General features: G+C 67.5%; 51 protein-coding genes, 2 tRNA genes and 1 pseudogene (1 of these 54 running past the window's edge). 24 read left to right on the forward strand and 30 right to left on the reverse strand.

Going from position 1 to position 57,671, the window contains the following annotated elements; genetic code table 11:
• From A5651_RS04925 to pknB, 7 genes are all read left to right on the forward strand, one after another.
• Positions 1–655: FHA domain-containing protein (locus A5651_RS04925; RefSeq protein WP_156662626.1), on the forward strand; the 655-nt coding region annotated here is incomplete at its 5' end.
• A gap of 148 nt (positions 656–803) precedes the next feature.
• Positions 804–1,271 carry an FHA domain-containing protein gene (locus tag A5651_RS04930; protein WP_066976152.1) on the forward strand — a complete coding sequence of 156 codons (468 nt, stop codon included), beginning with the start codon at positions 804–806 and terminating at the stop codon, positions 1,269–1,271.
• The gene (locus tag A5651_RS04935) at positions 1,268–2,767 is read left to right on the forward strand and encodes a PP2C family serine/threonine-protein phosphatase (RefSeq protein WP_066976155.1); all 1,500 of its coding nucleotides are present in this window, start codon (positions 1,268–1,270) and stop codon (positions 2,765–2,767) included. Before A5651_RS04930 ends, A5651_RS04935 begins: the two co-directional genes overlap by 4 nt.
• A complete protein-coding gene (locus tag A5651_RS04940; protein WP_066976159.1) occupies positions 2,764–4,179 on the forward strand; it encodes an FtsW/RodA/SpoVE family cell cycle protein in 1,416 nt (471 codons plus the stop codon). The genes A5651_RS04935 and A5651_RS04940 overlap by 4 nt, the downstream gene beginning before the upstream one ends.
• On the forward strand, positions 4,176–5,651 hold the full coding sequence (pbpA, locus tag A5651_RS04945) for a D,D-transpeptidase PbpA (protein WP_066976162.1): 1,476 nt from the start codon (positions 4,176–4,178) through the stop codon (positions 5,649–5,651). Before A5651_RS04940 ends, pbpA begins: the two co-directional genes overlap by 4 nt.
• Positions 5,648–6,949: a serine/threonine-protein kinase gene (locus A5651_RS04950; RefSeq protein ID WP_066976165.1), complete on the forward strand. Its 1,302-nt coding sequence runs from the start codon at positions 5,648–5,650 to the stop codon at positions 6,947–6,949. Before pbpA ends, A5651_RS04950 begins: the two co-directional genes overlap by 4 nt.
• Positions 6,950–6,951: 2 nt before the next feature.
• On the forward strand, positions 6,952–8,826 hold the full coding sequence (gene pknB, locus A5651_RS04955) for a Stk1 family PASTA domain-containing Ser/Thr kinase (protein ID WP_066976168.1): 1,875 nt from the start codon (positions 6,952–6,954) through the stop codon (positions 8,824–8,826).
• Here pknB and A5651_RS04960 read toward each other — a convergent pair.
• The 3 genes from A5651_RS04960 to A5651_RS04970 all read right to left on the reverse strand — a co-directional run bounded on the left by A5651_RS04960 (position 8,804) and on the right by A5651_RS04970 (position 13,579).
• Positions 8,804–9,478 carry an aminodeoxychorismate/anthranilate synthase component II gene (locus A5651_RS04960; RefSeq protein WP_066976172.1) on the reverse strand — a complete coding sequence of 225 codons (675 nt, stop codon included), beginning with the start codon at positions 9,476–9,478 and terminating at the stop codon, positions 8,804–8,806. The genes pknB and A5651_RS04960 overlap by 23 nt on opposite strands.
• A 9-nt stretch (positions 9,479–9,487) precedes the next feature.
• Complete coding sequence (locus A5651_RS04965; RefSeq protein ID WP_231988571.1) at positions 9,488–12,766, reverse strand: LuxR C-terminal-related transcriptional regulator; 3,279 nt, start codon at positions 12,764–12,766, stop codon at positions 9,488–9,490.
• 63 nt (positions 12,767–12,829) lie between these two features.
• Positions 12,830–13,579, reverse strand: a complete 750-nt coding sequence (locus tag A5651_RS04970; RefSeq protein ID WP_066976175.1) for a DUF881 domain-containing protein — start codon at positions 13,577–13,579, stop codon at positions 12,830–12,832.
• A gap of 109 nt (positions 13,580–13,688) precedes the next feature.
• On the opposite strand from A5651_RS04970, the gene crgA reads away from it, so the two are divergent.
• Together crgA and A5651_RS04980 are read left to right on the forward strand one after the other, a co-directional pair.
• Positions 13,689–13,952, forward strand: coding sequence for a cell division protein CrgA (gene crgA, locus A5651_RS04975; protein WP_066976178.1), 264 nt, complete (start codon positions 13,689–13,691; stop codon positions 13,950–13,952).
• A 155-nt stretch (positions 13,953–14,107) separates the two neighbouring features.
• On the forward strand, positions 14,108–14,524 hold the full coding sequence (locus A5651_RS04980) for a PH domain-containing protein (protein ID WP_066976180.1): 417 nt from the start codon (positions 14,108–14,110) through the stop codon (positions 14,522–14,524).
• A 6-nt stretch (positions 14,525–14,530) separates the two neighbouring features.
• Here the strand turns inward: A5651_RS04980 and A5651_RS04985 are convergent, their stop codons facing one another.
• Positions 14,531–15,076, reverse strand: coding sequence for a peptidylprolyl isomerase (locus tag A5651_RS04985; protein ID WP_197496548.1), 546 nt, complete (start codon positions 15,074–15,076; stop codon positions 14,531–14,533).
• An 88-nt stretch (positions 15,077–15,164) separates the two neighbouring features.
• On the opposite strand from A5651_RS04985, the gene cwsA reads away from it, so the two are divergent.
• The gene (gene cwsA / locus A5651_RS04990) at positions 15,165–15,587 is read left to right on the forward strand and encodes a cell wall synthesis protein CwsA (protein WP_066976183.1); all 423 of its coding nucleotides are present in this window, start codon (positions 15,165–15,167) and stop codon (positions 15,585–15,587) included.
• 34 nt (positions 15,588–15,621) lie between these two features.
• Here cwsA and A5651_RS04995 read toward each other — a convergent pair.
• The 10 genes and pseudogenes from A5651_RS04995 to dnaA form a co-directional block, all read right to left on the reverse strand.
• Positions 15,622–15,694: transfer RNA gene (locus A5651_RS04995), tRNA-Ala, on the reverse strand.
• A 131-nt stretch (positions 15,695–15,825) separates the two neighbouring features.
• A tRNA-Ile gene (locus tag A5651_RS05000) sits at positions 15,826–15,899 on the reverse strand.
• Between the two features lie 59 nt (positions 15,900–15,958).
• Entirely contained in the window at positions 15,959–16,807 is an 849-nt protein-coding gene (locus A5651_RS05005; protein ID WP_066976186.1) for a DUF3566 domain-containing protein, read from the reverse strand.
• A 34-nt stretch (positions 16,808–16,841) separates the two neighbouring features.
• Positions 16,842–19,337 carry a DNA gyrase subunit A gene (gene gyrA / locus A5651_RS05010; protein ID WP_066976189.1) on the reverse strand — a complete coding sequence of 832 codons (2,496 nt, stop codon included), beginning with the start codon at positions 19,335–19,337 and terminating at the stop codon, positions 16,842–16,844.
• 34 nt (positions 19,338–19,371) lie between these two features.
• Complete coding sequence (gyrB, locus tag A5651_RS05015; protein ID WP_066976297.1) at positions 19,372–21,426, reverse strand: DNA topoisomerase (ATP-hydrolyzing) subunit B; 2,055 nt, start codon at positions 21,424–21,426, stop codon at positions 19,372–19,374.
• A 233-nt stretch (positions 21,427–21,659) separates the two neighbouring features.
• Positions 21,660–22,193, reverse strand: a complete 534-nt coding sequence (locus A5651_RS05020; protein ID WP_156662630.1) for a DUF721 family protein — start codon at positions 22,191–22,193, stop codon at positions 21,660–21,662.
• Between the two features lie 41 nt (positions 22,194–22,234).
• Positions 22,235–23,383: a DNA replication/repair protein RecF gene (recF, locus tag A5651_RS05025; protein ID WP_066976196.1), complete on the reverse strand. Its 1,149-nt coding sequence runs from the start codon at positions 23,381–23,383 to the stop codon at positions 22,235–22,237.
• Between the two features lie 4 nt (positions 23,384–23,387).
• A pseudogene (gnd, locus tag A5651_RS05030) lies at positions 23,388–24,290 on the reverse strand (phosphogluconate dehydrogenase (NAD(+)-dependent, decarboxylating)); the annotation flags it as partial.
• A 19-nt stretch (positions 24,291–24,309) separates the two neighbouring features.
• Complete coding sequence (dnaN, locus tag A5651_RS05035) at positions 24,310–25,509, reverse strand: DNA polymerase III subunit beta (protein WP_066976203.1); 1,200 nt, start codon at positions 25,507–25,509, stop codon at positions 24,310–24,312.
• Positions 25,510–26,008: 499 nt separating this feature from the next.
• Complete coding sequence (gene dnaA, locus A5651_RS05040) at positions 26,009–27,511, reverse strand: chromosomal replication initiator protein DnaA (RefSeq protein ID WP_066976206.1); 1,503 nt, start codon at positions 27,509–27,511, stop codon at positions 26,009–26,011.
• Between the two features lie 564 nt (positions 27,512–28,075).
• Here dnaA and rpmH point away from each other — a divergent pair.
• The 9 genes from rpmH to A5651_RS05080 all read left to right on the forward strand — a co-directional run bounded on the left by rpmH (position 28,076) and on the right by A5651_RS05080 (position 34,272).
• Positions 28,076–28,219, forward strand: a complete 144-nt coding sequence (rpmH, locus tag A5651_RS24805; protein ID WP_059165437.1) for a 50S ribosomal protein L34 — start codon at positions 28,076–28,078, stop codon at positions 28,217–28,219.
• 20 nt (positions 28,220–28,239) lie between these two features.
• Positions 28,240–28,596 (forward strand): ribonuclease P protein component, encoded by a 357-nt coding sequence (gene rnpA / locus A5651_RS05045; RefSeq protein ID WP_066976209.1) that lies wholly within the window; start codon positions 28,240–28,242, stop codon positions 28,594–28,596.
• A 1-nt stretch (position 28,597) separates the two neighbouring features.
• On the forward strand, positions 28,598–28,870 hold the full coding sequence (yidD, locus tag A5651_RS05050) for a membrane protein insertion efficiency factor YidD (protein ID WP_066976212.1): 273 nt from the start codon (positions 28,598–28,600) through the stop codon (positions 28,868–28,870).
• A gap of 43 nt (positions 28,871–28,913) precedes the next feature.
• Positions 28,914–29,954, forward strand: a complete 1,041-nt coding sequence (gene yidC / locus A5651_RS05055; RefSeq protein WP_066976300.1) for a membrane protein insertase YidC — start codon at positions 28,914–28,916, stop codon at positions 29,952–29,954.
• Positions 29,955–29,990: 36 nt separating this feature from the next.
• On the forward strand, positions 29,991–30,566 hold the full coding sequence (locus A5651_RS05060; protein WP_066976216.1) for a protein jag: 576 nt from the start codon (positions 29,991–29,993) through the stop codon (positions 30,564–30,566).
• Between the two features lie 65 nt (positions 30,567–30,631).
• Positions 30,632–31,333: a 16S rRNA (guanine(527)-N(7))-methyltransferase RsmG gene (gene rsmG / locus A5651_RS05065; RefSeq protein ID WP_066976220.1), complete on the forward strand. Its 702-nt coding sequence runs from the start codon at positions 30,632–30,634 to the stop codon at positions 31,331–31,333.
• The gene (locus A5651_RS05070) at positions 31,330–32,316 is read left to right on the forward strand and encodes a ParA family protein (protein ID WP_066976222.1); all 987 of its coding nucleotides are present in this window, start codon (positions 31,330–31,332) and stop codon (positions 32,314–32,316) included. Before rsmG ends, A5651_RS05070 begins: the two co-directional genes overlap by 4 nt.
• Positions 32,313–33,326, forward strand: a complete 1,014-nt coding sequence (locus A5651_RS05075) for a ParB/RepB/Spo0J family partition protein (RefSeq protein ID WP_066976226.1) — start codon at positions 32,313–32,315, stop codon at positions 33,324–33,326. The genes A5651_RS05070 and A5651_RS05075 overlap by 4 nt, the downstream gene beginning before the upstream one ends.
• 217 nt (positions 33,327–33,543) lie before the next feature.
• The gene (locus tag A5651_RS05080; RefSeq protein WP_066976229.1) at positions 33,544–34,272 is read left to right on the forward strand and encodes an acetyltransferase; all 729 of its coding nucleotides are present in this window, start codon (positions 33,544–33,546) and stop codon (positions 34,270–34,272) included.
• Here the strand turns inward: A5651_RS05080 and A5651_RS05085 are convergent.
• From A5651_RS05085 to A5651_RS05120, 8 genes are all read right to left on the reverse strand, one after another.
• Entirely contained in the window at positions 34,269–35,453 is a 1,185-nt protein-coding gene (locus A5651_RS05085; protein ID WP_066976232.1) for an N-acetylmuramoyl-L-alanine amidase, read from the reverse strand. The genes A5651_RS05080 and A5651_RS05085 overlap by 4 nt on opposite strands.
• Before the next feature lie 137 nt (positions 35,454–35,590).
• Positions 35,591–35,932 (reverse strand): thioredoxin, encoded by a 342-nt coding sequence (gene trxA, locus A5651_RS05090; RefSeq protein ID WP_066976236.1) that lies wholly within the window; start codon positions 35,930–35,932, stop codon positions 35,591–35,593.
• Entirely contained in the window at positions 35,929–36,915 is a 987-nt protein-coding gene (gene trxB, locus A5651_RS05095; protein ID WP_066976240.1) for a thioredoxin-disulfide reductase, read from the reverse strand. Before trxB ends, trxA begins: the two co-directional genes overlap by 4 nt.
• 102 nt (positions 36,916–37,017) lie before the next feature.
• On the reverse strand, positions 37,018–37,350 hold the full coding sequence (locus A5651_RS05100) for a hypothetical protein (RefSeq protein WP_066976243.1): 333 nt from the start codon (positions 37,348–37,350) through the stop codon (positions 37,018–37,020).
• A 3-nt stretch (positions 37,351–37,353) separates the two neighbouring features.
• A complete protein-coding gene (gene sigM / locus A5651_RS05105) occupies positions 37,354–37,956 on the reverse strand; it encodes an RNA polymerase sigma factor SigM (RefSeq protein ID WP_066976245.1) in 603 nt (200 codons plus the stop codon).
• A gap of 102 nt (positions 37,957–38,058) precedes the next feature.
• Positions 38,059–41,718: a murein biosynthesis integral membrane protein MurJ gene (gene murJ / locus A5651_RS05110; RefSeq protein WP_066976248.1), complete on the reverse strand. Its 3,660-nt coding sequence runs from the start codon at positions 41,716–41,718 to the stop codon at positions 38,059–38,061.
• Positions 41,719–41,858: 140 nt separating this feature from the next.
• Positions 41,859–44,207: a DUF6049 family protein gene (locus A5651_RS05115; protein WP_066976251.1), complete on the reverse strand. Its 2,349-nt coding sequence runs from the start codon at positions 44,205–44,207 to the stop codon at positions 41,859–41,861.
• Positions 44,208–44,227: 20 nt separating this feature from the next.
• On the reverse strand, positions 44,228–45,010 hold the full coding sequence (locus tag A5651_RS05120) for an NUDIX hydrolase (RefSeq protein WP_197496549.1): 783 nt from the start codon (positions 45,008–45,010) through the stop codon (positions 44,228–44,230).
• Between the two features lie 78 nt (positions 45,011–45,088).
• On the opposite strand from A5651_RS05120, the gene A5651_RS05125 reads away from it, so the two are divergent.
• Entirely contained in the window at positions 45,089–46,519 is a 1,431-nt protein-coding gene (locus tag A5651_RS05125; protein ID WP_066976253.1) for a CCA tRNA nucleotidyltransferase, read from the forward strand.
• Between the two features lie 112 nt (positions 46,520–46,631).
• Positions 46,632–47,132 carry a pullulanase gene (locus A5651_RS05130; RefSeq protein WP_066976256.1) on the forward strand — a complete coding sequence of 167 codons (501 nt, stop codon included), beginning with the start codon at positions 46,632–46,634 and terminating at the stop codon, positions 47,130–47,132.
• Here A5651_RS05130 and A5651_RS05135 read toward each other — a convergent pair.
• Together A5651_RS05135 and A5651_RS05140 are read right to left on the reverse strand one after the other, a co-directional pair.
• Entirely contained in the window at positions 47,129–47,905 is a 777-nt protein-coding gene (locus A5651_RS05135; protein WP_066976305.1) for a TIGR03084 family metal-binding protein, read from the reverse strand. The genes A5651_RS05130 and A5651_RS05135 overlap by 4 nt on opposite strands.
• Before the next feature lie 10 nt (positions 47,906–47,915).
• Positions 47,916–49,196 (reverse strand): MFS transporter, encoded by a 1,281-nt coding sequence (locus A5651_RS05140; RefSeq protein ID WP_082943596.1) that lies wholly within the window; start codon positions 49,194–49,196, stop codon positions 47,916–47,918.
• A gap of 78 nt (positions 49,197–49,274) precedes the next feature.
• Between A5651_RS05140 and A5651_RS05145 the strand changes: the two genes are divergently transcribed.
• A complete protein-coding gene (locus A5651_RS05145; protein ID WP_066976260.1) occupies positions 49,275–49,889 on the forward strand; it encodes a YqgE/AlgH family protein in 615 nt (204 codons plus the stop codon).
• Here A5651_RS05145 and A5651_RS05150 read toward each other — a convergent pair.
• Complete coding sequence (locus A5651_RS05150) at positions 49,886–50,245, reverse strand: hypothetical protein (protein ID WP_066976262.1); 360 nt, start codon at positions 50,243–50,245, stop codon at positions 49,886–49,888. The genes A5651_RS05145 and A5651_RS05150 overlap by 4 nt on opposite strands.
• A gap of 34 nt (positions 50,246–50,279) precedes the next feature.
• On the reverse strand, positions 50,280–51,149 hold the full coding sequence (locus A5651_RS05155; protein WP_082943597.1) for an LpqN/LpqT family lipoprotein: 870 nt from the start codon (positions 51,147–51,149) through the stop codon (positions 50,280–50,282).
• Between the two features lie 194 nt (positions 51,150–51,343).
• On the opposite strand from A5651_RS05155, the gene leuS reads away from it, so the two are divergent.
• Positions 51,344–54,214 (forward strand): leucine--tRNA ligase, encoded by a 2,871-nt coding sequence (gene leuS, locus A5651_RS05160; protein WP_156662628.1) that lies wholly within the window; start codon positions 51,344–51,346, stop codon positions 54,212–54,214.
• A gap of 51 nt (positions 54,215–54,265) precedes the next feature.
• Here the strand turns inward: leuS and A5651_RS05165 are convergent, their stop codons facing one another.
• Positions 54,266–54,934 carry an SDR family oxidoreductase gene (locus A5651_RS05165; RefSeq protein WP_066976314.1) on the reverse strand — a complete coding sequence of 223 codons (669 nt, stop codon included), beginning with the start codon at positions 54,932–54,934 and terminating at the stop codon, positions 54,266–54,268.
• A gap of 34 nt (positions 54,935–54,968) precedes the next feature.
• Here A5651_RS05165 and A5651_RS05170 point away from each other — a divergent pair, with 34 nt between their 5' ends.
• Positions 54,969–56,309 carry an amylo-alpha-1,6-glucosidase gene (locus tag A5651_RS05170; protein ID WP_066976311.1) on the forward strand — a complete coding sequence of 447 codons (1,341 nt, stop codon included), beginning with the start codon at positions 54,969–54,971 and terminating at the stop codon, positions 56,307–56,309.
• Between the two features lie 14 nt (positions 56,310–56,323).
• Here A5651_RS05170 and A5651_RS05175 read toward each other — a convergent pair whose 3' ends face one another.
• The 3 genes in view from A5651_RS05175 to A5651_RS05185 are tightly spaced (at most 49 nt apart) and all read right to left on the reverse strand, a layout consistent with a single transcriptional unit that may run on beyond the window.
• Positions 56,324–56,788, reverse strand: a complete 465-nt coding sequence (locus A5651_RS05175; protein ID WP_066976268.1) for a MarR family winged helix-turn-helix transcriptional regulator — start codon at positions 56,786–56,788, stop codon at positions 56,324–56,326.
• Positions 56,789–56,837: 49 nt separating this feature from the next.
• Positions 56,838–57,578 carry an amino acid ABC transporter ATP-binding protein gene (locus A5651_RS05180; protein ID WP_066976271.1) on the reverse strand — a complete coding sequence of 247 codons (741 nt, stop codon included), beginning with the start codon at positions 57,576–57,578 and terminating at the stop codon, positions 56,838–56,840.
• Positions 57,578–57,671, reverse strand: partial view of an ABC transporter substrate-binding protein/permease gene (locus A5651_RS05185; RefSeq protein ID WP_066976275.1) — the 3' end only. 1,697 nt of this gene lie beyond the right edge of the window; the window shows 94 of its 1,791 coding nt (coding positions 1,698–1,791); its start codon lies off the right edge, out of view; its stop codon occupies positions 57,578–57,580. Before A5651_RS05185 ends, A5651_RS05180 begins: the two co-directional genes overlap by 1 nt.

Here is a 57,671-nt window from a genome sequence, read left to right on the forward strand (position 1 = left end):
CGGCTACCCCCCGCCCGCAGCCCAGCCGAGCTACGGCGGCGACTACGGGCGCGGTGACTACGGCCAACCGCCCGCCCCACGCCAAGACGACTACGCCCGTCCGCCCGCCGGCGGCTATCCGGAGCAGGGCGGCTACCCCGACCAGGGCGGCGGCTATCAGGATCCGGGCTACGGCGGCCAGCAGTACGGCGCGCGCCAGGACTATGCCCAGCCCGATTACGGTCGCCAGGACTACGGCCAGCCGGCCGGCGGTTACGGCGAGCCGGGCTACGGCGAGCCCGCGGGCGGCGGCTATGACTACGGCCCACCGGCGGGTGCCGCAGCTGGCTACGGAGCCGGATACGGCCAGCCCGACTATCCGGCCGGCGGCGCCACGGTCACACTGCAACTCGATGACGGCAGCGGCCGGACTTATCAGCTTCGCGAGGGCTCCAATGTGATCGGCCGCGGCCAGGACGCGCAGTTCCGCCTGCCCGATACCGGCGTCTCACGTCGGCATCTCGAGATCCGGTGGGACGGTCAGGTTGCGCTGCTCACCGACCTCAACTCCACCAACGGCACTACCGTGAACAACGCGCCGGTGCAGGAGTGGCAGCTGGCCGACGGCGACGTGATCCGGTTGGGGCATTCCGAGATCATCGTCCGCGTCCACTGAGGGCTGTAAGGACCCAACGGCCGAGTCACAGCACGGGTACAAGCCGCGTGCTTCCCGCTCATGCTGTCGGTCGTCCAAGTATCGTGACGTTGCCGAGGGTCGTCGCGCACGTGAGGAGCGAGGCTGGACCAGACGGAGAGGACGTCAGATGCAGGGACTAGTGCTGCAGCTGACGCGTGTCGGGTTCCTGCTGCTGCTGTGGCTGTTTATCTGGTCGGTGCTGCGCATTTTGCGCACCGACATCTACGCGCCGACCGGGGCGGTGATGGTGCGCCGAGGCCTGGCGCTGCGCGGCTCGCTGTTGCCGTCGCGGCAGAAGCGCCACACCGCCCGCACGCTGGTGGTGACCGAGGGCGCGTTGGCCGGCACCCGCATCACCTTGGGCAGCCAGCCAGTGCTCATCGGCCGCGCTGACGACTCCACGCTGGTGCTCACCGACGACTACGCCTCCACTCGGCACGCCCGGCTGTCGCAGCGGGGTTCGGAATGGTACGTCGAAGACCTAGGATCGACCAACGGCACATACCTCGACAGGGCGAAGGTGACTACCGCGGTACGGGTTCCATTAGGCACGCCGGTTCGAATCGGCAAGACGGTAATCGAGCTGCGCCCGTGACACTTGTTCTTCGATACGCGGCCCGCAGCGACCGCGGCTTGGTCCGGGCCAACAACGAGGACTCCGTCTATGCGGGCGCGCGCCTGCTGGCCCTCGCCGACGGCATGGGTGGCCATGCGGCCGGCGAGGTGGCCTCCCAGCTCGTCATCGCCGCGCTGGCCCATCTCGACGACGACGAGCCCGGCGGTGATCTGCTATCCAAGCTGGAGTCCGCGGTGCGCGAGGGCAACTCCGCGATCGCCGCCCACGTCGAAGCAGACCCCGAACTCGAGGGCATGGGCACGACGCTCACCGCAATCCTGTTCGACGGCAACAGACTTGGGCTGGTCCACATCGGGGACTCGCGCGGCTACCTGCTTCGCGAAGGCGAGCTCACCCAGATCACCAAGGACGACACCTTCGTCCAGACCCTGGTCGACGAAGGCCGCATCACCGCGGAAGAGGCGCACAGCCACCCGCAGCGGTCGCTGATCATGCGGGCACTCACCGGCCACGAGGTCGAGCCGACGCTGATCATGCGCGAGGCCAAGGCCGGCGATCGCTACCTGTTGTGCTCTGACGGGCTGTCGGATCCGGTCAGCCACGAGACCATCCTCGACGCGTTGCAGATCCCGGATGTCGCCGAAAGTGCCGACCGGCTCATCGAACTCGCGTTGCGCGGCGGCGGCCCGGACAACGTCACAGTCGTCGTCGCCGACGTCATCGATTACGACTACGGCCAGACCCAGCCGATCCTCGCCGGTGCGGTATCCGGTGACGACGACCACGCGGCCCCGCCGGACACCGCGGCCGGGCGGGCCTCGGCGTTCAACCCGCGACGCAACGAGGCCAAACGCGTTGTGCCGCAACCAGAAGAGGTTGCCCGGCCACCACGGTCCCGGCGCAAGATGTTCATCGCCGCCGCGGTGCTGGTCCTGCTCGTGCTGGCCGGCCTGGCCGTCGGCAGGGAGATCGTCCGCAGCAACTACTACGTCACCGAGCACGACGGCACGGTGTCGATCATGCGCGGCGTACAAGGCTCGTTTCTCGGATACCAACTGCAGGAGCCCTATCTGCTGGGCTGCCTCAACGACCGAAATGACCTGTCGCTCATCAGCGCCGGGCAGGCCCCCGAGAACCTCAACTGCCGCATGCTCAACGTCAACGACATGCGCCCGTCTGAACGGGCCCAGGTCATCGCCGGTTTGCCATCGGGCAGCCTGGACAACGCCATCGGACAGATGGAAGAGCTCGCCCGCAGCTCCGTGCTGCCTATCTGCCCGCCGCGGACGCCTGCGCCGCCTCCACCGCCGCCACCGACGGCCGCGCCCGCCCCGCCGACCGGTCCGCCGGAGGCGCCCAACAGTCCGACGGCGGCCCCGCCGCGTGGGCCGCTTCCCGGTCCGGCGCCCGAGACGCCCACCACCGTGACCGCTCCCCCGACCCCGCCGCCGACAGTCACCGCGCTGCCGCCGCCCCCCTCCGAACCGGGCAAGACCTGCCGGACCGTGTCATGACGACACAACCCCAGCCGCCCGTCACCGTATTGCCGCCGCTTCCCAACCGGCGCAATGCGGAGTTGCTTCTGCTGGGGTTCGCCACCGTCATCACCACCGTCGCTCTGCTGATCGTCGAGGCGAACCAGGAGCAGGGCCTCAGCTGGGACCTGGCCTCCTACACCCTGGCCTTCTTGGGGCTGTTCGGTGCGGCCCATTTGATGATCCGTCGGTTCGCGCCGTACGCCGACCCACTGCTACTGCCGGTGGTCGCGCTGCTGAATGGCTTGGGGCTGGTGATGATTCACCGCCTGGACCTCGCGGCCAGTGACGACATCTCGACCGGGCTTCGCGGACCGAGCGCCAATCAGCAGATGCTGTGGACGTTGCTCGGCGTGATCGCGTTCTCATTGGTCGTGGCGTTCCTGCATGACCATCGGATGCTGGCCCGCTACGGCTACGTCTGCGGTGCCACAGGTTTGATACTGCTGGCGATTCCCGCCGTGCTGCCCTCGTCGATGTCAGAGCAGAACGGTGCCAAAATCTGGATTGAGTTGCCGGGCTTCTCAATTCAGCCCGCCGAGTTTTCCAAGATCCTGTTGCTGATCTTCTTTGCGGCGGTGCTGGTGTCCAAGCGCAGCGTGTTCACCAGCGCCGGGAAGCACGTGCTCGGAATGGATCTTCCGCGGCCACGCGACCTCGCACCTCTGCTGGCGGCGTGGATCCTCTCGGTCGGCGTGATGATCTTCGAGAAGGATTTGGGCACATCGCTTCTGCTGTACGCGTCGTTCCTGGTGCTGGTGTACGTGGCCACCGACCGGTTCAGCTGGGTGGTGATCGGGTTGGCACTGTTCGCGGCGGGAAGCGTTGCCGCGTATTACATTTTCGGCCACGTCCGCACCCGCGTGCAGAACTGGCTGGACCCGTTCGCCGACCCCGACGGCGCCGGCTACCAGATGGTCCAGTCACTGTTCAGCTTCGCCACCGGCGGCATCTTCGGCACCGGCCTCGGCAACGGTCAGCCCGGCGTGGTGCCCGCGGCGTCGACGGACTTCATCGTCGCCGCCGTCGGTGAAGAACTCGGTCTGGTCGGCCTGGCCGGCGTGCTGATGCTCTACACGATCGTCATCATCCGCGGTCTGCGCACCGCGATCGCCGTGCGCGACAGCTTCGGCAAGCTGCTGGCCGCGGGGCTGGCCTCGACCCTGGCGATTCAGTTGTTCATCGTCGTCGGCGGCGTCACCAAGCTGATCCCTCTGACGGGGTTGACGACGCCGTGGTTGTCCTACGGCGGCTCGTCGCTGCTGGCCAATTACGTTCTGCTGGCGATCCTGCTGCGAATTTCGCACGCCGCGCGCCGCCCGATCGTGACCCGGCCGACGAACAAGTCACCCATCGCGTCCGCGAGTACCGAGGTGATCGAGCGCGTATGAACACCTCGCTGCGCCGAATCTCGGTCATGATCATGGTGTTGATCGTGCTGCTGCTCGCTAATGCCACCCTCACGCAGGTCTTCACTGCCGACGGCCTGCGCGCGGACCCGCGCAACCAGCGCGTGCTGCTCGACGAGTACTCCCGGCAGCGCGGCCAGATCTCCGCGGGCGGTCAGCTGCTGGCGTATTCGGTGTCGACCGACGGCCGCTTCCGATTCCTGCGGGTATACCCGAACCCGATGACGTATGCCCCCGTCACCGGCTTCTACTCGTTGAGGTTTTCCAGCACGGGACTGGAACGCGCCGAGGACACCGTGCTCAACGGGTCCGACGAGCGGTTGTTCGGCCGCCGGCTGGCCGACTTCTTCACCGGCCGCGACCCCCGCGGCGGCAACGTGGCGACCACCATCAACCCGCGGGTACAGCAGGCGGCCTGGGACGCGATGGAGGACGGTTGCAGCGGCCCGTGCACCGGCGCCGTCGTCGCGCTGGAACCGTCCACCGGAAAGATTCTGGCGATGGTGTCGGCGCCGTCGTACGACCCGAACCTGTTGGCCAGCCACGACCTCAACGAACAGTCCCAAGCGTGGCAGCAGCTCCGGGACAGCCCCGGCAACCCGCTGCTGAACCGCGCGATATCGGAGACCTACCCGCCGGGCTCGACGTTCAAGGTCATCACGACGGCCGCCGCGCTGGGCAGCGGCGCGACTCCCGATATCCAGCTGCCGTCTGCGGCCCGAATTTCGTTGCCGGACAGCACCGCAACACTGGAGAACTTCGGCGGTGCAACGTGCGGAAGCGGCCCGTCGGCGTCGCTGCACGACGCGTTCGCCAAGTCATGCAACACCGCGTTCGTCCAGCTGGGCATCGACACCGGCGCCGACGCCCTCAAAGACACCGCGCAGGCCTTCGGCCTCGACACCACTCCGGAACCGATTCCGCTGCAGGTCGCCGAGTCCACCGTCGGCCCCATCAGCGACGCCGCGGCGCTGGGAATGTCCAGCATCGGCCAGAAGGACGTCGCCCTCACACCTCTGCAGAACGCGCTGGTGGCCGCCACCATCGCGAACAAAGGGAAAACGATGCAGCCGTACCTGGTCGACAGCCTCAAGGGGCCCGACCTGTCGAATATCGCGACGACCATGCCGCACGAACAGCGCCGTGCGGTGTCCGAGCAGGTCGCCGATACAATTACAAACTTGATGGTCGACGCCGAGCAGGTGACGCAGCAGAAGGGAGCCATCGCCGGCGTGCAGATCGCATCGAAGACAGGTACCGCGGAGCACGGGACCGACCCGCGCAATACCCCGCCGCACGCGTGGTACATCGCGTTCGCGCCCGCGCGAGCACCCAAGGTCGCGGTTGCGGTGCTGGTGGAAAACGGCGGTAACCGGCTCTCGGCGACGGGCGGCGCGCTGGCTGCGCCGATCGGCCGGGCGACCATCGCGGCGGCGTTGCGGGAGGCGGCATGAGCCCCCGCGTAGGTGTCACTCTGTCGGGCCGGTATCGGCTGCAGCGGCTCATCGCCACCGGCGGCATGGGCCAGGTGTGGGAGGCCGTCGACTCCCGGCTGGGCCGGCGCGTCGCGGTCAAGGTGCTCAAGGCCGAGTTCTCATCTGACCCCGAGTTCGTCGAGCGGTTCCGCGCCGAAGCGCGCACGGTCGCCATGCTCAACCATCCCGGCATCGCCAGCGTCTACGACTACGGCGAAACCGATATGGACGGCGAGGGCCGCACCGCATATCTGGTGATGGAGCTCATCAACGGCGAACCGCTGAACTCTGTGCTCAAGCGCACCGGGCGGCTGTCGCTGCGGCACTCGCTGGACATGCTCGAGCAGACCGGCAGGGCGCTGCAGGTCGCACACTCCGCCGGCCTGGTGCATCGCGACGTCAAGCCGGGCAACATCCTCATCACCCCGACCGGACAGGTGAAGCTCACCGACTTCGGTATCGCCAAGGCCGTCGACGCCGCGCCTGTCACGCAGACCGGCATGGTCATGGGCACCGCCCAGTACATTGCCCCGGAGCAGGCGCTCGGTCATGACGCGACGGCCGCCAGCGACGTCTACTCGCTGGGAGTCGTTGGCTACGAAGCGGTTTCGGGTAAGCGCCCGTTCACCGGTGACGGCGCGCTGACCGTGGCGATGAAGCACATCAAGGAGACACCCGCGCCGCTGCCGGCCGATTTGCCGCCGAACGTGCGCGAGCTGATCGAGATCACGCTCGTGAAGAACCCGAGCATGCGCTACCGCTCCGGCGGTCCGTTCGCCGACGCGGTGGCCGCCGTGCGCGCCGGACGCCGGCCTCCCCGCCCCAACGCCGCGCCGACCATCGGCCGCGCCGCACCGACCGCCGTCGGCACCGCTCCGGCCAGCGCGGCCATGACGGCGCGCGGTCCCGCCACCGCCGCCCGATCGCGGCCCATGACGGCCGCGCACCGCCCTCCACCGCCGCGTCGGACGTTCTCGTCGGGTCAGCGGGCGCTGCTGTGGGCAGCCGGCGTGCTGGGCGCGCTGGCGATCGCGATCGCGATCCTGATCGTGCTCAACGCCCAAGACAAGAAGGATCGGGAATCGCCGCCGCCGACGATCACAGACACCGTCACCCAGACCACCCCACAAGGGGCTCCGCCGCTGGTCACAGTGCCGGGCTGGACCGATGAGTGGTCCATCGGTCATCGTGGAGAGCAAATCGGGGTATACCGACTCAACGTGATCGCGCCGTCCGCACCGCTGCGGGCGGCGCCCTTGGATCCAGAACAGACATAGCAATGACGACCCCGCAGCACCTGTCCGACCGCTACGAACTGGGCGAGATTCTCGGCTTCGGAGGCATGTCCGAAGTCCATCTCGCGCGCGATGTGCGCCTGCACCGGGACGTGGCGGTCAAGGTGCTGCGCGCAGACCTGGCCCGCGACCCGAGCTTCTATCTCCGCTTCCGGCGCGAGGCCCAGAACGCGGCCGCGCTGAACCACCCCGCGATCGTCGCGGTGTATGACACCGGCGAGGCCGAGACGACCAACGGCCCGCTGCCCTACATCGTGATGGAGTACGTCGACGGGGTGACGCTGCGTGACATCGTGCACAACGACGGCCCGATGGAGCCGCAACGGGCCATCGAGGTCATCGCCGACGCGTGCCAGGCCCTGAACTTCAGTCATCAGCACGGCATCATCCACCGCGACGTCAAGCCGGCCAACATCATGATCAGCAAGAGCGGCGCGGTGAAGGTGATGGACTTCGGCATCGCCCGGGCGCTGGCCGACGCCAACAGCGTCACGCAGACGGCCGCGGTCATCGGCACGGCACAGTACCTCTCGCCCGAACAGGCCCGCGGCGAGAAGGTCGACGCGCGCTCCGACGTCTACTCGTTGGGCTGTGTGCTCTACGAAATCCTCACTGGCGAACCGCCTTTCATCGGCGACTCGCCCGTCGCCGTGGCCTACCAGCATGTCCGCGAAGATCCGATCCCGCCGTCGCAGCGCCATGACGGCATCTCACCGGAGCTCGACGCGGTGGTCCTCAAGTCGCTGGCCAAGAATCCCGACAACCGGTATCAGACCGCCGCGGAGATGCGCGCCGACCTGATCCGCGTGCATAGCGGTGAGACACCCGATGCGCCGAAGGTGCTCACCGCTGCCGAACGTACATCGCTGATGGCGTCGACGGGCCCGATGCACCAGACGCCGATGACCGAGGAGCTGACGCCACACCGGCGCGCCTACCGCGAGAGCGACCGCGGCCAGTCCGTCGGCCGGTGGCTGATCGCGGTCGCGGCGCTTGCGGTGCTCACCGTGGTGGTGACGATCGCGATCAACATGATCGGCGGCAACACCCGCGACGTGCAGGTGCCCGACGTGAGCAATCAGGCGTCGGCCGACGCCGTGGTGGCGCTGCAGAACGCCGGCTTCAAGACGCGTACGCAGCAAAAGCCCGATTCGAAAGTGCAGCCCGACCACGTCATCAACACCGAGCCTGCCGCCGGTTCGGAGGTGGACGCCGGCGACGAGATCACCATCAACGTCTCGACCGGCCCCGAGCAGCGCGAGATCCCCGACGTGTCGTCGCTGACCTATGCCGAAGCCGTAAAGAAGCTCTCCGACGCCGGCTTCGGGCGGTTCAAGCAGAGCCCATCACCATCGACGCCGGAGCTCAAGGACCGCGTGGTGGCCACGCTGCCACCGGCAAACCAGACCTCGGCGATCACGAACGAGATCACGATCGTCGTCGGTACGGGTCCCGAGAACCGGCCCATACCGGACGTGAAGTCCCAGACGATCGAGTCGGCCCAGCAGGTCCTCAACGCCAGCGGCTTCACCAAGTCCGTGCCCGTCGAAGTGGACAGCCCCGAGCCGGCCGGTCAGGTGCTGGGCACCACTCCCCCGGCCGGGCAGAACACCACGCTGGACACCGTCGTGCAGATCCGGGTCTCCAAGGGCAACCAGTTCACGATGCCCGACCTGCGCGGCCAATTCTGGACCGACGCCGAGCCGCGATTGCGCGCGCTGGGCTGGACGGGGTTCCTCGACAAGGGCGCCGACGCCCGCGACAGCGGTCAACGCACCAACGCCGTGGTGACGCAGAGCCCGCCGCCGGGCACGACGGTGAACTTCGACGCGACGATTACGCTGAACTTCGCTGCGTAGCCGCGCGTACGGTGTCGGCGACCTCGTCCTCGAGGGCGCGCACCAGCGATTCAGCCGGGGCGGCCCCGCTGTATCCCAGCCAGTTGGCCAGCATCCGGTGTCCGCCTTCGGTGAGGATCGACTCGGGGTGGAACTGCACGCCGTGGATGGGCAGCTCGATGTGCCGCACGCCCATGATGACGCCGCCGTCGGTGCGGGCGGTCACCTCGAGTTCGGCGGGCAAGGTGTCGGGCAGGATGGTCAGGGAGTGATACCGCGTGGCGGTAAACGGGTCCGGAAGCCCTTGCAGCACACCGACATTAGCGTGATGCACGGTGCTCGTCTTGCCGTGCAGGAGCTCCGGTGCCCGGTCGACGGTACCGCCGAACGCCACCCCGATCGCCTGATGGCCGAGGCACACTCCAAGCAGCGGCGTCTTTGCGGCCGCGCAGGCCTTGACCAACTGGATCGACGCGCCGGCGCGCTCGGGGGTGCCGGGTCCCGGGCTCAGCAGCACACCGTCGAAGTCGGCGGCGGCCTTGGCGATGTCGTCGGCGGTGGCGAGGCGGTCGTCGTCGTTGCGCCACACCTGCGCGTGCACACCGAGCTGGCCCAGGTACTGGACCAGGTTGAACACGAAGCTGTCGTAGTTGTCGACGACCAGAACCTGCATCCGCCCAGGTTACCGTGTGTGCTTGGCGGCTTCCTGGGCGAGTTGCACCCGGGATGAAAGCCCGAGCTTGGCGTAGACGTGGGTCAGATGGGTCTCCACCGTGCGCGGCGACATGAACAGCCGGGTCGCGATGTCCTTGTTCGCCAGCCCATCGCTGACCAGCCGGACGACGTCCTGCTCGGTGGGGGTCAGCGACGCCCACCCCGACGTGGGCCGCTTACGCTCACCGCGGCCACGCTGCGCATAGGCGATCGCCTCATCGGTCGACAACGCCGCTCCTTCGGTCCAGGCAGCGTCGAAGTCATCGGGGGCCATGGCGGCGCGGAGATCGTTGACGGCGGCGACGTAGTCGGCGTCGAAGTTCGGGAAGCGCACTTCGCCCGTGCGCTGGCGCATGGCCTCCCCCGCCCCGAAGAGGCGCGCCGCCTCGCGGTGGCTTCCCGCGAGCGCCGCCAGGGTGGCCAGGCACTCGAGCGTCGACTGCATCCGTAGTTGCGTACCTGCCTCGACCGCGGCCGACAAGGCGTCCTGGGCATCCTGCTCGGCGCCATCGAGTTCGCCTTGGACGAGTCGCACCTGTGCCCGCGCCATCAGCGCCACCGACAGAAAGCAGCCGTACGACATACCGACGGCCTCGTCTGCCCACTGCCGGGCGGTGTCGACATCACCAGATGACAACGCGGACAACGCCGCCCACGGGAATACGCCTACCACCATCATGCGATTGACGCCCGTCTGCCGACGCGCCTTGGCGTAGGCTGCTGTGGCCGCTTCACCGTCACCGGCAGCCTGATATGCCATGGCCAGCGTGGCGTAGCCCGGAGCGACGTAGAACTCCATCAAGTCTGAGGCGGCGTCGAGTGCCACTTCGGCTGATGCGCGTGCTCCAGCAACATCGCCCAGGTGAGATCGCGCAAACCCCTGCACCAGAAGCGCATACAGCTGAAGCATGGTGTCGTGCGCGGCGGCTGCTTCGTCGATGGCCCGGTCCACCTTGGCCAGCGCCCCGGTTATATCGCCGAGCCAGGCCCGAGCCCATCCCACGGCCCACAGGCAAGTCCGGGTGGTGGTGCGGTCGCCTATTTCGGCGGCGATTTCGTACGCCTTCGCCGCCGCCTCCTGGCAAGCCGCCGGATTGCCTGCGCCCATCGCCGAGCGGGCACGCTCGAGATGGAGCTGGCTCCAAATCCACGGATCATCCAGGCCTTCGGCGAGTTCCGTCGCTTCGGTGAAATACGTCCGCGTTGCTTCGGCGTCGTAGGCGGTGGCGACGCCGCGCCCGATGAGCGCCCGGATCAACAGTTTCGGGTCACCGACCGTACGTGCCAGCGTCACTGCCTGGTCCGCGTCCACCACGTTCTCCGCCAGCAGGGTCCACGCGCCCAGCATGACCTTGTCCACCAAGGCACGCGAGCGCACCGCGGTGTCCACCGATGACGCGTCGGCATGTGCAAACGCCGCATTCATCCACGCAATGCCCTCGCCGTTGCGGCCGCCGTCCTGCCAGACCGGGAACATCGACGATGCGAGCCGCAGCGCTGTTTCCACATCATCGGCCTCCAGGCTCCACGCAAACGCCGCCCGTAAGTTGTCGATGTCACCGTTGATTCGTTCGAGATGCTCCAGATAGTCCGGCCGCTCCGGGTGGTTGAGCGCATCGGCCTCCGATACGTAGTGGTCACGATGACGGAGGCGGACGTCGTTCGCCTCGCCTGACTCCCCCAGCTTCTCCAACGCGTACTGACGCACGGTCTCCAACAGCCGGTATCGCGTTCTGCCGCTGGTGTTTTCGGCGACCACCAGCGACTTGTCCACCAGGAGTGTCAACTGATCGAGCACCTGGTACCGCTCGACCTCGGAGGTGCCCGCGACGGCCTGCGCCGCGTCCAGGTCGAAACCGCCTAGGAACACGGCCAACCGGCGGAACAGCACCCGCTCCGGATCGGTCAACAAAGCGTGGGACCAATCGACCGACGCGCGCAATGTTTGTTGTCGACGCACCGCGGTGCGGGCGCCGCCGGTCAACAGCCGGAAGCGGTCATGCAGGCTGCCGAGGATGTCGTCCAGCGACAGCGCGCGCACCCGGGCCGCGGCCAGTTCGATCGCCAACGGCATTCCGTCCAGGCGCCTACAGATCTCCTCCAACGTCGCCTGATTATGTTCGGCGACAGTGAAATCGGGCCGCACGCGGCGGGCGCGGTCGACGAACAACTCGATCGCCTCGTCATCGATCGACAACGACGGCACCAGGAACGTCACCTCCCCCGGCACCCCCAGCGGCTCGCGGCTGGTGGCCAGCAGGCACAGTGCGGGACACGCGCCCAGAAGGTCATTGACCAATGCCGCCGAGGGCTCGAGCAGATGCTCGCAGTTGTCCACCAGCATCAGCACCCGCTTGTGACCGAGGGCGCGCACGACGTTGTCGATCGTCGACCGGCCGGGCTGGTCCGGCAGGCCGACGGCACGCGCGACCGCCACCGGCACCACGTCAGGATGCGTCACCGGAGCAAGGTCGACGTAGATCACACCGTCGGGGAAATCGCCGCCAGCACGCGCGGCCACCTCGACCGCCAAGCGGGTTTTCCCCGCTCCTCCGGCGCCGGTCAGGTTCACCAGACGGTTGTCGCGCAGCAACCCGCGCACTTCGTCCATCTGCGCGCCGCGGCCGACGAAGCTTGTGAGCTGCGTCGGAAGTGCCGGTGCGCCAGCATCTTTCGAGGTCCTCAGCGGTGGAAAGTCGTTGCACGTGTCGGGATGACACAGCTGAACCACCCGCTCCGGCCTCGGCAAGTCTCGCAGCGGATGCGTGCCCAGATCGGTCAGCCAGGCGCCACCGGGCAGCCAGTCGACTACCAGCGGCTCTGTCGCGCCCGACAACAGGGTCTGGCCGCCGTGGCCCAGATCGCGCAGCCGTGCCGCCCGGTTGATCGTCGGCCCCGCGTAGTTGCCCTCGTCGCGCAGCTGGATCTGACCGGTGTGAATGCCGATCCGCAGCCGGAGCGGCGCCAACGACGCCCGCTGCAACTCGAGCGCACACGCGACCGCGTCGCTGGCCCGCGCGAACGCGATCACGAAGCTGTCGCCCTCGCCTTGCTCGACGGGCCGCACACCACCATGCGCGGCAACGAGGCTGTCGACCGTGTGGTTCAGCCTCGGGAGTGCGGCAGTCATATCGTCGGGCTGGGAATCCCACAACCGCGTCGACCCCTCGACGTCAGCCAGCAGCAACGTCACGGTTCCGGTCGGCAGGTCAGCCACGCCCAGAGCTCCTACTTCGGGTGCGCTCATGCTAGCCAGCATGCGAAACCGGATCGGGGAAAACATCCGCGAAACCCCGTATATGGGGTGTGCTCAGTAGCCGATGGGTCCGAGCGGCTTGGCGAACCGCATCCGCACCGACTCGGGATGCCCGACGATGTCGACCGACTCGCGGGGCTCCTCCGAGTAGCCGAGCCCGAATCGCACCACGTACTGCTTATAGATCGTTACCAACGGTGACGCCGCGAGCGCGGCCTGCATCGCGACGGGGTCGCCGATGGCGGTGATGACATACGGCGGGCTGTAGGTCCGGCCGTTGAGGAGAAGCGTGTTTCCGACGCAGCGCGGCGCCGACGTGGCGATGATGCGTTGATCCTGCATCTGGACGCCCTCGGCGCCGCCAGCCCACAGGGCGTTGAGCACTCCCTGGATGTCCTGCTGGTGCACCACCAGATCGTCAGGGGAGGCGTCGCGGGGGAACCGGCCGTTGGCGTCGCGTTGAGCATCGTTGAGGGTGACGACCAGGCCGCGGCCACGGATCGGGTCGAGGCCGGCGTCGCCGGTCAACGCGGCGTTGCGCTTCTGGATCGCGGCCAGCGCGGCGTCGGCGCCGGGGGAGCCGCCGTGATGGCTGTCGATGTCGTCGACCAGCTTGTCGCGCTGCGCGCTGAGCCGGTCGACCGACTGCTGGGCGTCCCGCACCAAATCGACCAGGCGGGGCGAATCGCTGCGCCTGATCTCGTCGCCGCCGGAGACTCCGTGAGTGGCCGCGAGAAGGAGTCCGGCCAGCAGGCAGACCAGCGGCACCCCGAAACGCCAGACGGACTGCTGTGGAGCTGCCATCGTGTACTTCCCGTCGCGATTCTCGGCCCGCAGGGCTCCTACGTTAACCTCGTAGGTGAATCCTGCTTCATCGTCGCACCCGTGGCGCCGAGTGTTTGTGAAGGTACCAATGCCCAAGTCCAAGGTTCGTAAGAAAAACGACTTCACCATCAACCCGGTGAGCCGCACACCGGTCAAGGTGAAGGGCGGACCGTCGAGCGTCTGGTTCGTGGTGCTGTTCCTCGGGCTGATGCTGATCGGCCTCGCGTGGTTGCTGGTTTTCCAGTTGGCGTCGACGTCGATTCCGTTCCTAGCGGACCTCGGACCATGGAATTACGCAATTGCGTTTGCTTTCATGATCACCGGGTTATTGCTAACGATGCGCTGGCGATGACGGGCGCATCGGTCCTGATGAATTCAACTTGGACTTGATGCGTTACCCGTCCTGCAACCTCGTGGCAACCCAATCACATCGGTGTGATTCATCCCCATTGGGGATAGCACTTGTGGATAACCCCATAAACCGGGGTAAAAGGGTGTGGATTTCGCATGCAGCAAACTAGTTGGGGGCCTCCGGCCGCCGGAGTCGCTGCTTGCGGCGTCGGCGGCCTTATGGTGGCTATTGCCGCTGTGACCCTAATCACAGACCCCCCCGGCCGCATTCTCGCGATCATTGCCGCCGCCGGACTTCTCTTGTTTGCAACCGTTTCGTGGCGCGCACGGCCGAAGCTGGCAATCAGCGACGGCGGCCTTTTGATACGCGGACCGCTGCGCACACATGGCGTTGCTAAGAACAGCATCGAGCTCATTCGGATCACCGAATTCCGCCGTATTGCGCGCACCGTTCGGCTGCTCGAAATCGATACCACAGACGACCGGTTGTTCGTCTTCACCCGATGGGACTTGGGCACCGATCCGCTGGACGTCCTCGACGCCCTGACCGCCGCCGGCTTCGCCGGGGGCTGAGGTCCGTCAGGAAATGGTGATCGAGTCGATAACCACCGGCTCGGTCGGCCGGTCGCTGCGGTCGGTCTCCGTCGACGCGATCGCCTCGACGACCTTCTGCGACTCCTCGTCGACGACCTCGCCGAAGATGGTGTGCCTGCGGTTCAGGTGCGGCGTCTTGCCCACGGTGATGAAGAACTGCGAACCGTTGGTACCCGGGCCCGCGTTGGCCATCGCCAGCAGGTACGGCTTGTCGAACTGCAGCTCGGGATGGAACTCGTCATCGAACTGGTAGCCGGGGCCGCCGCGGCCGGTGCCGGTCGGGTCGCCGCCCTGGATCATGAAGCCGTCGATCACCCGGTGGAAAACCGCTCCGTCGTAGAACGGGCCGGCGGTGCCACCCGAGGCGTTCTCGGTGCCGTAGTCCTTGGTGCCCTGGGCCAGGCCGACGAAGTTGGCGACCGTCTTGGGGGCGTGGTTGCCGAACAGGGCGATCTTGATGTCACCGCGGTTGGTGTGCAGGGTCGCCGTCGCTGTCTGAATGGGGCTCGTCACGGGAAGCCAGTCTGCCACGCGCCGTTCACGCCGAACCGGGCACCGCCGTGTCGCCGTCAATGGCAGGCTGGTAGGGATTTCACATCGGCCGCGAGAGAGGTAACAGATGAGCTCTAAGACGCAGGCCCGGCTGACCCCGGGACAGCGATTGTCACGCGGCCTGAAATACAGCGCGGTGGGTCCCGTCGACGTCACGCTGGGGACGGCAGGGTTGAGCTGGCAGGGGGCGGCGTCTGCGGCGAGCAGCCTCCGTCAGCGTCTCGAGAAGAGCCGGCTGGCCAAGGAGTTCGAGGATGCCCAGGACACCATCGCCCAAGAGCTCGCCGCGGCGCAGGAGGTGCTGGCCAACCTGCCGCAGGCGATCGCGGATGCGCGACGGCCCAAGCGTCGGCCCCGCCCGCTTGTGCTTGCCGTCGCCGGCGTGACACTGATAGGCGTTGGGGCAGTGACGTTTTCGATCGTGCGGCGGTCGATGCAACCCGAGCCCTCGCCGCGGCCGCCGAGCGTAGACGTGACGCCGAAGCCGTAACGTCTCGGACGCCGTTTCCGCCGTGAGAAATCTGTGGAGCCTAGGGGATTCGAACCCCTGACTTCTGCCTTGCAAAGGCAGCGCTCTACCAACTGAGCTAAGGCCCCGGATCAAGCCGGTTGGTCGGCAGCTGCGTGCCACACCTCCACGCCATGTCGCGACCGCACCAACCCCAGAAGGATCACCGCCAGCGCCACCGCCGCGACCAGTAACACCAGCCTCATGGTGACCCTTTCCGTGGGCCTAGGAGGACTCGAACCTCCGACCTCTTCGTTATCAGCGAAGCGCTCTAACCGCCTGAGCTATAGGCCCGTAACGCACATGGCCGAGCGACGAGATTACCGTAATCGCGACCCCCGGCCCAAACCGGATCAGTCGCGGTCGGCCAGCGTCACCTCGATACCGCCGACCAGATCTGTCGTCAGGTTGTAGATGAACACGCCGACCGTGGCCATCGCCGTCAACAACACGATGTTCACCAAGCCGATCAACGCGGCGCCGCCGAAGATCGTCCCGCTGGACACCAGCTCGCCGCCGGCCTGGCCGTTGGCGCTGGTGAGCAGGTCGCCGACGTTGCTGTTGAGCTTGCTCCACACGCCCATGCCGCCCAGCACCAGGTACAGGAACGCCACGGCGATCATCCACACGAAGAACAACGCGACCGACAACACCAGCGACACCTTCAGCGCGCTCCACGGGTCGATCCGGCGAATCTGCATGCTCGCCCGCACCGGACCCGCCTGCGGGCGGCTGGCCACCTGAACCCGGCCCGCCGGCCGCACCGACGGCTCGGGCCGCTCGGGCGCCGACTTGCGGGGTTGGGCCGTCCGGGGCGCCGCTGCGGAGAGGTCCGGCAGCTCGCTGGCGTAGGCCTCACTGGTCGCCGGGGTGCTCACCGGCTCGCTGCGATGCGGCGGCGGCTCGGCCGGCTCCGCGGCGGGGGCAGAGCTGCCGGAGATGAACCGGTTGAGGCGGGCATCGGCGCCGGGGGAGGAGCTCGCCGGGCCCGCGCCGCGGGCGGGCTCCGGCCGCGGTTCGCGGGGCGAACGCGGTTGTTGCTTCTGCGCCGCCCTGGCCGCGGGCCCGCGCTGCCACGGCGGCACATCGCCGCCGCGTCCGACGGCGTTGCCCTGGGCGGCCGTTTCGGGATTCTCGGGAATGGATCCGTTGCCACTACCGTCGCCCGAGCGCGGATAGCCCGCCTCGTTCGGTGAAGTCACTCCGGCTCCTTACCGTCGGTCACGCCGGGCTGGCCTACTCGGCGCCCTCGGCCTCGGCGTCGCTTTCCTCTGCGTTGCGAGCGATCGCAATCAGTGTCGCCCCCTCACCCAGGTTCATCAAGCGAACACCCTTGGTCTGGCGTCCAGCCTTGCGGACCTGGCGCGCCGCGGTGCGGATGACGCCTCCGCCCGACGTGATTGCGTAGAGCTCGGTTTCGTCATCGACCACCAGCGCTCCAACCAGACTGCCACGTCGCTTGTCGAACTGGATGGTCAGCACCCCTTTACCGCCACGGCCCTGCACCGGGTACTCGTCGATCGCGGTGCGCTTGGCATACCCGCCGGACGTTGCGACCAGCAAATACGTGTCCGGACGCACCACGTTCAGCGACAACAGCGCGTCGTCGGCGTTGAACCGCATGCCCTGCACGCCCGAGGTGGCCCGGCCCATGGGACGCAGCGCCTCATCGGTGGCCGAGAAGCGGATCGACTGGCCCTTGGCCGACACCAACAGCAGATCGTCGTCGGCCGAGCACAGCACCGCGCCGACGAGCTCGTCGCCGTCGCGCAGGTTCACCGCCACGATGCCGCCCGAGCGGTTGGAGTCGAAGTCGGTCAGCTTCGTCTTCTTCACCAACCCGTTGCGGGTGGCCAGCACGAGGTACGGGGCATCCTCGTAGCCGCGGATCTGGATGACCTGGGCGATGCGCTCCTCCGGCTGGAACGCCAGCAGGTTGGCCACATGCTGGCCGCGCGCGGTCCGCGACGCCTCCGGCAAGTCGTAGGCCTTGGCGCGATACACCCGGCCCTGCGTGGTGAAGAACAGGATCCAGTCGTGCGTCGAGCAGACGAAGAAGTGGTTGACGATGTCGTCCTGCTTGAGCCCTGCGCCCTGGACACCCTTGCCGCCGCGCTTCTGGCTGCGGTACAGGTCGGTCTTGGTGCGCTTGGCGTAGCCGGTTTCGGTGATCGTGACGACGACGTCCTCGCGGGCGATCAGGTCCTCGTCGCTGACCTCGCCATCGGCGGCGACGATCTTTGTGCGACGGTCGTCGCCGTGCTTGTCAACGATCTCCTTGAGCTCGTCGCGCACGATCGCGCGCTGGCGTTCGGGCTTGGCCAGGATGTCTTCGAGGTCGGCGATCTCCGCCTCGATCTTCGCCAGGTCGTCGATGATCTTCTGGCGTTCCAGAGCGGCGAGCCGGCGCAGCTGCATGTCCAGGATCGCCTGGGCCTGGATTTCGTCGACGTCGAGCAGGTCGATCAAGCCCTGACGGGCGACATCGACGGTCTCCGACGCACGAATCAATGCGATGACTTCGTCGAGGGCGTCGAGCGCCTTGACCAGACCGCGCAGGATGTGGGCCCGCTCATTGGCCTTGCGCAACCGATAGGTGGTGCGCCGCACGATGACGTCGAGCTGGTGGTCGACGTAGTGACGGATCAGCTGATCGAGCCGCAGCGTGCGCGGCACGCCGTCGACGATCGCCAGCATGTTGGCGCCGAAGCTGGTCTGCAGCTGGGTGTGCTTGTAGAGGTTGTTCAGCACCACCTTGGCGACGGCATCGCGCTTGAGCTCCACCACAATTCGCAGTCCGACGCGGTCGCTGGACTGGTCCTCGATGTTGGAGATGCCGGTCAGCTTGCCGTCGCGGACCTGCTCTGCGATCGAGGTGATGAAGTTGTCGTGGTTGACCTGATAGGGCAACTCGGTGATGACGATTCCGGTGCGGCCGCGCGAATCCTCTTCGATCTCAACGACTCCGCGCATCCGAATGGATCCACGGCCGGTGGTGTAGGTGTCGTGGATACCCTGCGAGCCGACGATCAAGCCGGACGTGGGGAAGTCAGGGCCCTTGACCGCCTTCGTGACGGCCGCCAGCGTGGCCTCCTCGTCGGCGTCATGATTCTCCAGGCACCAGTACACCGCTTCGGCGAGCTCGCGCAGGTTGTGCGGCGGGATGTTGGTGGCCATGCCGACCGCGATGCCGCCCGAACCGTTGGCCAGCAGATTGGGGAATCGGCTCGGCAGAACCGTCGGCTCCTGCACACGCCCGTCGTAGTTTGGGATGAAATCGACTGTCTCCTCGTCGATTTCACGCAGCATCTCCATCGCCAGGGGAGTGAGCCGCGCCTCGGTGTACCTCATGGCGGCTGGCGGGTCGTTGCCCGGCGAGCCGAAGTTGCCTTGCCCGTCGACGAGCGGATAACGCAGCGACCACGGCTGCGCCATCCGCACCAGGGTGTCGTAGATCGACGCGTCGCCGTGCGGGTGGTAATTGCCCATGGTTTCGGCAACGGAGCGTGCTGATTTCGCGTGGCTGCGGTCGGGCCGGAAGCCCGAGTCGAACATCGCGTAGAGCACGCGGCGGTGCACCGGCTTGAGACCGTCGCGCACTTCCGGCAGGGCGCGGCCGACGATCACGCTCATCGCGTAGTCGATATAGCTTCGCTGCATCTCCTGCTGAATGTCGACCGGTTCGACGCGGTCTCCTGCTTCGTCGCCGGGCGGCAACGTGGTATCAGTCATCTGGTTTCAGTCCTAGCTGGTTGCGAAATCTTCGCTAAACGTCAAGGAAGCGAACGTCTTTGGCATTACGGGTGATGAAGCTGCGGCGCGCTTCCACGTCCTCGCCCATCAGGATCGAGAACAGTTCGTCTGCGGCGGCGGCGTCGTCCAGGGTGACCTGTCGAAGCACGCGCACCGACGGGTCCATCGTGGTTTCCCACAGCTCCTTGGCGTCCATCTCGCCCAGACCCTTGTAGCGCTGGATCCCATCATCCTTGTTGATTTTCTTGCCCGCCTTCAGGCCGGCCTCGAGCAGGCCGTCGCGCTCACGGTCGGAGTAGGCGAATTCCGGATCGCTGCGCTGCCACTTCAGCTTGTACAGCGGCGGCTGCGCCAGGAAGATGTGGCCGTTTTCCACCAGTGGCTTCATGAACCGGAACAACAGCGTCAGCAGCAGTGTCGAGATGTGCTGGCCGTCGACGTCGGCGTCGGCCATCAACACGATCTTGTGATACCGCAGCTTGCTGATGTCGAACTCGTCGTGGATGCCGGTGCCCAGCGCGGTGATGATCGACTGCACCTCGGTGTTTTTCAGCACACGGTCGATGCGCGCCTTCTCGACATTGATGATCTTGCCGCGCAACGGCAGGATCGCCTGGAACATCGAATCCCGGCCGCTCTTCGCCGAGCCGCCCGCCGAATCACCCTCCACCACATACAGTTCCGACTTACGCGGATCCGTGGAGCGGCAGTCGGCCAGCTTGCCGGGCAGGCCGCCGATGTCGGTTGCGCTCTTGCGGCGCACCAGCTCGCGCGCCTTGCGTGCGGCGATGCGGGCCTGTGCCGACGACACCGCCTTGTTCACAACGGTTTTCGCCTCGGCTGGGTTGGCGTCGAACCAGTGCTGCAATTCCTCATTGCAGATCTTCTGGACGAATGACTTCACCTCGGTGTTGCCGAGCTTGGTCTTGGTCTGGCCCTCGAACTGCGGCTCGGATACCTTCACGGAGATGACGGCGGCCAGGCCTTCGCGGATGTCGTCGCCAGTCAGGTTCGGGTCCTTGTCCTTGAGCAGCTTCTTGTCCTTGGCGTACTTGTTGACCACGCTGGTCAACGCCGCCCGGAAGCCCTCTTCGTGGGTGCCGCCCTCGTGGGTGTTGATCGTGTTGGCGAACGTGTGCACCGATTCGGAGTAGCCCGCGTTCCACTGCATCGCGACCTCGACCTCGTGGCCGGGGCCCTTGCCGTCGAAGTCGATGATGCTCTGCTGGATGGGGGTCTTGGTCCGGTTGATGTGCTTGACGTAGTCGACCAGCCCGCCGGGGTAATGGAACGTGCGGTTCTTGGTCTTGTGCGGCGCCGCCGCCTCGGCGGCTTTCTCGTCGGCCGACTTCGGCGCCTCGGCGGTATCGCTGACCACTTCGTCGACCACTTCTTCTGCCGACACGCGCTCGTCGGCCAGCGTGATGGTCAGGCCCTTGTTCAGGAACGCCATCTCTTGCAGGCGCCGCGCCACGGTCTCGAAGTCGTAATTGGTGGTCTCGAAGACCTCGGGATCGGCCCAGAACCGGACCGTGGTTCCGGTCTTTTTGGTGGGATCGCCCTGCTTGAGCGTGCCGGGCATGGCGCGGTCATAGGACTGAAACCACTCGTAGCCGTCGCGGCAGATGTCCACTTCGAGGCGGGTGGACAGCGCGTTCACCACCGAGACACCGACCCCGTGCAGGCCGCCACTGACCGCATAACCGCTGTTCTCGCCGCCGAATTTGCCGCCGGCGTGCAGCTGGGTCATGACGACGTCGACGGTGGGCGCGCCGCTGGCGTGCATTTCGACGGGGATGCCGCGGCCGTCGTCGCGCACCTCTACGCCGCCGTCTTCGAGAATCCGTACGTCGACCCTGCTGGCGTAGCCGGCCATCGCCTCGTCGACGGCGTTGTCCACGACCTCCCAGACGAGGTGGTGCAGACCACGTTCACCGGTGGAGCCGATGTACATGCCGGGGCGTTTGCGGACCGCCTCCAAGCCTTCCAGCACGGTGATGGCTTCAGCGCCGTACGACTTCTTCTTGCTGCTCTTTGCAGCGGGCGTTGTTTTCTTAGCGGCAGCCACTGTCGCCGGCATCCTTACTCTCTAGACGGGGGTGGGGCTCTGGCGGTGTCGATACCGCCGGAAGGTCACTTGCCCAGTCTACCGGGAACTAGCGACAGGACCGATTCTGAGGCCGCGTTTCTGCACACCTATTTGAGCCGCCTGTGGAATTTCTCGCTCCGGGGTGCGTGGCGACGCTTGAGGACACGACTTATGGCGTTCTGGCGGCTCTCAGCCAACTGCGAGGACGCCGGTCAGCCGTACGTGTCGCGCGGGCCGCGGCCGGCTACGTGGTAGCGCCCCCTACGCCAGGACGGGGCCACCGGACCGACGATCTTCAGCGATGTGACGACACCGTCGCCGACCGCCGCAGCGATCTTAGCCAGAAGTTGCCCCTGGACCATCCGTAATTGAGTAGCCCACGCAGTGGATTCGGCCGACACACTCAGCACGCCCTCCCGCAACGCGGTCGGCGTCGCATGCGCAGCGATCTGTTCCCCGACGACGGTCTGCCATTGGCCGAACACCGCGCCTTCGGCCACCCGCGGCGACCATCCGCGGGTCTTGGCGAGATCTCGGGTGGCCGCACCGAGCGTCTGAGGATCCCGGCTGTCCGGGCCGGGGCCCGACCAACTCCGACGCCGCCCCGCGATCCGGCGGGGAGCGGCGGGGGAGTTGCGGCCGCGGCCGACGTCCTTGCCCTGGCTGCGCGCCGCACCCCTGGCCTCTTCAAGCGTTCGGCGCACCAGATCCATCCCCGCCAAACCCGATAGGTGCGCCGGCGGCATCCCGATGTCGTCCTGACCAGAGGCGTCTTGCGGATGTTCTGTCACTGTTCCACCATCGATACTCGGCCGCTGTCATCGTCACGCATGGTGATCTCGATCCGGCGGGCGTCCCAGTCTGCCGGAATATCATCGCCGACCGCGGCCGTCACCAACACCTGTTCGGCGGAGGCCGCGACGCCGGCCAATGCCCGCCGACGCGCGGAATCAAGTTCTGCGAACACATCGTCGAGCAGAAGCACCGGATCGCCACCCTCTGACCGCAGCAGTTCATAGGCGGCCAGCCGCAGCGCAAGCGCCATCGACCACGACTCCCCGTGGCTGGCAAAGCCTTTCGCGACCTGGCCGCCCAGCCGCAGCTCCAGATCGTCACGGTGCGGGCCGACCAGGCATACCCCGCGCTCGATCTCGGCGTCACGCCGACGGGCCAACGCGTCGAGCAGCGCCGCTTCGAAAAACTCGACGGATTCGTTCTGCCCGTCGATCTGCTCGACCTTGCTGCGGTACTGGATCGCCGCGGGCCGCGATGCGGGTGCCAGCAGTTGATATGCCTTCTCGACCTCCGGGGATAGCTCGTTGACCAACTCCACCCGCGCCGCGATCAGCTGCGCGCCGTGGGCAGCGAGGTGGCCGTCCCACACGTCAAGGCTGTCGACGACGCTGCGGTCGCCGCGGTAGCGCGCCCCCGCTGCGGTTTTCAGCAGGGCCGTCCGCTGCCGCACCACCTTGTCATAATCGGCGCGCACGCCGGCGATGCGCGGACGCCGAGTCGTGGCGAGCTCGTCGAGGTAGCGGCGGCGTTCGGCCGGATCGCCGCGTACCAGCGCCAGGTCCTCCGGAGCGAACATCACCGCGCGCAGCACACCGAGCACTTCGCGTGCCGAGCGGACGGGGGAGCGGTTCAGCCGCGCCTTGTTGGCCCGCCCGGCCATCACCTCGAGATCGACAGCCAGCTCGCGGCCGTCGCTGACGACGATGGTCGAGATGATTGCCCGCTCGGCGCCCGTCCGCAGCAGCGGCGCGTCGGACGCCACCCGGTGCGACCCGAGCGTCGCCGAATACCATAGTGCCTCAACGAGATTCGTCTTGCCAAAGCCGTTGGGTCCGACGAACACGGTGCGGCCGGGCTCGAGATCCAACTCGACCCGCGCCCATGACCGGAAATCCTGCAGCCCCAGGTGGCGGACGTACAACCGACTACCCGGACTCGCTGACCCGTTTCACCGCGTGCCCGCCGAACTGGTTACGCAACGCCGCGACGGCCTTCATCGTCGGCGAATCGTCCTGCCGCGACAGGAAGCGTGCGAACAGCGACGCCGCGATGCTGGGCACCGGCACCCGCAGCCGGATGGCCTCTTCCACGGTCCACCGGCCTTCGCCGGAGTCTTCGGTGTAGCCCGAAATCCCTTCCAGGCCAGGGTCTTCCTTGAGCGCTTTGGCCAGTAGTTGCTGCAGCCACGACCGGACCACCGTGCCGTTGGTCCACGCCTGGTACACGGCTTGCGGATCCTTGATGAGCTCCTCGGCGGCCAGCACTTCATAACCTTCGGCGTAAGCCGTCATCAGCGCGTACTCGATGCCGTTGTGCACCATCTTTGCGAAATGACCCGCGCCGACCGGGCCGGCATGCACGAAGCCGTCCTCGCGCGGGCCCGGCGGCCGCAGCGTATCGAAAATCGGCATCGCGCGCTCCACGTCGGCGTCGCTGCCACCGACCATCAGGCCGTAGCCTTCTTTCAGGCCCCAGATTCCGCCCGACACACCCGCATCGATGAAGGCGATTCCCTTCTCGGCCAACATTTTTGCGTGCGGGGCGTCATCGGTGTAGCGCGAGTTGCCGCCGTCGATGATTAGGTCGCCTTCCGACAGTTCCTCGGCGAGCTCGGTGATGGTGTCATCGGTGATCGGCCCGGACGGAACCATCACCCACACCACCCGAGGTGGGGTGAGGGCCTCAGCGAGCGCGGCCAGCGTGGGCACGTCGGTGACCTCGGGCCGTGGGTCGTAACCGACGACCTCGTGGCCGCCCTGGCGAAGGCGTTCCCGCATGTTGAAGCCCATCTTGCCCAGGCCGACCAGACCGAGTTGCATGTAACGCCTTTCTCGTCGCGGGGGGCGCTCAGCCGGGAAGTCGCACCGGCATCAACAGGTAGACGTAGTCGGTGTCGGCCGCGGGGAACGGCCCGGCACCGGCCGCGCCGTCCTCATCGTCGCCTGCCGGACGCAACACAGCAGGTCGGCTGGGTGTCGTGAAGCCGAACGTCACGCGTTCGGAATGCAACGAGCTCAACCCGTCGGTCAGATAGGTCGGGTTGAACGCGATGGTCAACGGCTCGCCGGCGAACGACACCTCGAGGTCTTCCTCGGCGCGGCCGACGTCGTCGGCGCCGGCCGACAGCTTGAGCACGTCGTCGGCGAACTCCATGCGCACCTGCGCGCCGCGGTCGGCCACCAACGCGACACGTTTGATGGCTTCGGTGAGTTCGGCGACGCCGATGGTGGCGATGGCCGTGTGCTCGGTGGGCAGCAGCTGGCGGAACTTCGGGAATTCGGCATCGAGCAGTCGGGTGGTGCTGCGCTTGCCGTCGCTGCGGATACCGAGCAAGCCCTCCTTGCCGACGGCCGCACCCGCGCCGAGCGACAGGTGCACATCCCCGGCGCCGGTGCCTGCCTTCGCGGCTTCGGCCAACGTCTTGGCGGGCACAAGCACTGCGGCTTCGATGTCTGCCGATGTCGTCGACCAAGTCAGTTCGCGGACGGCGAGGCGGAACCGGTCGGTGGCAGCCAAAACCACGGATTCCCCGGAGATCTCGACCCGGATGCCCGTCAGCATCGGCAGGGTGTCGTCACGACCGGCGGCCACCGCGACCTGGCCGATGGCTTCGGCGAACAGGTCGGCGGAGATCACCCCGGTGTCGTCGGGCAGGGTCGGTAGCGCGGGATAGTCCTCGACGGCCATGGTCGGCAGCGAGAACTTCGCGCTACCGCAGCTCAGCAGTACCCTGGTGCCCTCGACGCTGACATCGACCGGCTTGGCCGGGAGCGCCCTGGTGATGTCTGACAACAGCCGGCCGGACACGAGAACGCTACCAGGAGAAGCGATTTCAGCAGCGACCCGTACCTCTGCCGACACCTCGTAGTCGAACCCGGAGATCGTCAGCCCGTCCTCCGAGCCAGTCAGCAGCACACCGGCGAGCACCGGAACCGTCGGCCTCGTGGGCAGATTGCGGGCGACCCAGGCAACCGCATCGGCGAAGTCCTCGCGGACCAACCGGAATTTCAAATCGGAGAGACCAACCGTCGTCGTCGCCACGTCCATAGTGTCCCTTCGATCAACTCACAACACGCGCTAACCAGCAGTTTCGGGACGCTTACGCTTCGATCCCCCAATGTCGCTGCGACGACCCTAACGGCTGTCGAAGAACCACCGTAGATCTTTCGGCCCCATCTTGAAAGCTAATCGATCGGGCTGACAACGGAGTTCAGCGACGTGCCATGAGCGCATCGTGAGCGGGTGCTCCCCAAGGTGCTTCTTCTGAGAGAAATCCTGGGAGATAACTAAGCAACAGTATTAGGTCCTGTGGAAGTTGTGGAACAACTGTGGTCGTCGCAGGACGACGACGCGCGCAGGTGTGAGTTACCTGTGGACGCCTACCCGAATTCGTCGCGCCGGGTGGGGAGAGCTCGCACGTTGGGGACGAATCGGGCGCACGCCCCTTACTTATCAGCGGTTTGTCCACAGGTGAATCCACAGGGTCGGAGTGTGACGACTGTTGCGACGAGTGACAGAAGTTTTTCGCAGAATTTTTGTGATCGGTTCAGCGCTTGGCGCGCTGACGGATGCGAGTGGTGAGTTCCTTCACCTGATCGAACACCTCGCGCCGCTCGGCCATCTCGCCGCGGATCTTCTTTTCGGCGTACATCACCGTGGTGTGATCGCGACCGAAGGCCTGGCCGATCTTGGGCAATGACAGGTCGGTCAGCTCGCGGCACAGATACATGGCGATCTGACGTGACTGCGCCAGAGCTCTGGTCTTACCGGGCCCGCGAAGCTCCTCGACGGTGGTTTCGAAGTACTCCGCGGTGGCAGCCATGATGCCCGCCGTGCCGATCTGGATGTTGTTCACGTCGGCGATCAGGTCCCGCAGGACGATCTCGGCCAGTGACTTGTCGATCGGTGTCTTGTTCAGCGATGCAAACGCGGTGACGCGGATCAGCGCACCCTCGAGCTCGCGGATGTTGCGCTCAATGCTGCTCGCGATGAGTTCCAGCACCTCGTCAGGAACGTCGAGCCGATCCATCTGCGCCTTCTTGCGGAGGATCGCGATGCGCGTCTCCAGTTCGGGCGGCTGCACATCGGTGATCAGGCCCCACTCGAACCGCGTCCGAAGCCGGTCTTCCAGCGTGGCCAGCTGCTTGGGCGGCCGGTCGGAGGAGATGACGATCTGCTTGTTCGCGTTATGCAACGTGTTGAAGGTATGGAAGAACTCCTCCTGGATGCCTTCCTTGCCTTCGATGAACTGGATGTCGTCGACCAGAAGCACATCGATGTCGCGGTAGCTGCGCTTGAACGATGCCTTGCGGTCGTCGCGCAGCGAGTTGATGAAGTCGTTGGTGAATTCTTCGGTCGAGACGTACTTGACCCGCATACCGGGAAACAGCCGCTGGGCGTAGTTGCCCGCGGCGTGCAACAGGTGGGTCTTGCCCAGCCCGGACTCGCCCCAGATGAAGAGCGGGTTGTAGGCCCGCGCCGGCGCCTCAGCAATTGCGAGCGTTGCGGCGTGAGCGAATCGATTCGACGCGCCGATGACGAACGTGTCGAAGGTGTAGCGCCGGTTCAGGCTGATCGAGTTGGGGTCGTTGGTGGCGGCGTCGCGGGGTCCGCTGGAGAAGTAGGTCGGCCAGCTCTCCTCGGCGCTGGCCAGCGCCTCGCTCACCTCGTCGATCTCGTCGGCGTCGGAGTCACCGTAGGGGTCGGGGCCCGCGGGGACGCCTTCGTCCGGGTCGTCGGGGGAGGGGCTGGCGATACGCACACCCAGTTCGACGCGGTGACCGAGCTGACGGCTCAATGCCGAAATGATGGGCTCGCGCAGATGTCGTTCGATCTCGTTCTGCACAAAGCCGGTCGGCACCGACAACAACGCAAAGCCCTCGGTGATGACGAGTGGCTTGACCAATTTCAACCAGGCACGTTGCTGGGGCGTGAGGGTTGGTGGCGCAGGCTCGCCGTTGATGTGTTCGCCAGCGGGGGTGTCGCCGTTGAGTTCGGCAACCACCGTGTTCCAGACGGCGACGAAAGGTGGGTCGGGGTCAGCTGTCAAATGACGCGTACCCCCTCAGGCTGATCTATGAGACCACCAAAAGAACAAAAGCGAACTGTCCACATAGTTATCCACAGCCTGTGGACAGGGACAGTCGCCGTCGCTCTATTGTCTGCCAGCAAGGATCCGGCGGGCCTGGGCTCGTCACAGTGGTACTGCACGCTGTGGGCTCGCGACCTGTCGGGCACCCTCGCTTCGTTGTCTAGTCGCCTTCCGGTGCCGGAATGGCTCAGGCAGAAGCTAACAGTTTTCGGCGACACTGCCAACCGTTCTGCAACATTGCTTAGAGGTTAGTTCTGCGTGACGCGGAGACGGTGACTCGTGTTACTGAAGTCAACGGTCTTGAGGTCTTGTTCGGGCCCGGTTCGGCGCCTGGGCGCAGGTTTGACCCAGGTAAATCTCGTCAGTACCCTCGAACAGTCGCCCGGAAGTGGTGACACGGCTGCGATCCGACGCATGACGGAGCCCGCGCCGGTTAGCGAGCGAGACGAAGAGCTTACCAACGGCAATCGCGTCAACACCTGTGTCGGACGCGGTTGCCATACGCAACGAGGAGTGACAGCCGTGGCCAAGGGCAAGCGGACCTTTCAACCCAACAATCGGCGACGCGCGCGGGTTCACGGGTTCCGGCTACGGATGCGGACCCGGGCCGGCCGGGCGATCGTCGCCAACAGGCGCGGTAAAGGTCGTCGCAAGCTGACCGCGTAGTCGACGCGGGAGTCAGCGCGGTGCTTCCGGCGCGGAACCGGATGACGCGGTCGACGGAGTTCGGTACCACAGTCCATCACGGGGTGCGTGCGGCGCAGCCCGACATCGTGGTGCACGCATATCGCGGCGGCGGTTCTGACGCCGACGGGCCCCGGATTGGCCTGGTGGTCGCGAAGACCGTCGGCAACTCGGTGCAACGGCATGCGGTCGCGCGAAGGCTGCGCCACGTCGCGCGTACCGTCATCGACGAGCTGAACCCCACCGACCGGGTGGTGATCCGGGCGCTGCCCAGCAGCACGCACGCGATCTCGGCCCGGCTCGAGCAGCAGCTGCGGCACGCGCTGAAGCGCGCGCGGCTACTCAACGGGACGCGGTGACATGGCCCGCGCCCTGATCTTCGTCATCCAGCTGTACCGAAACACCGTCTCGCCGTTGCGGTTGCCCACGTGCCGGTTCACCCCGACATGCAGTCAGTACGCCGTCGATGCGCTGTCGGAGTACGGCCTTATCCGCGGCGGATGGCTGGCGACGGTACGGCTGGCGAAATGCGGTCCGTGGCATCGGGGAGGATGGGACCCAATCCCCGAGCGCTGCGGGTCTGTCCTGCACGGCGCGGTCATCGACGACTCTAGGAGCAAATCGGTTGTTTAACTGGTTCAGCCTCGACATCATCTACTACCCGGTGTCGGGGATCATGTGGCTCTGGTACAAGCTGTTTGCGCTGCTCCTGGGCCCGTCGAACTTCTTCGCGTGGGGCTTGTCGGTGATGTTCCTCGTGTTCACGCTGCGCGCAATCCTCTACAAGCCGTTCGTGCGGCAGATCCGCACCACACGCCAGATGCAGGAGCTCCAGCCCCAGATCAAGGCGCTGCAGAAGAAGTACGGCAAAGACCGCCAGCGGATGGCGTTGGAGATGCAGAAGCTGCAGCGCGAGCACGGCTTCAACCCGATCCTCGGCTGCCTGCCGATGCTGGCCCAGATCCCGGTGTTCCTCGGCCTGTATCACGTGCTGCGCTCGTTCAACCGGACCCAGGGCGGATTCGGTCAGCCGCAGCTGTCGCCGGAGCTGAACCGGTCGCTGGGCAACTACGTGTTCAGCCCCACCGACGTCGGACACTTCCTGGACGCCAACCTTTTCGGGGCGCCTCTGGGCGCCACCATGATTCAGAAGACCGGCCTTGGTGCCTTCACCGAATTCCACCGGCCGTCGGTGATCGCGGTCGGCGTGCCTCTGATGATCGCCGCGGGCATCGCGACTTACTTCAACAGCCGGGCGTCGGTGGCGCGGCAGAGTCCCGAGGCGGCGGCCAACCCGCAGACCGCGATGATGAACAAGCTGGCGCTGTATGTGTTTCCGCTCGGCGTCGTGGTCGGTGGGCCGTTCCTGCCGCTGGCGATCATCCTGTACTGGTTCGCCAACAACATCTGGACTTTCGGCCAGCAGCATTACGTGTTCGGCAAGATCGAGAAGGAAGAAGAAGCCAAGAAGCTCGCCGCTATCGAACGCCGCGCCGCCAACGCGCCGGCGCCGGGCGCCAAACCGAAGCGCAAAGGCAAGGGCGAGCCGGCTGCCGGGGAAGACGGTGCCGCGGCCACGGATGGCGCCGGCGTCAAGGATGGCGCCACCCCGGAGATCGCCGAGAGCGCAGGCAGCGAGCTGACCGACGATGAGCGCAAACCGCGGCCGGGCGCGACACCGCGTCCCGGTGCGCGGCCGAAGAAACGTAAGCGATAACCGGAGACCGTCCGGCGAACGAGGAGAGACGAACACATGACTGATTTCGACGAACCGACCACCGACGAGCGTGCCGAGCAGACCGACGTCGCAGAGACGGACGCGTCACAGAACGGCGACGAATCGGTGACGACGTCCGGCGACGATCTGGAGGAGCGCCTCGTTGCGGAGGGTGAGATCGCCGGCGACTACCTCGAGGAGCTGTTGGACATCCTCGACTTCGACGGGGACATCGACCTCGACGTGGAAGGTGACCGCGCCGTTGTCAGCATCGACGGCGGCGAGGATCTGTCGAAGTTGGTCGGCCGCAAGGGCGAGGTGCTCGACGCGCTGCAGGAGCTGACACGGCTCGCGGTGCACCAGAAGACGGGGGAACGCAGCCGGCTCATGCTCGACATCGCGCGGTGGCGTCGCAAGCGGCGCGACGAGCTCGCGGCGCTGGGCGACAAGGTGGCGCGGCGGGTGCTGGAGACCGGCGAGCGCGAACAGCTGTCCCCGATGACGCCGTTCGAGCGCAAGATCGTCCACGACGCGGTCGCCGCGGTGGCGGGAGTGCGCAGCGAGAGCGAGGGCGTGGAGCCATCGCGCCGCGTCGTCGTGCTCGTCGACTGAACAACGTCGCGCTCAGAGTTACACGCTTGTAGTTCGGGCCGCTTTTTGTCGGCGAAATCCGGAGGATGTTTCACGTGAAACATGGGGAAGCACCGAAACCCCCTCCGGTAGCCGCGGACGTGTTCGGTGATCGCCTGGCGTTGGCGGTCCGCTACGTCCAGATCTTGGCGGACGCAGGTGTCGAGCGGGGTCTGATCGGGCCGCGCGAGACGCAGCGGTTGTGGGACCGCCACGTGCTCAACAGCGCGGCGCTGGCCGAGCTTCTCGATCCGAGCGAGCAGATCGCCGACATCGGTAGTGGAGCCGGCCTTCCGGGGATACCGTTGGCGTTGGCCCGGCCGGATGTGCGGGTGATCCTCATCGAGCCGCTCCTGCGGCGCAGCGATTTCCTCCGCGAGGTCGTCGACGACCTCGCCGTGGATGTCGTCGTGGTTCGCGGCCGGGCCGAAGAAGATGCTGTGCGACAGCGAGTGGGGGAGATGGACGCCGTTGTGTCCAGAGCGGTGGCGTCATTGGAAAAGCTCGCGCGATGGAGCGTGCCGCTGTTGCGGATGGGGGGCCGGATGTTGGCGCTGAAGGGGCAGCGCGCCGCGGACGAGATCGCTGAGCATCGGCGTGTGATGGAGTCGTTGGGGGCGGTGGATGCCAGGGTGGTCACATGTGGAGGGGCCTACTTGGATCCACCCGCCACCGTGGTGGTCGCGCGGCGAGGAGAGACGACGCCGGCGCGCGGCCGGTCGACACGAGCGGGCAGGAGAAGGGTATGAATCCGGTTGCGGGCAGCGGCAGGCCGACGCCATCCGACGGGCCGGCAGCCAGTGATGTTTCACGTGAAACATGGACCGAGAACCGGCCCGGGGCCGCGGTGTCCGCCGAGATCGTCGACACCCCGATAGGCGCGGAGGCCGAACGCGCCGTCCGCTTGTTGCACGCCCGTAGCCGGTTGCCGCGGCCTGAGCGGCAACGGGTCTTCACCATCGCCAACCAGAAGGGCGGCGTGGGCAAGACGACGACGGCGGTGAACGTCGCCGCCGCGCTGGCATTGCAGGGGTTGAAGGTTCTGGTGATCGATCTCGACCCGCAGGGCAACGCGAGCACCGCGCTCGGCATCGACCACCGGCCCGGGACCCCGTCGTCCTACGAGGTCCTCATCGGTGAGATTCCGTTGCACGAGACGCTGCAGCGCAGCCCGCACAGCGAGCGGCTGTACTGCGTCCCGGCCACCATCGAGCTGGCGGGCGCCGAGATCGAGTTGGTCAGCATGGTCGCGCGCGAAGGCCGGTTACGCACCGCGCTCACCAGCCTGCAGGAGCACGACTTCGACTATGTCTTCATCGACTGTCCGCCGTCGCTGGGCCTGTTGACCATTAACGCGCTCGTGGCCGCGCCCGAGGTGCTGATCCCCATCCAGTGCGAGTACTACGCGTTGGAGGGCGTGGGCCAGCTGCTACGCACGATCGAGATGGTCAAGGCACATCTCAACCCGCAACTGAACGTCTCCACCGTGATTCTCACCATGTACGACGGACGCACCCGGCTGGCGGATCAGGTCGCGGCCGACGTCCGGTCGCATTTCGGAGACAAGGTGTTGAACACGGTTATCCCGCGCAGCGTGAAGGTATCCGAGGCGCCGGGCTACGGGATGACGATCCTGCACTATGACCCAGGCTCGCGCGGGGCGTTGAGCTATATGGATGCCAGCCGGGAAATCGCCGAACGCGGCGCCGCCCAGAGAGGACAAACCCGATGACTCAGCCGACCCGCAAGAGGAGCGGCCTTGGCCGCGGCCTGGCTTCGCTGATTCCGACCGGCCCCGCCGATGGAGAAACGGACACGCTCGGGCCACGAATGGGTGACGCCGCCGCGGACGTGGTGCTCGGGGGCGGCGCCGCCGCGAAGGACGCCAACCCGGTCGGTGCCGTCTACCGCGAAATCGACCCGGCGGCCATCGAACGCAACCCCAAACAGCCGAGGCAGGTCTTCGACGAGGAGGCGCTCGCCGAACTAGTGCATTCGATCCGCGAGTTCGGCCTCATGCAGCCGATCGTGGTGCGTGCGATCCCGCCCCAATCGGGGTCTGACGCTGCCGGCCGAGCGGCGAAGGGCGGCGCGCAGTACCAACTCGTCATGGGGGAGCGCCGCTGGCGCGCTGCCCAGGAAGCGGGGCTGACCTCCATCCCGGCGATCGTGCGCGAGACCGCGGACGACAGCATGCTGCGCGACGCGTTGTTGGAGAACATCCACCGCGCCCAACTGAACCCGCTGGAGGAGGCGGCGGCCTACCAGCAGCTGCTCGACGAGTTCGGCGTGACCCACGATGAACTGGCCGCGCGCATCGGCCGGTCCCGGCCGCTGATCAGCAACATGATCCGGCTGCTGCGGCTGCCCATTGCCGTTCAGCGCCGCGTCGCGGCGGGGGTACTGTCCGCCGGCCATGCCCGCGCCCTGCTGTCGCTCGAAGGAGGGCCGGAAGCCCAGGAAGAGCTAGCCGCCCGCATCGTCGCCGAGGGTCTGTCGGTCCGCGCGACCGAGGAGACGGTCACGCTGGCGAACCGCAACGAGGGGCCCACTCCATCCGCTCAGCGCCGCAAGCCAATTCACATGCCGGGCCTGCAGGACGTTGCTGAACGGCTGTCGACGGCGTTCGACACGCGCGTCACGGTGAGCCTCGGCAAACGCAAGGGCAAGATCGTGGTCGAGTTCGGCTCGGTGGACGATCTGCAGCGCATCGTGGATCTCATGAACGCTGCGAAGGCCTGACCCAGGACACGAGGAAATTACGTCACTGTGACACCTCGATCACGGCGGTCGCCGCTGTCTGCAGACTTCGGAGGAAAGCCGATGCAGCGCAACATCTTTGGCCGATCGGGCCGCAGCACATGACCGGAAGCGGCGAAACCGGACCGCTGAGCGCGCAGGCTCCTATTCTGGAATGGCGGCCGCCCCTGCCGGCGGCGCCAGGAATGCGGGAAGTTTAGTGTCAGCGCGAATCACGCCTCTCCGGCTCGAAGCGTTCGAGCATCTGCCCAAGCACGCGCGGCGGTGCGTGTTCTGGGAGGTTGATCCGTGCAGCCTGCGCCGCGACGACCACTTGAGCGACCCGGAATTCGAGAAGGAAGCCTGGTTGTCGATGGTGATGCTGGAGTGGGGATCCTGCGGCCAGATCGCGTCGAGTGCGCCGGTGGCCGCGGACGAGGGCGACGGCGACGACGCGCCGTGCGTCGGCTACGCGTTCTACGCGCCGCCCGGAGTGGTGCCGCGGGCGCGACTGTTTCCCAGCGGCCCGGTCAGCGCCGACGCGGTCCTGCTGACCACGCTCGGCGCGGAGCCCCATGTCGACGGTGTGCCGCAGAGCCTGATCGCCGGGGTTGTCGAGGACCTGGTTCGTCGTGGAGTGCGGGCATTGGAGGCCTTCGGCCGGACAGAAGCCTGCCACGAGCTCGCCGATCCCCGACTGGTGCCCGCCGACCTGACGCCGGTCCTGGAGGTGCTCGGCGACTGCTCGGTGGAGCAGTGCATGCTCGACGCCGCGTTTCTGGAAGGCGTGGGGTTCGTCGAGGTCGCCAAGCACCGCCATTTCCCGCGGCTGCGCCTCGAGCTGGAAAGCGGCCTTGGCTGGAAGGCAGGGGTGGAGGCCGCGTTGGAGCGGCTATTGGAATCGGAGAAGCTCGTCCAGCCCGTCGGCGCGGGCGCAGGCGTTGGCTAGCTGCGACCCGCTTCGACCGACAGCTCGTGGGCGAGCAGCTCGGCGAACGTGAAGGTTCCGGTGGGGCGGTCGTTCTTGCCGAGCAGGTACAGCCGCTTGACCGCGGCGAGGATGCCTTCGGCGACCGAGTCGCGGGTCTGGCTGGACACCAGCATCGACCGGTCGCGCGGATTGGTGATGTAGCCGACGTCCACCTGGACGGTCGGCATCCGCGTCAGACGCAGCAGATCCCACGTTCGCCCGTGGGTGCGGCAATCACGTAATCCAGTGCGCGCCACTACTTCTCGTTGAATAAAGTCGGCGAGGTTGCGGCCGATGGTGGACACCGAGCCGTGGGAGTTGCCGAAATGGAATGACGCGACGCCGTTGGCCGACGGGCTGGGCTGCGCGGCGCAGCGCAGGCTGATCATCAGATCGGCGCCAACGGTGTTGGCGGTCATTGCGCGCTCGGCGTCGGACGGGCTGCGGTTGGGCGGGCGGGACAAGAAGGTCTCCATGCCGATCGCCGTCATCCGTCCCTCGAGCCGGCTGGCCAGGTCCCACAGGATGTCGGCCTCGCTGATCGGACCGTTGGGGCCCTGGGTGATCTGGCCGTGGTCGTCGCCACCGCGGCCCGGATCGATGATGATCCGCTTGCCCGACAGCCGGGGACCCGAGCGACGCACCAACTCCTCCTCGCGGATGGCGTGGATGGAACCGCCGGTGACGCGCGAACCCAGAAAGTACAAGGAGCGCAACGTTTCTGGGCCGCAGATACCGTCGGGCGCCAGGCCGTACTCACGCTGATAGGACATCAGCGCGTTGTGGGTCTGCAGTCCGAAGTGGCCGTCGACCAGGCCGGTGTAGAAGCCGAGGTCCTGCAGCCGGGCCTGCAGCGTGGCGACGTCGTCGCCGTACATCGGCGCACCGAACTGATGGCTCAGGATTCGCGCGCCGAGCCGGTAGGACGCCTCCTTGAGCGCGCGGTAGGTCGCCTCACCCACGATCCCGTCGACGAGCAGGCCACGGTGCTGCTGAAAAGCGCGGACCGCCTCGTCGAGCTCGAGGTCGAAAAAGTCGACGGCGACGTGCTTGCCCGTGTTCAGGTCCGCGTCCGGGCTGTCCACCAGCCCCAGCGCCGCAAGTGCGGTCCGGATCTCGGTGACCGCACCCCCGCGGTCGCCTCGACGCAGACTCGACATATGACTGGGCCCTTTCGATACGCATATCTCTGGTGGTCCGGCGCTGGCGACTGCAGGACAGGCTAAGCGGAATTATCTCAGAAGCAGCCCCGATTCAAGAAAACGCCAGGCGGGTTCTGTGCGGGTTCAACGGCGCGTTATACGACGTCGGAGAGCTCACGCAGCAGCGCAGCCTTGCCTTTGGCGCCGACGATCCGCTTCACCGGCGCGCCGTCCTTGAACAGGATCATGGTGGGGATGGACACCACCTGAAAATCGCGGGCGGTGGTCGGGTTGGCGTCGACGTCGAGCTTGGCGACGGTCAACGATCCGGCCTTCTCGCCCGCAATCTCCTCCAGCACCGGCGCGACCATCTTGCATGGGCCGCACCAGGTGGCCCAGAAGTCGACCAGCACCGGGGTGGCGCTGGACAGTACCTCGTTGGAGAAGGTGTCATCGGTGACATTCACCGTCTTGCTCGTCTTCTCTGCTCCGGTCATGGTTGGGCTCCAATCAAGTCAGGATCTGTGGTTTGTGTTGTCCCCGTTGCGGTTTCGGCGAGCCAGCGTTCGGCATCTATCGACGCCGAACAGCCGCTGCCTGCAGCGGTGATCGCCTGGCGGTAGGTGCGGTCGACCAAGTCACCCGCCGCGAAGACGCCCTCGAGTGAGGTGCTCGTGGTGCGGTCACGCACAAGCACGTACCCGTCGGGGTCAAGGTCAATCTGGCCGTGCACCAGTTCCGAGCGCGGGTCGTGACCGATGGCGACGAACACGCCGGTGACGGCGAGGCTGCTTTCCTCGCCGGTCACGCTGTTGAGCAGCCGCACGCCGGTCACCTTGTCCTCGCCCTCGATCTCGAGGACTTGCGTGTTGGTCAGGAACCGGATCTTCTCGTTGTTCTTGGCGCGGTCCAGCATGATCCGCGATGCGCGGAACTCGTCGCGCCGGTGGATCAGGGTGACGCTGCGGGCGAACCGGGTCAGGAAGGTGGCCTCCTCCATGGCGGAGTCGCCGCCGCCGACCACGGCAATGTCCTGGTCGCGGAAGAAGAACCCGTCACAGGTGGCGCAGGTGCTCACACCCATGCCCAGCAGTCGATCCTCACCCGCAACGCCCAGGTGGCGGGCCGCTGCGCCCATCGCGAGGATGATCGCGCGGGCGTGATGGGTCTGGCCGTCGACGGTCACGGACTTGACCGGTCCGGCCAGCGACATCTCCTCGACGTCTTCCATGCGCAGATCGGCGCCGAAGCGCAGCGCCTGCTCGCGCATCTCGTCCATCAGCTCCGGGCCGGTGATGCCGTCGCGAAAGCCCGGATAGTTCTCCACTTCGGTCGTGGTCATCAGCGCGCCGCCGAACTGCGTGCCCTCGAACACCAGCGGTGTCAGTTGGGCGCGGGCCGCGTAGATCGCGGCGGTATAGCCGGCAGGCCCCGAGCCGACGATGATCAGATCGTGGACGGTGGACGGTTGATCAGTCATGTAAACCTCTCTGCCTACGCGGTACGGCGCACCGATACCGCGGCGGCACGAATACAAACATCAGGGTAAGCCGGGCTGTTCCCACCACGCAGATCGGCCGCATCACCGCGACTTCACCGAGGTCGACACCGTGATCTTCTCCGCCGTCGGGCCCGAGGGAAAGCGCGGCGCGGCGTCAGAATGCACCAACATGGCGACGCCTACTGCGGCGGCAACCACCGCAGCGCCGATCCCGACGGCCAGCGCGACGATCCGTAACCCGCTCAACCGGGCTGGGCCGACGGTGTGGGCAGGCGCGGCAGGCGCCGCCCGCAGCGCTGCGCCGATCCTGGCCGTCACCGAGGCAGGCACATCCGGCGCCGAGGCCGCGTCAGTGCCCAACTCGGCCAGTGCCTGCCGGACCCGCTCCTCGGGAACTCCGGATTCGCCCCGCATCCGTCAATAGTGACGCACGCCGCTCACGGCGCGGGGTTGCGGCACGGTTGCACCGGTGTCGAAATAGCCGAGCGCCTCGGCGAGCTTGGCGCGGGCGCGCGAGCACCGGCTCTTCACCGTGCCTGCCGGGACACCGAGCATCCGCGCGGTCTCCGCAACTGAGTAGCCCTGCATGTCGACCGCGACGACCGCGGCACGCTGTTCGACCGGCAATCGCATCAGCGCCCGTTCCACCACAATCGCGGTATCCACGTGCGTGGTGAGGTCACCGACGGTGGCGCTGTCTTCGGTCAACTCGGTGGTGGGCCGATTCTTCTTGTGGCGCAACCGATCCAGGCAGGCGTTCACCACGATGCGGTATAGCCAGCTGCTAACCGCGGCGTCGCGGCGGAACGAGGCCGCGCCGCGGTGCGCGTACAGCATCGCGTCCTGCAGCGCATCGGCGGCGTCGTCGGGGTTGCGGCTGGTCATCATCGCGAGGCGGTACAGCTGGCGGTGGTGGCGGTAGAACAATTCCTCGAACGCATACCGGTCGCCTGCGACGTGCGCGGCGAGCAGTTCACCGTCGCTGCGCTGGCGCTCGACGCTGCCCCCGAAGCTGTCCACACAGCGAACTGTAAGCAACCGTGGACCCCTGCTCGCGCACCAGTTTTCGGGCACACCGGTTGACTTGCCTATTCGCGTGCCGGCAGCCCTTGGGATAAGGCGTCAGGACGCGGCTTTAACGCCGACCTCAGCGATGTCGGAACGGCTCTTGCCGTCGACCTGGCCCAGTGTCGAGATCCACACAAGCAGGTTGGAGGTCTGCGTCGGGTTGTCCACCTTGATGGTGTTGGCGCCGGGCTTGAGCTGGGTGGCCGGGGTGAGCACCGTGGTGTCGGACAGCGACGACGGCGTCGGCGTCTGCGCCGACCGGATCTCGACGGAGGTGCCGGTGCTGTTCAGGTCGATGGTGACCTCGCCGATCGCGGTGGGCTGCGGCAGCTGCAGCATCAGACCGACACCGTTCTTGAAGTTCGGGAACGGGACCGGGTCGCTGTAGGTGTCGATGGGCCACGCCGTGGAGGTGTTGCCGTCGATCGCCAGGGGTGCTTGACCGGGCGCATCCGCTTCGCCCTCTGGCGAAAACACCGTCACCTTAACGGGTTTCACGGTCCCACCGCTGCTACTGCTGCCGCCGTTGTTGTCATCGGAGGAGCTGCTCGGCGCATTGAGGCCCAGCTCGTCGCCCGAGAAGCCGCCGACATCGCCGAAGATGCCCTTGAGCACCGAAGCCAGCACCAGCAGCGCGACAACGATGACCGCCGCGCCCACGCTGAGGCCGATGATCAGCCCCTTGCGGCGGCGCGCGGCCACCTCGGGATCATCGACGGGGGTTGCGCGTACCCGGGCGGCTCTCGGTGCCTGTTGCTCTTCGACGGGGTTGATCAGCTCGGTCCGGTCGGCGATGGCGGTCGCCTGCTGCAACAGGTTGAGCAGTGTCGGCGCGCTGCGGATGCCGCCACCGGCCTGCACCGATCGCGCGGCGGCAGCCGAGATCTGGAACGGGATGTCGCGGTTGACCGCGCGGGGCTCGACGGGTTCACCGGCGGCGTCGACCTCGGCGGGCGCCAGCCCGCTGCGCACCCCGGCTTCTGGCAGCGGCCAGCGGTTGGTCAGCAGTGCATACAGCGCGGCGCCGATGCCGCGGATGTCGTCTTCGGGGGTCGCGTCGGGCAGGGTCGCGGGGAAGGCCAGCGACACATCGCCCTCGATGCTGACCCGAACCCGGCTGGGGTGATCGATCGACAGCGCCACACCCGCCCGGTGGGCCTGCTCGGCGGCGGCGGCCAGCGTCTGCATCGCGCGCGCGCCACCGATCGGGGAGGGCGACGTCTCTGCGACTTCCGGCAAGGATCCGCCGCGGATCCACTCGCTGACGATCAACCCGCCCGAGCCGGTGTTCGCGACGTCGAGGATCCGGGCGATGCCTGGGCTTTCGATGCGGCTCAAGCGCAGGGTGCGGTCGAGGATCTGCTGCAGTTCCGCGTCGGGTAGCGCGGCGTCGGGGTCGACGAACGTCAGGGCCACCTGCCGGTCCAGCGCGGTGTCCAGCGCCTGCCAGAACTGCAGGTGGGGCGGGCCGCCGTGAAAGACGAGCAGCCGGTAGCGGCCGCCGCCGATCGTGGCGCCGGGGATGAGGTGGACGTCTTCGTCGGAGGTTGCGGCCTCGATGGCCGGTTCGCGGGGGATGTCGAACGGCAGGCCTTCGCGGGTCGGGTCGCCGCCGTAGTCGGCGGGAGGCCGACCCGACGTGGGCGGCGGCACGGTGCTGACGGGCTTGGTGCCGGGGTCGCCCCGCTCGGCGTCGCTGCTGCCAGCGGGGCCGGCGACACCGGCGACGGGCACGTCGGGTTGGAATTCGTCGGCTGCCGGGCGGGGAATGCGCGTCGTCGCGCCGTTGTCAGGCACCGGTACGGAGTCGCCTGCGGATTCGTCGGTCACCGCTGGTCCTTTCCGCATCCCTACTCCGGCAACCGGGGCCGGAGGCCCGTGCCGGGTGGTCGTCGTGCTGTGGCGACCCCTCGGCCCGAGCGAATTCCTCTGATCAGAGTACGTGAGGGGCGCCGTCGGGCGTGGTCGGACGGCGGGGGCGGGCGCTTGTCCGGCTACCTCCGGGCTCCTGCCGAGACGACGTCCCCTGCCCTCCTGGCGTCGGCCCAGCACCGCGGCGAGCGCGGCCTGCGCATCGGGCACCTGGGCGGCCAGCATCACCGCGGCGATGATCGGCAGCATGATGACGCCGAGCACAATCAGCCTCAGCATCGACCCGGCGCCGCCGTGCTCGGTCAGCGATTCGAGGCCCACCAGTTGATCAATGATGTGGGCGACGAGGCCTGCGATCATCGAAGCGGCGGTCGCGACGAGGACGGTGCGGACCACCTCGAGGTTGATCAGCCGTCCGTTCGGCGGGTTCAGGTTGGCGCGCAGAAGGATGTAGCCGACGATGGCGCCCGCCAGGAAGCCGACGCCGTTGGCCAGGCCCAGGTATCCCGCGACCAGCTCGCGATCGTCGGTCAGGTGCGGCGCGGCCAGCGATGCCGCGATCTTCACGCTGGTGATGACGATGATGACGATGATCGGCGTCCACGGTTGTTCGCGGGCATAGAACACGCGAAGCTGCAGCAGTACCAACGCATATGGAATCAATGTGAACGCCGACAGCGTGATCGCCATGCCGAGATATCCGGCGTCGACGTCGCCGAAATTTCCGTATGCGAACAGCGCGCTGCCGATCGCCGGGCCCGCGACTGTCATGAACGACACGATCGGGATCAGCGTCACCATGGTCAGCCGCGTTGCCAGCGACAGGTCGGCCAGCACGGCGGGGATGTCGTCGGCGGCAGCATTGCGACTCAGCCGCGGCATCACCACGGTCAGTACCGTCACGCCGATCATGCCGAACGGCAGCATCAGCACCAGCCAGGTGTAGTTGTAGATCGCCGGCCCGGGAGCCGCTGCGGCGCTTGCGATCTGGTTGCCGACGATAAGGCCGATCTGGCTGATCAACACGTACAGCACCATCGCGGCGGCCATCCCGCCGAACCGTCGCAGCCGGTCGTCAAGCCCCCACAGCGGGCGCAGGCTGATACGTTCCTTGCGGATCGCGACGAGCAGCACGGCGGTCTGGGCGCAGACGCCGAGCGTTGTGCCGATGCCCAGCACCAGTAGCTTGGCGTTGCCCATCTCGACGGGATCGACCGAAAGCTCGCCCGGCACAATGAGGTACAGCACCAGGGTCGCGATCGCCACAATGTTGTTGACGACCGGAGCCCAGGCCGGCGGGCCGAACACGTTGCGGGTGTTGAGGATTGCCATGAACACCGATGACAGCCCGTAGAAGATCACCTGGGGCAGAAGCAGATACGCAAACGCGGTGGTCAGCGGACGGTTGACCTGGGGGTCGCTGCCGAGCATCAGCCGCACCAGCAGCGGTGCAGCAGCGACCGACACCACGGTCGCGATCAGCAGCAGCGCGGTCGCCAAAGTGACCAGGCGGCGCACGAAGGCGGTGCCGCCGTCGGGATCGTCGCGTTCGGCGCGGGCCAGCACGGGCACGAAGATCGCGGTGAATGTCGCTTCGAGCACCAGCGCTGCGACGAGGTTGGGCAGCTGGTTGGCCACCGAGAAGGCGCTCGACAGCGCGGCGCCGAGGATCGCTGCCAGCAGCACGATGCGAATGAAGCCGGTGATCCGGCTGACCAGGGTGGCAAGGGCCATGCCCCAGGACCGGGACACCACCGCGGCGTCGCTGAGCTCGGGGCGGCCCGCACGCCGTCGGGGCGCAGGCCCGCGCGGGATGCGTTGCCGGGGAGGAGGCGGCGGCATTCGGCGCGGTGGGGGTGGCGGGGGATAGGGCCGGATACCGGACGGTGGCGCGGTGTGCCGCGACGGCCGCTGCGGACCCGGTGGGCCACCGCTGCGGTCAAACGGTGGCTGCGCCGGGCCGAAGTGCCGGCCTGTGGTGCTCATGGGTCGTCGCCGTGTGCGAGGGCGGTGTCGAGCGGGTCCGGGCGGGCGGCCAGACGATCGAGGTCGGCGCGGTCGGGCTGGCCGCGGAACCGGTGCCAGAGCCGGCGACCGGCCAGTGCCACCAACACCGCGCCGACGGACAGCGTGATGAAGAACAGCACTTTGCCGTAGGCGTTGGAGTGCACCGACAGCCGCACCGGCTCGCCCAGCGGCAGCCCGTTGGCGGTGCGCAGCGCGACGTCGACGGCGACGCGTTGGGTGAAATGCACCTCGACGGGCACCTGCAGCGGCAGGTATCCCGGCGGCAGTTCGATCTCGCCCATGTCGGTGACCGTCATGCCGGGCGGAGCGTCGACCTGCAGCCGCACCCGGATCGGCACGGGCAGGTCGTTGCGCAGCGCCAACGGTAGCGGGCTGTGCTCGGTAGCCAGCGTGTAGGAGCCGCCGGGGTTGACGATCGTCACCGCGTTGAATAGGTCGGCGACCGTATTGCCGGTGATGCCGAGCCGTTGCTGGGCCTGCCCGTTACGGACGTCGGGCGGCACCGACTGGGTCAGCGCGCGCAGCATGTCCTCGCGCAGCGGCGCGGTGTACTGCGGGCCCGTGAGCCCGGTGCGGTTGTCGGTGGTGAGCGCCGCGGTGAGACCCGCGACCCTGCCGGTGGTCGCGGCGACGCTGTCGATGACCGAGTTGTCGAAGCGCGCCCGCGGGTTGGCGGAAACGTTGTCGGGCAGCGGGCGGGCGTCTTGCGGCGGCACCCGTTCACTGTCGGCGATGACGGCGGTCAGCGGCCGCGGCGCCGCCAGACCCGCCCGGATGGCGGTGGCCACCGCGGACAGGATCGCTCCGGCATCGTCGGCCTGTAAACCCCACGTCATCGGCGGCATCAGGATTTGGCTGCGCGGCTCGGCTTCGGGCGCGATCGTGCGCCACAGCACGGCGGCCAAGGCGTCCTGCCGACGCGCGACCGCTGAGTCGTGTTTGACGGGAACATCAAGCGCGGCATCGAGATACGACGGCGATTCCGGGTCCGACCCGGCACCGGCGAGCGCCGCGGAGACGGTGGGATCGAACGGCGCGGTGACCACCTCGGGTGTGTAGCGGACCGGTGTCACGTCGGCGGTGGTGTCACCGCTGGACTCCTCCGCGGTGAGGTTGGCGGCTGCGACCGCGACGGTCGGGCCTTGCGCCGAAAGCAGCTGGACCGCGCGCGCGGTCAGCGGCCCGTCGCCGAGCAGGGTGGCGCCGCGCACTGAGGCGGTGCCGAGGATCTGGTCGACGATGTCACCGGCGCCGGTGGTGGCGACGGTCTTGAGGCCGGGGTCGCCCACCCGCTGCAGCGCGTCGAGGTCGGCCTGCGCGTAGGTCGCCGACGCCACGCACATCCGCTGGGCCACCGCCTTGAGCCGGTTGAGCCAGTTCACGGCCGCCTCCTGGCCGGTGCCGGGACGCGTCGGCGTCGCCGGTCCGGTGTCGGGTCCGACGTTGACGACATAACCGGCGGTCATCGCGTTCACGGTGACCAGCAGGTCGGGGTCGACGGCCAGGCACAGCGCGCTGGTCACCTGGCCGCCGGGGTCGACGGTCGGGCCGGTCGCGAAATCGACCGCGGACAACAACGCGTCGAGGCGTCCGCCGGGGGCAAGCTCGGCGGCGAGGTCGTCGTCGATCAACCGCACGGGGGTCGTTCCGCCGGGGGCGCCCGCCGCCAGCCGCGGCCGGTCGCCGAGTGGCCACAGCACCGTCATCCGAACCGGTTTCGACGTATCCGGAGCCACCACGTCGGCCAGGCCGTCGGCCGCCGAGTTGACGGCGCGTTCAGGCGGCACCCCGATCACCGGGAGCAGGAAACGGGCATCGTCGAGGCGGGCCGGGGCGCCGTAATCGGGGGTTCCGTTGGCGTTGACCAACATCGGGTATACCCCAGGCTGGTCGATGCCCAGCGATGCTGCCTGCGCCGAACGCAACGGCACGGTCAGGTTGAACGGAACGTGTTGTCCCCGTGGCAATTCGGCGGATACGGTGATGAAGTCGGCCACGCCCTCGAATTGGTCGTTCTTGCCGCCGAGGTTGGTGCGCAGGCCCACCGAGGAATTGACCGCGGCCGCGTGCTCGAGGCGGACCATCACGTCACGCACCGGTCGGTCGCCGACGTTGAGGACGGTCCCGGAGACGGTGACGACGGGCTCGCTGGTGGTGGTGACGACCTCGGGGGTGACGTGGTCGATGCGCACCTGAAGGAAGGGCAAAGAGCCGGGCTCTCCGGCTGCGGCGTGCGGGGATACCGCGGGGGCGGCGACGAGGATCAGCAGCGCCAGCACGGCGAGCAGACTGCGCAGCACCATGCCGCACCCACGGCGGGCGGTCACGGCCCTTGTCCGCAGCCGTTCGTCCGCCGGCCCGGTTTGGGTTGGCCTGCTTCGTCGGGTCGCCGGTTGCGGGTGTGGGAGTGTGTCTGGGGGCGCCGGCGCGGAGTGCTGCGGGGCAGCGGCGGCAGCGCGGACGGTCCGTCGGTGTGGAGTTTGTCGATCAGCTCGTCGGCGACCTCGGCGAGCTTGCGCTCGTCGGCGTAGGCCAGCCGCGACGGCAGCTCCTTGAGCGGCACCCAGGCCACCTCGCTGACCTCGACGTCCTCGTCGGACAGCTCGCCGCCGAGAAACCGCATCAAGTAGTGGTGCACGGTCTTGTGCACCCGTCTGCCCTCGGTGACGAACCAGTAGTCGATGCTGCCGAGCGAGGCCAGCACGTCGCCTTTGATGCCGGTTTCCTCGGCGACCTCGCGGATCGCGGTCTGCTCAGCGGTTTCGCCGAGTTCGATGTGGCCCTTGGGCAGCGACCACAGCATCCGCCCGCGCCGGTCGACCCGGCCGATGAGCGCGGCGACCTGGCTTTCCTTCGGTCCGTCGATCCCGTCGATGACCAGCCCGCCCGCGGAGGTTTCGTGCACGGTGCGCAGCCGGTCCGTGCCGCGGCGGGGACTGCGCGGTTTGTGCGGCTTGGGCCTGCCGTCGGGTACGGGGGTGGTGATGTTCTCGGGCACGGCGGAGTTGTTGTGCTTAGCGGAGCTGGTGTCGGGTGGACCTGCCGCGCGCCGACCACGACGTCGCCCGCGGCGCCGTCGTGGTTTGGCCTGTTCGCCGTCCGACACCCAAGCGATAGTAGCTGGCAGGAATATTCGCTCCCCCTGCACTCGCCGCTCGCTGCAGGACCGTTACCTCTACGCTCAGTGAACGTGTCCGACAACGCTGATCTGCTCATCGCCGCCCAGGTGGCGTTGCACCGACACATCGAGCTGCTGAAAGACCTCGGCCGGTTGTTCGCTGAGGCGGGCCACGAGCTGTATCTCGTCGGCGGAAGCGTGCGCGATGCGTTGCTCGGCCGGCTCGGCACCGACTTGGACTTCACCACCAACGCCAGGCCCGACGAGATGGTGAGGATTCTGCGGCCGTGGGCCGACGCATTGTGGGACACCGGCATCGAGTACGGCACGATCGGCGTCGGCAAGCACGATCAGCGGGTGGAGATCACCACGTTCCGTGCCGACACATACGACCAGGTGTCGCGCAATCCGGAAGTGCGCTTCGGCGACCGCCTCGACGACGACCTGATCCGGCGGGACTTCACCGTCAACGCGATGGCGGTGCGCGTCACGGCCGACGGCCCGGGCGAATTCCTCGATCCCCTAAACGGTTTGACCGCGCTGCAGGCCCGGGTGCTGGACACCCCGTCGGCGCCGGAGGTGTCGTTCGGTGATGATCCGCTGCGGATGCTGCGGGCGGCGCGGTTCGTGTCGCAGCTGGGTTTCACGGTGGCGCCGCGGGTCAGCGAGGCGATGGCGGCGATGGCCGGTCAGCTCGAACGCATCACCGCCGAACGGGTCGCCGCCGAACTCGACAAGTTGATCCTCGGTGACGATCCGGTGGCGGGCATCGATTTGATGGTGGCCAGCGGTCTGGGTGATGTGGTGTTGCCGGAAGTCGGTGCGATGCGGATGGCGATCGACGAACACCATCAGCACAAGGACGTCTATCAGCATTCGCTGACGGTGCTGCGGCAGGCTATCGCGTTGGAAGACGAGCCGGATCTGGTGCTGCGCTGGGCGGCGCTGCTGCACGACATCGGCAAGCCGTCGACGCGGCGCCACGAGCCCGGCGGCGGGGTGAGCTTTCATCATCACGAGGTGGTCGGCGCCAAGATGACCCGAAAGCGGATGCGGGCGCTGAAGTACTCCAAACAGATGGTCGACGACGTGTCGCAGTTGGTGTATCTGCATCTGCGGTTCCACGGATACGGCGACGGTACGTGGACCGATTCGGCGGTCCGGCGCTATGTCACCGACGCTGGCCCGCTGCTGCCGCGGCTGCACAAGCTGGTGCGGGCCGACTGCACGACGCGCAACAAGCGGCGCGCGGCGCGGCTGCAGGCCAACTACGACGATCTGGAGAAGCGGATCGCCGAGCTGGCCGCCAAGGAGGACCTGCAACGCGTCCGGCCGGACCTCGACGGCAACGAGATCATGAAGATCCTCGACATCCCCGCGGGCCCTCAGGTCGGCGAGGCGTGGCGCTATCTGAAGGAGCTGCGACTGGACCGCGGACCGCTGGACCATGACGAGGCCGTCGCCGAACTGCTGAAGTGGTGGAACCCCCGCAGCTAGCGCATCTAGCACCGCGACCGTGCGCGTCTGCTGTGCGACACGCCGCCTCCCGCGGCCAGTAGTGCATAGCCGCTTGTGGAACTCAATCGAGGGAGCCGGCGTCTGAACGGGCATGGATTACTGCCTCTCTGACGGCGACGGCTCGGCGACGATGTGGACCGCGCCGCTGGACACCGACGTCGACGGAAACGGCACGTTGGACGCGGTCGGCCTCGACGTCGACGGTGACGGTGGGCTGGACGACGCGCTGGCCGATCTCGACGGCGACGGGACCGCCGATCACGCCGTCCTCAACGGCGAGGCCTATTTCACTGATGACGGGTCAGGTACCTGGACGGTGAGCGCCGACCGCGGCGGAGTGGGCCCACAGCTTGCTAGGGGATTGCGATGGTTCGGCCTCGACGGTGCCGAGAACGTCGGCGGCCCGACCGTGGACCTGGACGGCGACGGGAAGGCAGCCGATCGGTTGATCGACACCGACGGCAACGGGCTGGCTGACCGCGCGCTCGGTGACGGCGTCGGCTACGTCGACACCGACGGCGACGGCACGTGGGACATCAAGCTGACCGATAAGGACGGCGACGGCCGGGCCGACGCCGCCAATGCGCTCTAGCCGCGGCCGGGACCGGGCGGCCCTGCGAACGCCTGCGCGATCGTCAGCCATCGCTGCGCGTCCTCACCGACGGCTACGACGTCGAGCTCCGCCCGCGGCCGTCGCTGCGTGACCAGGAAGCAGAAGTCCTCGGCCGAACCCGTCACCCGCTGCGCCGCATTCTCGGGTCCCCACGCCCACGTCGACCCGTCGGGTGCGCTCAGCTCGACCCGGAACAAATCCGTCGGCGCGGCAAGGCCGTTGATCGCAAACGCGAAATCACGGGTGCGCACACCGATGTGCGCAATCGAGCGCAGCCGTGCCGTGGCGGGCCGTTGCACGCCCAACGCGTCGGCGACGTCGAGGCCGTGCGCCCACGTCTCCATCAGCCGCGCGGTCGCCATCGACGCCGCGCTCATCGGCGGCCCGAACCACGGCAGCTTGCGCCCGTCGGGCACGGTCAGCAGCGCATCGTGCAACCGCGTGCGGGTGCTGCGCCAGTCGGCCAGCAGGTCGGCCGGCGGTACCGCGGCGATCTGTTCGGCGCCCCTGTCGACGAAACCGGCGGGGTCCTCGGCCGCCGAGCCGAGCACTTCGTTGAAGCCCGCTTCATCGTCGACCGACAGCAGCGCGACGCGGTCGGTCCACAGTAAGTGGGCGATCTGATGGGCAACGGTCCAGCCCGGCGCGGGCGTCGGCGTCGCCCAGCCCTCGGCGGCCAGGTCGGCGACCAGTGCGTCGAGGGAATCGCTTTCGGCGCGAAGGTCGTCGATGATGGGGCCCGCGGTCGCCATGCGGGCCACCTTAACGCGGCGCCTGTCGCAGCCGGGCGATGCTGGCGTGGGCGGTCAGCCCGGCCAGATAGACCACCGATCCCGCAACCACCAGCCACGGGGAACGGCCGTCGGCCGGAATCACCGCCGCAGCGGCCGTGAGCGCCACACACGTCGAGATCCAGAACACCGCATCCTGTACCGCGAACACGTGACCGCGCAGCGCGTCGTCGACGTCGATCTGCATAGCGGAGTCAACGCACAGCTTGACCACCTGACCGAGCACGCCGAGCACGAACCCGCACACCATCATCAGCGGCACCTGGAGGCCAATGCCGCCCAGCTGAATGAAAGCGGCCAGCAGCAGCGTCGCGTTGGCGGTGCGGTAGCGGCCCCACCGGCCGATGGCGCTGGGCGTGATGAGGTTCGCCAGGAACGCGCCGATGCCGACGGTGAACAGGAACAGCGCTGAGGTGCCGAAACCGGCGACGCTGTGGGTGTCGCTGTGCCGCACCATCACCAGCACCAGCATGGTGTTGATGCCGAGCACCATCCGGTGTGCGGCCAGCCCGGCCAGCGTGGCCGCCACGGTGCGCACCGCCGACACCGTGCGCGCGCCGTGCAGCCAACCGGTCGCCACCGCGTAGAGCACCGACCCGTGAATGCTGCGCCGGCTCTCGTGCGGGCCCAGCACACGCGGGGGAAACCGCACCGACAGCAGCAGCGCCACCGCGACCGGGACCACGACAATCAGCATGATCGTCGCCGCGCCCGTATCGCCGGCACCGAACAGCCAACGCAGCAGCAGCATGAAACCCGCACCGAGAAACGCCGCCGCTCCGCCGGTAGCCGTCGCCACCGAGTTCATCGTCACCACCTGATCGCGCGGCACCACGTCAGGAAGCGCCGCCGACAGACCGGAGGAGACGAAGCGGGTGAACCCGTTGACGACCAACGCGCCCAACAGAATCGCCCAATCGCGGGCGCTCGCCGCGAGCAGGCCCGCGATGGCGAGGACCACCACCACCCGGCCGACGTTCGCGCCGATCAGGACGAGCCGCCGGTCCCACCGGTCCAGCAGCGCGCCGGCGAACGGGCCGAGCACGGAGTAGGGCAGGTACAAGACGGCGAAGGCGGCGACGAGTTCCCACGGGCCCGCTGCGCGTTCGGGGTTGAAGATCAGCCCACCGGCGAGCCCGGCCTGAAACAGGCCGTCGCCGAATTGGCTTGCCGTGCGCAGCTCGAGCAGGCGCCAGAACTGGGGGAGGCTGCGCACCGACCGCCACAGGGCAACCGGTGCGTGCGCGTCCACGAGAATTCACAGTACAAATATCTCGGCGGCCCGCGCCTGTTCGTCACGTTGCTCGTTCGCTGGTGCCATGATGGTGGGGTGGCACAGTCAGAGGATCCGGAGGACTTCAGAGAGGGGGTCGCTCCGACGGCGAACCGGGTGCGCGCCGGAACCCTGCTGCTGGCCAACACCGATCTGCTCGAGCCCACCTTCCGCCGCAGCGTGATCTACATCGTCGAGCACAACGACGGCGGCACGCTCGGGGTGGTGCTGAACCGGCCCAGCGAAACCGCGGTGTACAACGTGCTGCCGCAATGGGCGAAGCTGGCCACCAAGCCGAAGACGATGTTCATCGGCGGCCCCGTGAAGCGCGATGCCGCGCTGTGCCTGGCGACCCTGCGGGTGGGCACCAATCCCAGCGGTGTGCCGGGGCTGCGCCACGTGCAGGGCCGGATGGCGATGGTCGACCTAGACGCCGAACCCGAGGCGATCGCGCCCATGGTTGAAGGCGTGCGGATCTTTGCCGGGTATTCGGGGTGGACCATCGGGCAGCTGGACGGCGAGATCGAACGCGACGACTGGATCGTGTTGTCGGCGTTGCCCTCCGACGTCCTGGTCGAGGCCCGGGTGGATCTGTGGGGGAGGGTGCTGCGGCGTCAGCCGTTGCCGTTGTCGCTGCTGGCGACCCATCCGATCGACATCAGCCGCAACTAGCCGCGCGACAGCGCGCAGGTGGCGCACGCGCCGGTGCCACAGCCGCTCGCTGCGCTACCACACGCCGCTCCCTCACGCGCTGCGACGAATTTAGCGCTCTGCCAACAGCCCGCCGCTACGGTGGTGACCGCCCCGATCACGCAGACGATCAGCACCACCACGCCGGTGTCGGGCTGTGTCGACAAAGCGACCACACCCGCGACGGCCAGCATCGCCGCGGCGGCCAGTTGGGTCGGCGCAACGGCGCGCAGAACCTGGGCCACCATGTCGGCGGAGCAGGGACGCGACAACGTCCACCCGCCGAGAGCGGCGGTCGCCAGCGCGGCGCACAGACAACCAACCGCCGCGAAAAACATGCGGCTTACCTTAAGGGTCGCCGCACCGACCGCGCTACCGGGGCGGGCCGACCGGGCTGATCCTGAACCCGTTGGTGATGGCGTCGGTGGCGTCGGCGGCCGCGACGGCCTCGCCGACGGTCGTCGTCACCGACAGCGTCACCAGGTACTTGTCGGGTCCGGCAGTGGCGATGGTGTGCCGCCGGGATGTGTTGAGCGACATGTTGTTCTCGCGGTAGGTGCCCTCGATCGCCGCCGACGGCATGCCGCCGAAATCGCCGAGCGTCGCCTTGGTGGTGCGCCACGCCGGCAGCTGCTGGGAATCGATGAAGCCGTGGGTGATGGCTTCCTTGGGATCGAAGTCGCCGCCGACGAGCTTGTAGACCACGAGAGCGGCGTTCGAGGTGTAGATGCCGTCGCCGCCGACACGGTCGGCGATCACGGCGAACGCGTCGGGCACGTTCGGGTCGGGCACCTGCGACCATCCGCGCGGTACCGGTAGCACGATGTTGAGCGCCTTGAAGTCGCGGGCCGACTGAGGTTGCAGCGTGGCCCCTTTCGATTTGAGGAAGTCGGCCAGCGTCCCCGCGGTCGCGGGCACCAGCGCTTGCGGCACGGCGGCCGTCGCGGCCAGGGATTGGACGCCGGGTGCCGTTGGGCTGGCGGCCAGCGGGGCGGCGGCCTGAGCGACGGGTGCGGTGGGCACTGCGGGCACCATGGGTGGGATGCCGAGCGGGGTCGCGGCTGGCGCGACGGCGGCGCCGGGCACCTGCTGGATGACGGGTGCCGGTTGGGGAGGTACGGGATAGAGCGGATCGGCCGCGGCGGTGGGACCCGCCAGGCCCAGCACGCCAGCCATGCTCGCGACGATGCTCGCGGAGAGGCCGCCTCCCAAGATTCGCCAGCGGCGAGCAGTGTTGTTCATCGCCCGAATCCTTTCCCAGTTCCTTTCCGGCTATGGGGCCATCGGCCCCTGGTCAGGGGGCGACCGTAACCCCGCCGTCGACAGGGCCACCAGGGCTGGAACCGACCTGGAATGAAGCTCTGATCGCTCCGCAATGCAACCGATACCTGCCCGTGGCCGATGAGCGGTCACCGGCGGCCCTTTACCCTGTCCACGTGAGTAGTGAGTCGGTCACCAGCGCTTCCGAGGCGTCAGCCGACACCCCGCAGTACCGCTATACCGCGAAGCTGGCCGGGGAGATCGAGCGCGCCTGGCAGCAGCGCTGGCAGGAGCTGGGGACGTTTGAAGTGCCCAACCCGGTGGGTTCCCTGGCACCGACCGACGGGTCGCCGGTGCCCGCCGACAAGATGTTCGTCCAGGACATGTTCCCGTACCCCTCGGGCGAGGGTCTGCACGTCGGCCATCCGCTGGGATACATCGCGACCGACGTCTATGCCAGGTACTTCCGGATGGCCGGCCGTAATGTATTGCACGCGTTGGGGTTCGATGCATTCGGACTGCCTGCCGAGCAGTACGCAGTGCAAACCGGAACCCATCCGCGCGTCCGGACCGAAGCCAACATCGTCAACTTCCGCCGCCAGCTGGGCCGTCTGGGCCTGGGTCACGACGCGCGACGCAGCTTCTCCACCACCGACGTCGACTTCTATAAGTGGACGCAGTGGATCTTCCTGCAGATCTACAACGCGTGGTTCGACAAGGACGCCAATCGGGCCCGCCGCATCGACGAGCTGATCGCCGAGTTCGACTCCGGCAAGCGCAGCCTCGACGACGGCAGGCGGTGGTCGGCGTTGACGGCCGACGAACGCGCTGACGTGATCGACTCTTGCCGGCTGGTGTATCACGCCGACTCGATGGTCAACTGGTGCCCCGGCCTTGGCACGGTGCTGGCCAACGAAGAGGTCACCTCCGACGGCCGCAGCGACCGCGGCAACTTCCCTGTGTTCCGAAAGCGGCTGCGGCAGTGGATGATGCGCATCACCGCCTACTCCGACCGGCTACTCGACGACCTCGACGTGCTGGAGTGGCCCGAGAAGGTCAAGACCATGCAGCGCAACTGGATCGGCCGATCCACCGGCGCCGCAGTGCTTTTCGGCACCGACGCAGGCGACGTCGAGGTGTTCACCACGCGGCCGGACACCTTGTTCGGCGCGACGTATCTGGTGCTGGCGCCCGAGCATCCGTTGGTCGAGCAGCTCACCGCCGCGCAGTGGCCCGACGGCGACGTCGATCCGCGCTGGACCTACGGTGCGGCGAGCCCCGGCGAGGCCGTCGCGGCTTACCGTAAGGCGATCGCGGCCAAGTCGGACCTCGAGCGTCAGGAAGCCAAGACGAAAACCGGCGTCTTCCTCGGCAACTACGCCACCAATCCCGCCAACGGCCAACAGGTTCCGATCTTCATCGCCGACTACGTCCTGATCGGCTACGGCACCGGCGCGATCATGTCGGTGCCCGGCCACGACCACCGCGACTGGGAGTTCGCCCGCGAATTCGGGTTGCCGATCGTGGAAGTGATTGCCGGCGGCGACGTTTCGCAGGCGGCATTCACCGGTGACGGTGTGCTCGTCAACTCCGACTATCTCAACGGGTTGAGCGTGGAGTCCGCCAAGGAGGCCATCACCGCGCGACTGGTTGCCGACGGCGTCGGGCAGGCGCGCGTGGAATACAAACTGCGCGACTGGTTGTTCGCCCGTCAGCGCTACTGGGGCGAGCCCTTCCCGATCGTCTACGACGAGAACGGCCGAGCCCACCCGCTGCCCGAGTCCGAGCTGCCCGTCGAGCTGCCCGACATCGACGACTATTCGCCGGTGCTGTTCGATCCCGACGACGCCGACAGCGAGCCGAACCCGCCGCTGAACAAGGCGACCGAATGGGTGCACGTCGAGCTGGACCTCGGTGACGGCCTCAAGACCTACACCCGCGACGCCAACGTGATGCCTCAGTGGGCGGCGAGCTCGTGGTACGAGTTGCGCTACACCGACCCGCACAACTCGGAAGCCATGTGCGACAAGAAGAACGAGGCGTACTGGATGGGGCCGCGGCCGGCCGAACATGGTCCGGACGACCCGGGCGGTGTTGACCTCTACGTCGGCGGCGTCGAGCACGCGGTGCTGCATCTGTTGTATTGCCGGTTCTGGCACAAGGTGCTCTACGACCTCGGCCATGTGTCGTCGCGCGAGCCGTATCGGCGCTTGGTGAATCAGGGCTACATCCAGGCGCACGCCTACACCGATGCCCGGGGGACGTACGTGCCCGCCGCGGAAGTCGTTGCGCGCGAAGGAAAGTTCTACTGGACCGGTTCCGATGGCGAGATCGAGGTCAACCAGGAGTTTGGCAAGATCGGCAAGAGCCTGAAGAACTCGGTGTCACCCGACGAGATCTGCGACAACTACGGCGCGGACACGCTGCGGGTGTACGAGATGTCGATGGGCCCGCTGGAGGCCTCGCGGCCGTGGGCCACCAAGGACGTCGTCGGCGCTTACCGGTTCCTGCAGCGGGTGTGGCGGCTGGTCGTCGACGAGCAGACCGGCCAGTTGCGGGTCAGCGATGACGATCCTGATGAGGAGACGCTGCGGGCGTTGCACCGGACGATCGCCGGGGTCCGTGACGATTACGCGGCGCTGCGTAACAACACCGCGGGCGCCAAGCTGATCGAGTACACCAATCACCTGACCAAGCAGCACAGCGGCGCAGTGCCCCGCGCCGCGGTCGAACCGCTGGTGTTGATGGTCGCGCCCCTGGCGCCGCACCTCGCGGAGGAACTGTGGCAGCGGCTCGGACACGAGACCTCACTGGCGCACGGTCCGTTCCCGGTGGCCGACGAGACTTACCTGACCGTGGACACGGTCGAGTTTCCGGTGCAGGTAAACGGCAAGGTCCGCGGCCACGTCACGGTGCCCGCCGGCGCCGATGCCGACACGCTCGAGGCGGCAGCGCTGGCCGACGAGAAAGTGCAAGCCTTCCTCAACGGCGCGACACCGAAAAAGGTGATCGTCGTCGCAGGCCGCCTGGTGAACCTCGTCGTCTAGCAGCGATTTGGGCGTGATTTCCCGCGCTGAGCGCGGGTTAACACGCCGAAATCACGCACGGGGGCGGACGACCACCTCGCGGATGTCCGCATCGGGCGGGGCATTAACCGTGTCGGCGACGACTTTCGCGACGGTTTGCGGGCTGAGGAACCGCGACGGGTCGTAATCGCCGCCCTCGTAGGCGACGAGCCCCTCCTGCATCGCCGTCGCGATCCGGCCGGGATGAATCGACGACACCCGAAGGTCGTTCTCGTCGTTGCGCAGCGAATCGGCGAACCCGCGCAGCGCGAACTTGCTTGCAGTGTAGGACGCCAGGCCGGGCGAGGCGTTGATGCCCGCACCGGAATTGATGAACACGACGTGGCCGCGGGCGCTCCGCAGCGCGGGCAGCAGTGCGAGCGTAAGCGCAACCGCCCCAACGACATTGACCTCCATGGTGACGCGCCACTCGTCCACCGTCGACTCCGCGACCCGGCCCGGGAAGGCCGCGCCGGCGTTGTGGATCAGCACATCCAGCGAGTCAATCGGCTCGACGACGGCGGGGATGGCGTCGCTGTCCTGCAGATCCAGCGGCCACGTGGTGGCGCCCATCCGCTCGGCCAGCGCGTCCAGCCGGTCGGACGGCCGGCCGCCGAGAAACAGAGTGTGGGTGGGCGCGAGCGCTTCGGCGATGGCCGTGCCGAGCCCGCCCGTTGCACCGGTGATGAACGCGGTCGGCATGCCGGACACCCTACCGACTGCGATCATGGATCCGATGGCCCCGGATCCGACGTTCGCTCCCACGCAGCTCGCGGCGCGCGCCGCCTATCTGCTGCGTGGTAACGACCTGGGCTCGATGACGACGGCGGCGCCGCTGCTCTACCCACACATGTGGAGCTGGGACGCCGCTTTCGTGGCGATCGGACTGGCTCCGCTGAGCGTCGAGCGGGCCGTCGTCGAACTCGACACGTTGCTCTCGGCGCAATGGACCAACGGGATGATCCCGCACATCGTCTTCGCCAACGGAGTCGACGGCTACTTCCCGGGGCCGGCGCGATGGGCGACGTCGGCGCTGGCCGCCAACGCGCCGCGCACGCGGCACACGTCGGGCATCACCCAGCCGCCGGTGCACGCGATTGCGGTGCAGCGCATTCTCGACCATGCGCGCTCTCGGGGCCGCTCCACCCGCGCGGTGGCCGAGGCGTTCCTCGACCGCCGATGGGACGATCTGGTGCGCTGGCACCGCTGGCTTGCCGAAGCCCGCGACCCGAACGAGCGCGGCCGGGTGACGCTGTATCACGGCTGGGAGTCCGGGATGGACAACTCGCCGCGCTGGGATGCGGCCTACGCCAACGTGGTTCCGGGCAACGTGCCGGAGTACCAACGGGAGGACAACACGATCGTCACCGACGCCACCCAGCGGCCGTCGGACATGGAGTACGACCGCTATCTGTGGCTGGTCGAGGAGATGAAGTCGGCGCATTACGACGACGAGCTGCTGCCCAAGGTGATGAGCTTCGCCGTCGAGGATGTCTTCGTATCGGCGATCCTTTCGGTGGCCTGCACCGTCCTCGCCGAAATCGGCGAGGACTACAAGCGACCGCTGGCCGACGTTCGGGACCTCTATGTGTGGGCCGAGCGGTTCCGCGCAGGCGTCATCGAGACGACCGATGAAAGAACCGGCGCGGCACGCGATTACGACGTGCGGGCAGAAAAGCTGATCGCCACCGAGACCGTCGCGCAATTTGCACCGCTGCTGTGCGGCGGGCTGCCCCACGACAAGGAGCGCACGCTGCTTCGGCTGCTGGAAGGCCCCCGGTTCTGCGGGCATCCCGACCTGAAATACGCGTTGATCCCCTCGACGTCGCCTGTGTCGCGGGACTTCCGGCCGCGTGAATACTGGCGCGGACCGGTCTGGCCGGTGATGACGTGGCTGTTCTCGTGGGCGTTCGCCCGCCGCGGCTGGGCCGAACGGTCGCTGATCCTGCGCCGCGAAGGCCTGCGCCAAGCCAGCGACGGCACGTTCGCCGAATACTACGAGCCGTTCACCGGCGAACCGCTGGGCAGCATGCAGCAGTCGTGGACAGCGGCGGCGGTGCTGGATTGGCTGGGCTGATACGGCTGATACGGCTATTCAGGCGCGATTTCGGTGTCGGCGAGGCGCTCCATCGGACCCAGCGCCCTGGTCAGCGTCTCGACGTCGTCGTCGGTGAGATGGCCGAGCATCGCAGCCAGGTGGGCGCGCCGGGCGGCCAACGCCTCACGATGCTGCACGAGCCCGCGCGGCGTGACCTCCACCAGCACGGCCCGCAGATCCGAGGGGTCCCGCGACCGCTTCACCAGCCCGAGCTTCTCCAGCCGGCGGATCGCCACCGTGGTGGTCGGGGTGCGGACGCGCTCGTGGGCCGCCAGATCGGTCATTCGGATGGGGCCCTTTTCCAGCAGCGTCAGCAGGATTGACAGCTGCGCAAGGGTCAGCTCGCTGCCCGCGGTGCTGCGATTGACGTCGCCGCGCCGCAGGACGGAGAACAGCTTGGAGAGGACGCGCTGCAGCTCGGCGGCCAGCTCGTCGACCTGCGCTTCGGTCTCCACCATAGTTCGCCAGTCTAACCTGTCAGGGTCTGTCGCGACGGGCAGAATCAATTCAGAGGACTTGCGACAGAAACCGCTGCAGCCTCTCGGTTTCCGCCGCGTCGAATATCCGCTCCGGCGGCCCCGATTCGACGACCTGCCCGTGGTCCATGAACACCACGGTGTCCGACGTCGACCGCGCAAAACCCATCTCGTGCGTCACGACCACCATCGTCATGCCGTCTGAACCGAGGTCGGCGATCAGCTCGAGGATGCCTTTCACCAGCTCCGGATCCAACGCCGAAGTCGCCTCGTCGAAGAACATCACCTGCGGGCTCATCGCGAGCGCACGGGCGATCGCCACCCGCTGCTGCTGCCCGCCTGACAGCGTCGCAGGTCGCACGTCGGCCTTGTGCCGCAAGCCAACCCGGTCCAGCTGAGCCAGCCCCAGCTCGCGGGTCTCTTCGGCACCCAGCTTCTTGAGTTTTCGGGGCGCAAGGGTCACGTTGTCCAGCACCGAACGATGCGGAAACAGGTTGAACTGCTGGAACACCATGCCGATCCGTTGCCGCAGCGCGTCGGGGTTGTCGTGCAGCACCGACCTGCCGTCGAGAAGGATGTCGCCCCGGTCGGGTTCGTAGAGCCGGTTGAGCGTGCGCAGCAACGTCGACTTCCCCGATCCCGACGGCCCGATCACCGCGGCCGTCGTGCCCGCAGGCACGTCGATGTCGACGCCGCGCAGCACGGCATTTGGCCCGAACGAAAGATGGATATCGTTGGCGGACAACGATACTGGCGAAGCGGCAGTCGGCATCAGATCATCTCCCGCGACGCCGCGGGGTGCACAGGGGCCAGCGGATCCTCGGCTGCGGCGGGTTTACCGCTGCGCAGCCGCGCATCGATGTAG

The sequence above is a fragment of the Mycobacterium sp. 1274761.0 genome, assembly GCF_001668615.1.
Lineage (GTDB): Bacteria > Actinomycetota > Actinomycetes > Mycobacteriales > Mycobacteriaceae > Mycobacterium.

What these genes read in the sequence shown, in the direction of transcription:
- A5651_RS04930 (WP_066976152.1), top strand. Translation starts at nt 804, where the DNA reads ATGCAGGGACTAGTGCTGCAGCTGACGCGTGTCGGGTTCCTGCTGCTG.
- A5651_RS04940 (WP_066976159.1), top strand. Translation starts at nt 2,764, where the DNA reads ATGACGACACAACCCCAGCCGCCCGTCACCGTATTGCCGCCGCTTCCC.
- pbpA (WP_066976162.1), top strand. Translation starts at nt 4,176, where the DNA reads ATGAACACCTCGCTGCGCCGAATCTCGGTCATGATCATGGTGTTGATC.
- A5651_RS04950 (WP_066976165.1), top strand. Translation starts at nt 5,648, where the DNA reads ATGAGCCCCCGCGTAGGTGTCACTCTGTCGGGCCGGTATCGGCTGCAG.
- pknB (WP_066976168.1), top strand. Translation starts at nt 6,952, where the DNA reads ATGACGACCCCGCAGCACCTGTCCGACCGCTACGAACTGGGCGAGATT.
- A5651_RS04960 (WP_066976172.1), bottom strand. Translation starts at nt 9,478, where the DNA reads ATGCAGGTTCTGGTCGTCGACAACTACGACAGCTTCGTGTTCAACCTG.
- A5651_RS04965 (WP_231988571.1), bottom strand. Translation starts at nt 12,766, where the DNA reads ATGAGCGCACCCGAAGTAGGAGCTCTGGGCGTGGCTGACCTGCCGACC.
- A5651_RS04970 (WP_066976175.1), bottom strand. Translation starts at nt 13,579, where the DNA reads ATGGCAGCTCCACAGCAGTCCGTCTGGCGTTTCGGGGTGCCGCTGGTC.
- crgA (WP_066976178.1), top strand. Translation starts at nt 13,689, where the DNA reads ATGCCCAAGTCCAAGGTTCGTAAGAAAAACGACTTCACCATCAACCCG.
- A5651_RS04980 (WP_066976180.1), top strand. Translation starts at nt 14,108, where the DNA reads ATGCAGCAAACTAGTTGGGGGCCTCCGGCCGCCGGAGTCGCTGCTTGC.
- cwsA (WP_066976183.1), top strand. Translation starts at nt 15,165, where the DNA reads ATGAGCTCTAAGACGCAGGCCCGGCTGACCCCGGGACAGCGATTGTCA.
- gyrA (WP_066976189.1), bottom strand. Translation starts at nt 19,337, where the DNA reads ATGACTGATACCACGTTGCCGCCCGGCGACGAAGCAGGAGACCGCGTC.
- A5651_RS05020 (WP_156662630.1), bottom strand. Translation starts at nt 22,193, where the DNA reads ATGCCGCCGGCGCACCTATCGGGTTTGGCGGGGATGGATCTGGTGCGC.
- dnaN (WP_066976203.1), bottom strand. Translation starts at nt 25,509, where the DNA reads ATGGACGTGGCGACGACGACGGTTGGTCTCTCCGATTTGAAATTCCGG.
- yidD (WP_066976212.1), top strand. Translation starts at nt 28,598, where the DNA reads ATGGCCCGCGCCCTGATCTTCGTCATCCAGCTGTACCGAAACACCGTC.
- yidC (WP_066976300.1), top strand. Translation starts at nt 28,914, where the DNA reads ATGTGGCTCTGGTACAAGCTGTTTGCGCTGCTCCTGGGCCCGTCGAAC.
- A5651_RS05060 (WP_066976216.1), top strand. Translation starts at nt 29,991, where the DNA reads ATGACTGATTTCGACGAACCGACCACCGACGAGCGTGCCGAGCAGACC.
- rsmG (WP_066976220.1), top strand. Translation starts at nt 30,632, where the DNA reads ATGTTTCACGTGAAACATGGGGAAGCACCGAAACCCCCTCCGGTAGCC.
- A5651_RS05070 (WP_066976222.1), top strand. Translation starts at nt 31,330, where the DNA reads ATGAATCCGGTTGCGGGCAGCGGCAGGCCGACGCCATCCGACGGGCCG.
- A5651_RS05075 (WP_066976226.1), top strand. Translation starts at nt 32,313, where the DNA reads ATGACTCAGCCGACCCGCAAGAGGAGCGGCCTTGGCCGCGGCCTGGCT.
- A5651_RS05085 (WP_066976232.1), bottom strand. Translation starts at nt 35,453, where the DNA reads ATGTCGAGTCTGCGTCGAGGCGACCGCGGGGGTGCGGTCACCGAGATC.
- trxA (WP_066976236.1), bottom strand. Translation starts at nt 35,932, where the DNA reads ATGACCGGAGCAGAGAAGACGAGCAAGACGGTGAATGTCACCGATGAC.
- trxB (WP_066976240.1), bottom strand. Translation starts at nt 36,915, where the DNA reads ATGACTGATCAACCGTCCACCGTCCACGATCTGATCATCGTCGGCTCG.
- A5651_RS05100 (WP_066976243.1), bottom strand. Translation starts at nt 37,350, where the DNA reads ATGCGGGGCGAATCCGGAGTTCCCGAGGAGCGGGTCCGGCAGGCACTG.
- murJ (WP_066976248.1), bottom strand. Translation starts at nt 41,718, where the DNA reads ATGCCGCCGCCTCCTCCCCGGCAACGCATCCCGCGCGGGCCTGCGCCC.
- A5651_RS05115 (WP_066976251.1), bottom strand. Translation starts at nt 44,207, where the DNA reads ATGGTGCTGCGCAGTCTGCTCGCCGTGCTGGCGCTGCTGATCCTCGTC.
- A5651_RS05130 (WP_066976256.1), top strand. Translation starts at nt 46,632, where the DNA reads ATGGATTACTGCCTCTCTGACGGCGACGGCTCGGCGACGATGTGGACC.
- A5651_RS05135 (WP_066976305.1), bottom strand. Translation starts at nt 47,905, where the DNA reads ATGGCGACCGCGGGCCCCATCATCGACGACCTTCGCGCCGAAAGCGAT.
- A5651_RS05150 (WP_066976262.1), bottom strand. Translation starts at nt 50,245, where the DNA reads ATGTTTTTCGCGGCGGTTGGTTGTCTGTGCGCCGCGCTGGCGACCGCC.
- A5651_RS05155 (WP_082943597.1), bottom strand. Translation starts at nt 51,149, where the DNA reads ATGAACAACACTGCTCGCCGCTGGCGAATCTTGGGAGGCGGCCTCTCC.
- A5651_RS05165 (WP_066976314.1), bottom strand. Translation starts at nt 54,934, where the DNA reads ATGCCGACCGCGTTCATCACCGGTGCAACGGGCGGGCTCGGCACGGCC.
- A5651_RS05170 (WP_066976311.1), top strand. Translation starts at nt 54,969, where the DNA reads ATGGCCCCGGATCCGACGTTCGCTCCCACGCAGCTCGCGGCGCGCGCC.
- A5651_RS05175 (WP_066976268.1), bottom strand. Translation starts at nt 56,788, where the DNA reads ATGGTGGAGACCGAAGCGCAGGTCGACGAGCTGGCCGCCGAGCTGCAG.
- A5651_RS05180 (WP_066976271.1), bottom strand. Translation starts at nt 57,578, where the DNA reads ATGCCGACTGCCGCTTCGCCAGTATCGTTGTCCGCCAACGATATCCAT.